This window comes from Rhodococcus sp. S3 (assembly GCF_058211795.1).
In genome coordinates, this window is record NZ_CM177074.1 from 1,550,001 (window position 1) to 1,607,356 (window position 57,356).

At 66.3% G+C, this 57,356-nt stretch carries 49 protein-coding genes and 1 riboswitch (2 of these 50 cut by a window edge); of the genes, 19 read left to right on the top strand and 30 right to left on the bottom strand.

Going from position 1 to position 57,356, the window contains the following annotated elements:
- Both ctaD and AC0LPE_RS07280 read left to right on the top strand, forming a co-directional pair.
- Window positions 1-881, top strand: partial view of an aa3-type cytochrome oxidase subunit I gene (gene ctaD, locus AC0LPE_RS07275; RefSeq protein ID WP_490605908.1) — the 3' portion only. The gene continues 868 nt to the left of window position 1, outside the view; only the last 881 of its 1,749 coding nucleotides appear in the window; its start codon lies off the left edge, out of view; it ends in the stop codon at window positions 879-881.
- Between the two features lie 63 nt (window positions 882-944).
- Complete coding sequence (locus tag AC0LPE_RS07280) at window positions 945-2,486, top strand: flavin-containing monooxygenase (protein WP_490605909.1); 1,542 nt, start codon at window positions 945-947, stop codon at window positions 2,484-2,486.
- Here the strand turns inward: AC0LPE_RS07280 and AC0LPE_RS07285 are convergent.
- The gene (locus tag AC0LPE_RS07285) at window positions 2,468-3,145 is read right to left on the bottom strand and encodes a TetR/AcrR family transcriptional regulator (protein ID WP_308197022.1); all 678 of its coding nucleotides are present in this window, start codon (window positions 3,143-3,145) and stop codon (window positions 2,468-2,470) included. The genes AC0LPE_RS07280 and AC0LPE_RS07285 overlap by 19 nt on opposite strands.
- Before the next feature lie 175 nt (window positions 3,146-3,320).
- Here AC0LPE_RS07285 and AC0LPE_RS07290 point away from each other — a divergent pair, with 175 nt between their 5' ends.
- The 6 genes from AC0LPE_RS07290 to AC0LPE_RS07315 are packed head-to-tail and all read left to right on the top strand — an operon-like array spanning window position 3,321 to window position 10,089.
- A complete protein-coding gene (locus AC0LPE_RS07290; RefSeq protein WP_160877528.1) occupies window positions 3,321-4,169 on the top strand; it encodes an urea amidolyase associated protein UAAP1 in 849 nt (282 codons plus the stop codon).
- On the top strand, window positions 4,166-4,816 hold the full coding sequence (locus AC0LPE_RS07295; protein WP_016935544.1) for an urea amidolyase associated protein UAAP2: 651 nt from the start codon (window positions 4,166-4,168) through the stop codon (window positions 4,814-4,816). The genes AC0LPE_RS07290 and AC0LPE_RS07295 overlap by 4 nt, the downstream gene beginning before the upstream one ends.
- A 7-nt stretch (window positions 4,817-4,823) precedes the next feature.
- Window positions 4,824-6,794 carry a 5-oxoprolinase/urea amidolyase family protein gene (locus AC0LPE_RS07300; RefSeq protein WP_490605910.1) on the top strand — a complete coding sequence of 657 codons (1,971 nt, stop codon included), beginning with the start codon at window positions 4,824-4,826 and terminating at the stop codon, window positions 6,792-6,794.
- Window positions 6,791-7,558 (top strand): hypothetical protein, encoded by a 768-nt coding sequence (locus AC0LPE_RS07305; RefSeq protein ID WP_490605911.1) that lies wholly within the window; start codon window positions 6,791-6,793, stop codon window positions 7,556-7,558. The genes AC0LPE_RS07300 and AC0LPE_RS07305 overlap by 4 nt, the downstream gene beginning before the upstream one ends.
- Entirely contained in the window at window positions 7,555-8,586 is a 1,032-nt protein-coding gene (locus tag AC0LPE_RS07310; RefSeq protein ID WP_160877520.1) for an isopenicillin N synthase family dioxygenase, read from the top strand. Before AC0LPE_RS07305 ends, AC0LPE_RS07310 begins: the two co-directional genes overlap by 4 nt.
- 21 nt (window positions 8,587-8,607) lie before the next feature.
- Window positions 8,608-10,089 carry a high affinity choline transporter 1 gene (locus AC0LPE_RS07315; protein WP_064063163.1) on the top strand — a complete coding sequence of 494 codons (1,482 nt, stop codon included), beginning with the start codon at window positions 8,608-8,610 and terminating at the stop codon, window positions 10,087-10,089.
- Window positions 10,090-10,149: 60 nt separating this feature from the next.
- On the opposite strand, the gene AC0LPE_RS07320 is transcribed toward AC0LPE_RS07315, so the two are convergent.
- The 7 genes from AC0LPE_RS07320 to AC0LPE_RS07350 all read right to left on the bottom strand — a co-directional run bounded on the left by AC0LPE_RS07320 (window position 10,150) and on the right by AC0LPE_RS07350 (window position 18,274).
- Window positions 10,150-11,232, bottom strand: a complete 1,083-nt coding sequence (locus AC0LPE_RS07320) for a DUF3558 domain-containing protein (protein ID WP_229567629.1) — start codon at window positions 11,230-11,232, stop codon at window positions 10,150-10,152.
- A gap of 158 nt (window positions 11,233-11,390) precedes the next feature.
- Window positions 11,391-12,287, bottom strand: a complete 897-nt coding sequence (locus AC0LPE_RS07325) for a hypothetical protein (RefSeq protein WP_490605912.1) — start codon at window positions 12,285-12,287, stop codon at window positions 11,391-11,393.
- 173 nt (window positions 12,288-12,460) lie between these two features.
- The gene (locus tag AC0LPE_RS07330; protein ID WP_016694228.1) at window positions 12,461-12,772 is read right to left on the bottom strand and encodes an antibiotic biosynthesis monooxygenase family protein; all 312 of its coding nucleotides are present in this window, start codon (window positions 12,770-12,772) and stop codon (window positions 12,461-12,463) included.
- A gap of 88 nt (window positions 12,773-12,860) precedes the next feature.
- Entirely contained in the window at window positions 12,861-14,585 is a 1,725-nt protein-coding gene (locus AC0LPE_RS07335; RefSeq protein ID WP_490605913.1) for an ABC transporter ATP-binding protein, read from the bottom strand.
- On the bottom strand, window positions 14,582-16,354 hold the full coding sequence (locus tag AC0LPE_RS07340) for an ABC transporter ATP-binding protein (protein ID WP_490605914.1): 1,773 nt from the start codon (window positions 16,352-16,354) through the stop codon (window positions 14,582-14,584). Before AC0LPE_RS07340 ends, AC0LPE_RS07335 begins: the two co-directional genes overlap by 4 nt.
- On the bottom strand, window positions 16,351-17,796 hold the full coding sequence (locus AC0LPE_RS07345; RefSeq protein ID WP_033097356.1) for an MFS transporter: 1,446 nt from the start codon (window positions 17,794-17,796) through the stop codon (window positions 16,351-16,353). The genes AC0LPE_RS07340 and AC0LPE_RS07345 overlap by 4 nt, the downstream gene beginning before the upstream one ends.
- A complete protein-coding gene (locus tag AC0LPE_RS07350) occupies window positions 17,789-18,274 on the bottom strand; it encodes a hypothetical protein (protein WP_490605915.1) in 486 nt (161 codons plus the stop codon). Before AC0LPE_RS07350 ends, AC0LPE_RS07345 begins: the two co-directional genes overlap by 8 nt.
- A gap of 77 nt (window positions 18,275-18,351) precedes the next feature.
- On the opposite strand from AC0LPE_RS07350, the gene AC0LPE_RS07355 reads away from it, so the two are divergent.
- Window positions 18,352-18,984 carry a TetR/AcrR family transcriptional regulator C-terminal domain-containing protein gene (locus tag AC0LPE_RS07355; protein WP_033097358.1) on the top strand — a complete coding sequence of 211 codons (633 nt, stop codon included), beginning with the start codon at window positions 18,352-18,354 and terminating at the stop codon, window positions 18,982-18,984.
- A 146-nt stretch (window positions 18,985-19,130) separates the two neighbouring features.
- On the opposite strand, the gene AC0LPE_RS07360 is transcribed toward AC0LPE_RS07355, so the two are convergent.
- Both AC0LPE_RS07360 and AC0LPE_RS07365 read right to left on the bottom strand, forming a co-directional pair.
- The gene (locus AC0LPE_RS07360; RefSeq protein ID WP_229567633.1) at window positions 19,131-20,159 is read right to left on the bottom strand and encodes an esterase/lipase family protein; all 1,029 of its coding nucleotides are present in this window, start codon (window positions 20,157-20,159) and stop codon (window positions 19,131-19,133) included.
- Window positions 20,160-20,235: 76 nt separating this feature from the next.
- Complete coding sequence (locus AC0LPE_RS07365) at window positions 20,236-20,703, bottom strand: MarR family winged helix-turn-helix transcriptional regulator (protein WP_490605916.1); 468 nt, start codon at window positions 20,701-20,703, stop codon at window positions 20,236-20,238.
- Window positions 20,704-20,781: 78 nt separating this feature from the next.
- Here AC0LPE_RS07365 and AC0LPE_RS07370 point away from each other — a divergent pair, with 78 nt between their 5' ends.
- Window positions 20,782-21,699: an alpha/beta fold hydrolase gene (locus AC0LPE_RS07370; protein WP_490605917.1), complete on the top strand. Its 918-nt coding sequence runs from the start codon at window positions 20,782-20,784 to the stop codon at window positions 21,697-21,699.
- Between the two features lie 162 nt (window positions 21,700-21,861).
- Window positions 21,862-22,782, top strand: coding sequence for a phosphodiesterase (locus AC0LPE_RS07375; RefSeq protein ID WP_033097360.1), 921 nt, complete (start codon window positions 21,862-21,864; stop codon window positions 22,780-22,782).
- Here the strand turns inward: AC0LPE_RS07375 and AC0LPE_RS07380 are convergent.
- On the bottom strand, window positions 22,779-24,278 hold the full coding sequence (locus AC0LPE_RS07380; protein WP_490605918.1) for a stealth family protein: 1,500 nt from the start codon (window positions 24,276-24,278) through the stop codon (window positions 22,779-22,781). The genes AC0LPE_RS07375 and AC0LPE_RS07380 overlap by 4 nt on opposite strands.
- A gap of 257 nt (window positions 24,279-24,535) precedes the next feature.
- Window positions 24,536-24,627: riboswitch (TPP riboswitch) on the top strand.
- Window positions 24,628-24,682: 55 nt separating this feature from the next.
- Between AC0LPE_RS07380 and AC0LPE_RS07385 the strand changes: the two genes are divergently transcribed.
- Entirely contained in the window at window positions 24,683-25,447 is a 765-nt protein-coding gene (locus AC0LPE_RS07385) for a 3-oxoacyl-ACP reductase (RefSeq protein ID WP_016933873.1), read from the top strand.
- Window positions 25,447-26,751 (top strand): LLM class flavin-dependent oxidoreductase, encoded by a 1,305-nt coding sequence (locus AC0LPE_RS07390; RefSeq protein ID WP_490605919.1) that lies wholly within the window; start codon window positions 25,447-25,449, stop codon window positions 26,749-26,751. Before AC0LPE_RS07385 ends, AC0LPE_RS07390 begins: the two co-directional genes overlap by 1 nt.
- 15 nt (window positions 26,752-26,766) lie before the next feature.
- Here AC0LPE_RS07390 and AC0LPE_RS07395 read toward each other — a convergent pair whose 3' ends face one another.
- Window positions 26,767-27,711, bottom strand: a complete 945-nt coding sequence (locus AC0LPE_RS07395) for a type IV toxin-antitoxin system AbiEi family antitoxin domain-containing protein (RefSeq protein WP_490605920.1) — start codon at window positions 27,709-27,711, stop codon at window positions 26,767-26,769.
- 133 nt (window positions 27,712-27,844) lie between these two features.
- Window positions 27,845-29,125 carry a serine hydrolase domain-containing protein gene (locus tag AC0LPE_RS07400; RefSeq protein ID WP_490605921.1) on the bottom strand — a complete coding sequence of 427 codons (1,281 nt, stop codon included), beginning with the start codon at window positions 29,123-29,125 and terminating at the stop codon, window positions 27,845-27,847.
- A 180-nt stretch (window positions 29,126-29,305) separates the two neighbouring features.
- Here AC0LPE_RS07400 and AC0LPE_RS07405 point away from each other — a divergent pair, with 180 nt between their 5' ends.
- Entirely contained in the window at window positions 29,306-30,352 is a 1,047-nt protein-coding gene (locus AC0LPE_RS07405) for a zinc-dependent alcohol dehydrogenase family protein (protein ID WP_490605922.1), read from the top strand.
- Between the two features lie 3 nt (window positions 30,353-30,355).
- Here AC0LPE_RS07405 and AC0LPE_RS07410 read toward each other — a convergent pair whose 3' ends face one another.
- Genes AC0LPE_RS07410 through AC0LPE_RS07430 form a run of 5 tightly spaced genes read right to left on the bottom strand, consistent with a single transcriptional unit; the run spans window position 30,356 to window position 39,177 of the window.
- Window positions 30,356-32,593, bottom strand: coding sequence for a glycoside hydrolase family 3 C-terminal domain-containing protein (locus AC0LPE_RS07410; protein WP_490605923.1), 2,238 nt, complete (start codon window positions 32,591-32,593; stop codon window positions 30,356-30,358).
- Window positions 32,590-33,798, bottom strand: a complete 1,209-nt coding sequence (locus tag AC0LPE_RS07415; protein ID WP_301850403.1) for a DUF3322 domain-containing protein — start codon at window positions 33,796-33,798, stop codon at window positions 32,590-32,592. The genes AC0LPE_RS07410 and AC0LPE_RS07415 overlap by 4 nt, the downstream gene beginning before the upstream one ends.
- Entirely contained in the window at window positions 33,795-37,106 is a 3,312-nt protein-coding gene (locus AC0LPE_RS07420) for an ATP-binding protein (RefSeq protein WP_490605924.1), read from the bottom strand. Before AC0LPE_RS07420 ends, AC0LPE_RS07415 begins: the two co-directional genes overlap by 4 nt.
- Window positions 37,103-37,702: a DUF4194 domain-containing protein gene (locus tag AC0LPE_RS07425; RefSeq protein WP_490605925.1), complete on the bottom strand. Its 600-nt coding sequence runs from the start codon at window positions 37,700-37,702 to the stop codon at window positions 37,103-37,105. Before AC0LPE_RS07425 ends, AC0LPE_RS07420 begins: the two co-directional genes overlap by 4 nt.
- Entirely contained in the window at window positions 37,702-39,177 is a 1,476-nt protein-coding gene (locus tag AC0LPE_RS07430; protein ID WP_085470357.1) for a DUF3375 domain-containing protein, read from the bottom strand. Before AC0LPE_RS07430 ends, AC0LPE_RS07425 begins: the two co-directional genes overlap by 1 nt.
- 166 nt (window positions 39,178-39,343) lie before the next feature.
- Here AC0LPE_RS07430 and AC0LPE_RS07435 point away from each other — a divergent pair, with 166 nt between their 5' ends.
- Window positions 39,344-41,146 (top strand): TerD family protein, encoded by a 1,803-nt coding sequence (locus AC0LPE_RS07435; protein WP_490605926.1) that lies wholly within the window; start codon window positions 39,344-39,346, stop codon window positions 41,144-41,146.
- A gap of 68 nt (window positions 41,147-41,214) precedes the next feature.
- Here AC0LPE_RS07435 and AC0LPE_RS07440 read toward each other — a convergent pair whose 3' ends face one another.
- The 11 genes from AC0LPE_RS07440 to AC0LPE_RS07490 all read right to left on the bottom strand — a co-directional run bounded on the left by AC0LPE_RS07440 (window position 41,215) and on the right by AC0LPE_RS07490 (window position 47,945).
- A complete protein-coding gene (locus AC0LPE_RS07440) occupies window positions 41,215-41,574 on the bottom strand; it encodes a hypothetical protein (RefSeq protein WP_490605927.1) in 360 nt (119 codons plus the stop codon).
- Window positions 41,575-41,600: 26 nt separating this feature from the next.
- Complete coding sequence (locus AC0LPE_RS07445) at window positions 41,601-42,188, bottom strand: DUF3558 domain-containing protein (protein WP_071934616.1); 588 nt, start codon at window positions 42,186-42,188, stop codon at window positions 41,601-41,603.
- Between the two features lie 331 nt (window positions 42,189-42,519).
- A complete protein-coding gene (locus AC0LPE_RS07450) occupies window positions 42,520-42,879 on the bottom strand; it encodes a hypothetical protein (protein WP_490605928.1) in 360 nt (119 codons plus the stop codon).
- A gap of 17 nt (window positions 42,880-42,896) precedes the next feature.
- A complete protein-coding gene (locus tag AC0LPE_RS07455) occupies window positions 42,897-43,484 on the bottom strand; it encodes a DUF3558 domain-containing protein (protein ID WP_490605929.1) in 588 nt (195 codons plus the stop codon).
- Window positions 43,485-43,569: 85 nt separating this feature from the next.
- Entirely contained in the window at window positions 43,570-43,932 is a 363-nt protein-coding gene (locus tag AC0LPE_RS07460) for a hypothetical protein (RefSeq protein ID WP_071934619.1), read from the bottom strand.
- 24 nt (window positions 43,933-43,956) lie between these two features.
- A complete protein-coding gene (locus AC0LPE_RS07465) occupies window positions 43,957-44,544 on the bottom strand; it encodes a DUF3558 domain-containing protein (RefSeq protein ID WP_490605930.1) in 588 nt (195 codons plus the stop codon).
- Between the two features lie 330 nt (window positions 44,545-44,874).
- On the bottom strand, window positions 44,875-45,234 hold the full coding sequence (locus tag AC0LPE_RS07470; RefSeq protein ID WP_071934629.1) for a hypothetical protein: 360 nt from the start codon (window positions 45,232-45,234) through the stop codon (window positions 44,875-44,877).
- Between the two features lie 25 nt (window positions 45,235-45,259).
- On the bottom strand, window positions 45,260-45,847 hold the full coding sequence (locus AC0LPE_RS07475; RefSeq protein WP_490605931.1) for a DUF3558 domain-containing protein: 588 nt from the start codon (window positions 45,845-45,847) through the stop codon (window positions 45,260-45,262).
- An 85-nt stretch (window positions 45,848-45,932) separates the two neighbouring features.
- Window positions 45,933-46,292 (bottom strand): hypothetical protein, encoded by a 360-nt coding sequence (locus AC0LPE_RS07480; protein ID WP_490605932.1) that lies wholly within the window; start codon window positions 46,290-46,292, stop codon window positions 45,933-45,935.
- A gap of 11 nt (window positions 46,293-46,303) precedes the next feature.
- Complete coding sequence (locus AC0LPE_RS07485) at window positions 46,304-46,891, bottom strand: DUF3558 domain-containing protein (protein ID WP_490605933.1); 588 nt, start codon at window positions 46,889-46,891, stop codon at window positions 46,304-46,306.
- Between the two features lie 55 nt (window positions 46,892-46,946).
- On the bottom strand, window positions 46,947-47,945 hold the full coding sequence (locus tag AC0LPE_RS07490) for an alpha/beta fold hydrolase (RefSeq protein ID WP_490605934.1): 999 nt from the start codon (window positions 47,943-47,945) through the stop codon (window positions 46,947-46,949).
- Between the two features lie 52 nt (window positions 47,946-47,997).
- On the opposite strand from AC0LPE_RS07490, the gene AC0LPE_RS07495 reads away from it, so the two are divergent.
- Together AC0LPE_RS07495 and AC0LPE_RS07500 are read left to right on the top strand one after the other, a co-directional pair.
- The gene (locus tag AC0LPE_RS07495) at window positions 47,998-48,561 is read left to right on the top strand and encodes a TetR/AcrR family transcriptional regulator (protein WP_490605935.1); all 564 of its coding nucleotides are present in this window, start codon (window positions 47,998-48,000) and stop codon (window positions 48,559-48,561) included.
- Between the two features lie 79 nt (window positions 48,562-48,640).
- Complete coding sequence (locus tag AC0LPE_RS07500) at window positions 48,641-51,439, top strand: aconitate hydratase (RefSeq protein ID WP_490605936.1); 2,799 nt, start codon at window positions 48,641-48,643, stop codon at window positions 51,437-51,439.
- 24 nt (window positions 51,440-51,463) lie between these two features.
- On the opposite strand, the gene AC0LPE_RS07505 is transcribed toward AC0LPE_RS07500, so the two are convergent.
- Window positions 51,464-52,375, bottom strand: coding sequence for a LysR family transcriptional regulator (locus AC0LPE_RS07505; protein ID WP_490605937.1), 912 nt, complete (start codon window positions 52,373-52,375; stop codon window positions 51,464-51,466).
- Window positions 52,376-52,550: 175 nt separating this feature from the next.
- Here AC0LPE_RS07505 and AC0LPE_RS07510 point away from each other — a divergent pair, with 175 nt between their 5' ends.
- Together AC0LPE_RS07510 and AC0LPE_RS07515 are read left to right on the top strand one after the other, a co-directional pair.
- Entirely contained in the window at window positions 52,551-53,756 is a 1,206-nt protein-coding gene (locus tag AC0LPE_RS07510) for a glutamate dehydrogenase (protein WP_490605938.1), read from the top strand.
- A 219-nt stretch (window positions 53,757-53,975) separates the two neighbouring features.
- On the top strand, window positions 53,976-57,356 hold the 5' portion of the coding sequence (locus AC0LPE_RS07515) for an AAA domain-containing protein (protein WP_490605939.1). 963 nt of this gene lie beyond the right edge of the window; 3,381 of the gene's 4,344 nt are visible here — the first part of the coding sequence; its start codon is at window positions 53,976-53,978; its stop codon lies beyond the right edge, outside the window.

Here is a 57,356-nt window from a genome sequence, read left to right on the forward strand (position 1 = left end):
ACAGCGGCCTGGTCTACGCGACCATCGCGATCGCGGCGCTGTCCATCGCCGTGTGGGCGCACCACATGTACGCCACCGGCGCGGTGCTGCTGCCGTTCTTCTCGTTCATGACCTTCCTGATCGCCGTCCCGACCGGTGTGAAGTTCTTCAACTGGATCGGCACGATGTGGAAGGGCCAGATCACCTTCGAATCGCCGATGCTGTTCTCGGTCGGCTTCATCGTGACCTTCCTCTTCGGTGGTCTGACCGGTGTCATCCTCGCGAGCCCGCCGCTGGACTTCCACCTGCACGACTCGTACTTCGTGGTGGCGCACTTCCACTACGTGCTCTTCGGCACCATCGTGTTCGCGACCTATGCCGGCATCTACTTCTGGTTCCCGAAGATGACCGGACGCATGCTCGACGAGCAGCTCGGCCGCTGGCACTTCTGGCTGACCTTCATCGGCTTCCACACCACCTTCCTGGTGCAGCACTGGCTCGGTAACGAGGGTATGCCGCGTCGTTACGCCGACTACCTGCCGTCCGACGGGTTCACCACCTTGAACACCATCTCCACGGTCGGTGCGTTCATTCTGGGTGCGTCGACGCTGCCGTTCCTGTGGAATGTGTTCAAGAGCTACCGCTACGGGCAGGTCGTCACGGTCGACGATCCGTGGGGTTACGGCAACTCGCTCGAGTGGGCCACCACCTGCCCGCCGCCGCGGCACAACTTCTACGAGCTGCCGCGGATCCGTTCGGAGCGTCCGGCCTTCGAGCTGCACTATCCGCACATGGTCGAGCGGATGCGTGCCGAGGCCCATGTGGGTCCGGGCAGCGACAAGCGCGACGTGAACGTCCTCGAGGGTGCCGATCGCAGTCCCGCTGATCATCCTCGTGAGTGATCGGACGAGGTAGCGGCCGCAGACGGTAGCGGCCGGCCCTCCGCCGGAACGGAGTGGAGCGACATGACCGGAGCCGAGTCGGCCGGGACACTTCCCGCCGAAGTCGATGTGCTGATCGTCGGCGCCGGTATCTCCGGCATCGGGACGGCCTACCACCTGAAGACGAAGCGACCGGGGACCACCTTCGCGATCGTGGAGTCCCGCGACGCGATCGGAGGCACCTGGGACCTGTTCCGCTATCCCGGCGTCCGTTCCGACTCCGATCTGTACACACTCGGATTCGAGTTCAAGCCGTGGACGAAGAAGCACGCCTACGGTTCGGGGGAGGAGATCCTCGACTACCTGCGCGAGGCAGTCCAGGAGAACGATCTCGCGCGGTATCTGCATCTCGGGCACCGGGTGGTCGGTGCTCGATTCTCGACCGTGTCGGGGCGGTGGACCGTCACGGTGGGCAGGTCGGGAGACGCCGAGACGGTCACGGTGAGCTGCAGGTTCCTCTTCTCCGCGACCGGCTACTACGACTACGAGGCCGGTTACACCCCGGAGTTCGAGGGCAGCGACGACTTCCGCGGACAGATCGTCCATCCCCAGCACTGGCCCGACGACCTGGACTGTGCGGGCAAGAGGGTGGTCGTCATCGGCAGTGGAGCGACGGCGGTGACCCTCGTACCCGCCATCGCCGACGACGCCGCGCACGTGACGATGCTGCAGAGGTCCCCGTCGTACGTGCTGTCGTGGCCACGCGAGAACAAGCTCGCGAACACGGTACGGCGCCTGCTCCCCGAACGCGCGGCCTACCGCACGAACCGCGTGCTGGGTGTCCGGCTGCTGCACGAGATGTACCGATCGGCGAGACGCGCCCCCACACTCGCGCGCCGAGTGCTCAGCCGCCGGGCCGCACGTTCCCTGCCCGACGACTATCCGATCGACGTGCACTTCGGCCCGTCCTACGACCCGTGGGACCAGCGACTGTGCGTGGCGCCCGACGCCGACCTCTTCGACGCCATCACCCGAGGTGACGCCTCGGTCGTGACCGACCGGATCATCCGGTTCACCCCCACCGGGATCGCCCTCGAGTCGGGGCGCGAGCTCGAGGCCGACGTCATCGTCACCGCGACCGGCCTGGCGATGCTGCCCTTCGGCGGGATCGATCTCGAGGTCGACGGACGACCGATCGACCTGCACGGGTGCATCACCTACAAGGCCACCATGCTCACCGGCGTCCCGAACTTCGCCTTCGCATTCGGTTACACGAACTCGTCGTGGACCCTCAAGGTCGATCTCACCGGCCATCACCTGTGCCGGCTGCTCGACCACATGGACCACCGTGGCTACGCCGTCGTCACCCCGGTCTGCGACGATCCGACGGTCGGTGGAGGGCCGTTCTGGAACCTCACGTCGAACTACCTCCGGCGATCCGAGGACGTCTTCCCCACGTCCGGGGCCGACGGGCCGTGGACGATGGAGCAGAACTACTATCTCGATCGCCGCCGGTTACGTCGCGACCCCGTCGATCATCCGGCGTTGCGATTCTCGCGCGTCCCGGCGTCGTCCACGGCAGCGCCGCCCCGTCACGACATTTCCGATCAGCGGGCGGAAGCCTGACGGGAACCGTTCAGCACGTCCCCGGGAACACCCACGACCAGTGCGCGTGCGGCGCTCGTCACCTCGGCGACCCGGGTCACGCCGAGCACCGTCAGTGACGCGGTCGCCAGGGTTTCCGGCAGGCTCGCGTCGATGTCGCCGTCCGCGCGCGTGGAGATGACCGATTCGACGAGCCGGAAGGGCAGATCGATCCGGGGGTCGTCCCCGCCGACGATCTGCGACGCGAGTTCACGATAACGCCGGTACAGACGCCGGCGGTCGCGCCGGAAGACGTCGAACGAATCGGTGCGCAACTCCGGAAGATGGTAGAGCGCACCGAGATTCCATCTCCCCGCACACAATTGGGCGGCGTCGAACCAGGTCAGTGCACACAACCGCAGGTCGGCGGGCAGTGCGTCCCCGAGTCCGTCGTCGAACTCGATCGTCGGTTCGACGGTGCCCTCGAGCAGTGCTACGAGGATGTCGTTCTTCGTCGCGAAATGGTTGTACAGCGATGCCTGCCGGATCCCCACGGTCTCCGCGATCAGGCGTGTCGACGTACTCGCGAATCCGCGTGTGGTGAACAGCTCGGCCGCCGCATCGAGAATCTCTGCGCGGGCGTTGTTTCCGGGTCGGCGCGGGGCGCGGAGGCGGGGTCGTCCTGGTCCTGCTTGGCTCACCCCTTCACCCTGACACATCGAAATGTCCAGCAACACTGCAGAGTTCGAGTGGTGAGCATTCTGTCACCTGGATGAAACACAAGAAACGGAGTCGTTACGCGCAGGACATTCGCCGAAGATGCGCGACCGGAAAACTGTCGATCGACAGTTTCCCTCACCCGCCGATCGGAGCGCCATGACCGAGACACTCGCGACCGCCACCACGCACGCTGCTCGCGCCCATGCCCGAGCGCAGGCAGGAACCGTCACCGACGCCATGCCGATCGTCCCGGCATCGTCGTGGCCGGCTCCGCCCAGCGGTCGCGCGGCGTCGATGACCTGGGCCGAGACCGTTCCCGGTGGCCGCTACACCAGCAAGGTCCTCGCACGCGGCACCCGCCTGCGCCTGCGGGACGTCCACGGCACCGCCTGCGCCAACCTCCTGCTGTTCCGCGCCGACGCACCGCACGAGCGGCTCAACGTCGCCGACACGGTGAAGGTGCCGTGGCAGGCCTATCTCGGTGTCGGGCATCCCCTGCTCTCCGATCAGGGCCGCGTCCTCGCCACGATCGTTGCCGACACCTCCGGTCGCCACGACGCGCTGTGCGGCACGACCCACCTCGCGGGGAACACCGCGAAATACGGTGCGGGATCGCTCCATTCGAGCTCTCCCGCGGGCCGCGAACTGTTCACGGTCGCCGCGGCCAAGCACGACCTGCAGCCGCGCGACCTGCCGCCCTCGCTGTCCTTCTTCCACGGTGTCCGCGTCGAGGAGGACGGCAGCCTCGTCAGCACCGGCAACGCCGGTCCCGGTGCCGCCGTCGACCTGCTGATCCACCTGCCGGTCATCGCCCTGATCGCCAACACCGCACACCCGCTCGACCCGAACCCCGAGTTCACCACCGGCAGCCTCGAAGTCCTCGCCTGGCGGGCGCCCGGCGAACTGAACTCGCTGCCGAACACCGACCCCGAATACCAGCGCGCCGTGCTCAACACCGACGACGCCTGGGCCGCCGCCACGTCCGAAACGGAGATCCGCCGATGACCCTCACCGCAGACACCGCAGAACTCGCCCTCGTTCCCGGTCGCGTCGTCCTCGACGAGATCGTCGGACTCCGCGGACCGTGGTCGGCCGTCGTCGCCGCGGGAGACGTCCTCACGATCGTCGACCTGCACGGCAACCAGGCCGTCGACACGCTCGTCTACGACGCGCACGACACCGGCCGGCGGTACAGCGCAGCGGCCACCGTCGCCGCACAGCAGAATCTGTTCCTCACCACCGGATCCGTCCTGCGCGACTCCGAGGGCGCTCCGCTGATGACGCTCGTCGCCGACGAGGTGGGAAATCACGACACCGTCGGTGGTGCGTGCTCGCAGGAGTCGAACACCTTGCGCTACGGGCACCACACGAAGCATCAGCACGCATGTGTCGAGAACTTCCTCATCGAGGGCGCGAAGTGGGGACTCGGCAAACGAGATCTCGTCTCCAACATCAACTTCTTCATGAATGTGCCCGTCGAGGCGGACGGCACCCTCGGCATCGTCGACGGGCTCTCCGCTCCCGGAAAGCGCCTCGCGCTCCGCGCCGAGCGCGACGTCCTCGTCCTCGTCTCGAACTGCCCCCAGATCAACAACCCGTGCAACGGCTTCGATCCTACGCCGGTTCGCATGATCGTCACCCGCGAGGAGTGAGCCTGCCATGACCACCAAGATCGGCGTAGAACGCCCCGGAATGCTCACCACCGTCCAGGACTATCCGGGTCGCACCGGCTACTGGCAGATCGGCGTACCGCCCTCCGGGCCCATGGACGACCTGTCCTTCCGTCTGGGCAACGTGGCTCTCGGCAACGACGAGGGCGCCCCCGGCCTCGAGACCACGATGGCAGGTCCCGCGCTGCGTTTCACCGAGGACACCGAGGTGTGCGTAACCGGTGCTCCCGCCGTCGTCCGGGTCGACGGAGTCACCGTTCCGCAGTGGCGACCCGTCACCGTTCCGGCCGGCGGACTGCTCGACGTCGGCGTCGTCTCCGGTCCCGGCCTGCGCGTCTACATCCTGGTCCGGGGCGGACTCGACGTTCCCGAATTCCTCGGCAGCGCCTCGACGTTCACGCTCGGCACGTTCGGTGGTCACGAGGGTCGTACCCTTCGCGAAGGCGACGTCCTCGTCGTGGGTGACGACCCCCGCGGTGAGAGCGCGCCCGTCCCGTCCGAACACGTACCGGCTCTCGGCACGCGCTGGGAGATCGCGGTGACCGAAGGCCCGCACGGCGCCCCCGAGTTCTTCACCCGCTCCGACATCGACACCCTCTACGCCACCGAGTACGAGGTGCACTTCAACTCCGATCGCACCGGGGTCCGGCTCATCGGCCCGAAGCCGGAATGGGCCCGGACCGACGGCGGGGAAGCGGGGCTGCACCCGTCGAACATCCACGACAACGCGTACTCCGTCGGTGCGCTCGACTTCACGGGCGACACCCCGATCCTGCTCGGCCCCGACGGGCCGAGCCTGGGCGGCTTCGTGTGCCCGGTGACGGTCGTCGCCGCCGACCGCTGGAAGCTCGGTCAGCTCGCACCCGGCAACACCGTCAGGTTCGTCCCCGTGAAGTCGCAGCACAGCGCGTCGCGCCGCGAACTGGGAGTCGGTCGTCGTGCCGGTCTGTCGCTGGTCGCGTCGGGCGGCGGCGACGGCGACGACGGAGTCCTGGCCCGCCGCGACGGGCACACCGCCGTCACCTACCGCCGCAGCGGCGACGACAACGTGCTCGTCGAGTACGGCGACATGACGCTCGACCTGGCGCTGCGGGCCCGCGTGCACGCCCTGCACCAACGCCTCGAAGCGCAGCGCCCTGCAGGCCTGCTCGAACTCACCCCCGGTATCCGGTCGCTGCAGGTCAAGGTCGATCCGGATGTCCTGTCGGTACCGGTCCTGCTCGGTCTGCTCGCCGAGGTCGAGGACGGTATCGGCGACAGCGACGAACTGGAAGTGCCCAGCCGTCAGGTGCGCCTGCCGCTGTCCTGGGACGATCCGGCGACCCGCGAGGCCATCCAGCGCTACATGCACGGCGTGCGGTCGGACGCGCCGTGGTGCCCGTGGAACATCGAGTTCATCCGTCGGATGAACGGCCTCGACACCGTCGCCGACGTGTTCGACACGGTGTTCGCCGCCGATTACATGGTGCTCGGACTCGGCGACGTCTACCTCGGTGCACCGGTCGCGACACCGCTCGACCCGCGGCACCGGCTGGTCACCACCAAGTACAACCCGGCCCGCACGTGGACACCCGAGAACGCGGTCGGTATCGGCGGTGCGTATCTGTGCATCTACGGCATGGAAGGCCCCGGCGGGTACCAGTTCGTCGGCCGCACCACCCAGGTGTGGAATCACCGGCACCCGCAGCCGGCCGGGCCCTTCGAGGACGGAACGCCGTGGCTGCTGCGGTTCTTCGACCGGATCTCCTGGTATCCCGTCGACCCCGAGGAACTGCTCGATCTGCGTGCCGATCTCGCGGCCGGCCGCGGCGGGGGAGTGGAGATCACCGACGGGACCTTCTCGCTGGCGGACCACCGGAAATTCCTCGCCGACAACACATCCTCGATCGCGGAGTTCCAGGCGACCCAATCCGTCGCCTTCGCGCAGGAGCGGGCACGGTGGAAGGCGACCGGCGCATGACGACCGCCGAACGGATCCGGCTTGCAGGAACCCGGTTCGAGCGAACGCTGCTGGCGCGGCCGGGCACCGAACCCGACACCACCACCCGGGTCACCTGGGTGCAGGGTGAGAAGTTGTACTGCGATCTGAGGCAACCCGCCTCGTTGCCTGTGGTGACGGCCTCGACCGCGAACGACATGGACCTCGACGATCTCGTGGCACTCGCGGCGCAGGACGGATTCGCGGGGCGGTTGCTCGACCGCGGCGATCACGTCGAGTGGGAACGCGCCGTGTCGTTCCACCCGCTCGGGCCGACACCCGACGCCGGCAGCCTGGCCGTCCTCGACGCGGACACTATCGTCGAACACGGTGTGTACGAGGACTACACGGAACACTGGCACACCGCCGGCGTCTCGTCCGACATCGAGGAGTATCTGCTCGAGGACATCGACACCGGGGCGACCGCGGTACTCGTGCGGGTGGGGGAGACCTTCGCGTTCGCGCGCGGCCGCGACCGCACCCCCGGATCCGGTTCTCTGCTCGAACGCATCAGGGGGGCGGCGACACTCCGCGAGGCCCGCGCAGTGCTCGACTGCGAGGTCGCCGTCGGCCGAGTGTGCGCCGGCCGATGGAACATCACCGCATCGACTCTCCCGTACCGGATCGGGGACGACCTCGACCCCGCTTTCGGAGACGAAATCCACACAAGTGACGTCACATTCGGCGGAACACCCGTCACGAGGCGGTGGCGTCCGCTCGACCCGAACCTCAGGACGGAACCATGACCTTCACCAGCATCCCCGTCGTCGACGTACACGCACTGGTCTCCGCCGACGACAGCGGACGGGAAGCAGTCGTCGAGGAACTCGGGCGTGCCGCCCGCGAGGTCGGTTTCGCTCAGATCGTCGGGCACGGTATCGATCCCACCCTCATCTCGGGACTGAAGACAGCCGCAGAACGCTTCTTCGCACTGCCCGACGAAACCAAGATGTCGGTCTACATAGGCACTTCGTCGAACCACCGCGGCTATGTGCCGCCGGGTGAGGAGGTGTTCGCCGGTGCCACACCCGATCACAAGGAAGCGTTCGATCTGTCCATCGATCTTCCCGCCGACGATCCGGACTATCTGGCCGGCAATCCACTGCTCGGACCGAACCAGTGGCCCGACCTGCCGGACTTCGAGAAGCCCGTGGGGGCCTACTACGATGCCGTATTCGGTCTGGGCCGTGTGCTTCTGAGGACTTTCGCCGAGACGCTCGGTGAGCCGTCCGACCTGTTCGATCGGTATGTGACGACACCGCCGGCGCAGTTGCGGATGATCCATTATCCCTACGATCCCAGTGCATCCGACCGCCCCGGTATCGGCGCTCACACCGACTACGAAATGTTCACGCTGCTCCTGCCCACGGCGCCGGGGCTCGAAGTGGTCAACGCCGACGGAGACTGGATCGAGGTCCCCTACCGCGACGATGCTTTCGTCCTGAATATCGGTGACCTGCTGGAGATCTGGACGAACGGTGTGTTTACAGCGACGTCACATCGGGTGCGTAAGGTTGCTCAGGAGCGTTACTCGTTCCCCTTGTTCTTCAACGTCGACTACGACACCCGGGTCGAGCCGCTGGAGAGGTTCGTCGACGCGGACGGACCACGATACGACGGAGTGACGGCCGGCGAACATCTGTTCGCGCAGACTGCTCAGAGCTTCACCTATCTCCGCAACCGGCTCGCCTCCGGCGAGATCGTTCTTCCCGACAATGCCCGCCCCCTCTATTCGCTCGGACGCGAAGCCCAACGCAGCGCTCCTGCCGTCTGACCTTCTCCATACGGAGCTGCCATGATCATCACCGGTGTTGCCGTGTGCCTCGTCGTACTTCTCGGGGCCGGCTTCTACTCCACCCGCAAGGTCCGCGGACAGGCGGGCAACTTCCTGCTCGCCGGTCGCTCGCTGGGCGCACCCGTTCTCGCCGTCCTGCTCATGTCCCAGGTCATCGACTCCAACGCGACCCTCGGTTCGGCCGACCTCGCGGCCGGATTCGGATTCTGGGCCGGCGCGGCGATGCCCCTCGGCGTCGCGCTCAGTGTTCTGCTCGTCGGAATCTTCTTCGCGAAGCGCCTGCGGGCGACCGGCGTGGTGACCCTGCCGGAGTTCTTCGCCCGGCGCTTCGGGCGCGGCACCGAGATCACCGCCTCCGTCCTCACCGTGGGCAGCTTCGGCATCCTCCTCGCCGGCAACCTCGTCGCCCTCGCCTACCTCCTGCAGTACTTCCTCGGCCTGAACTACACCGCCGCGGTACTGGTGATCATCCCGTTCGTGCTCGCCTACACGATGGCCGGCGGCATGTTCGCGAGCGTCTACACCGGCATGGTCCAGTTCGCCGTCATGGCCGTCGGTATCGTCTCCCTCCTCGCGTGGGTGGCTCTCGGTCCCGGCTTCACCCACGGGGACGGCCTCGGCATCGGTGATCTCGGCCAGCTCACCGATCCGGCGCAGGGCGCCGCGATCAACTGGGCCACGATCGTCGCTCTCGGACTCGGCAACCTGGTCGCGATCGACCTGATGCAGCGTGTGTTCTCCGCCAAGTCGCCGCACGCGGCGCAGCGCGCCTGCTTCTCCGCGGCGACCGGCATTCTCCTGCTGTGCGTGCCGCTCTCGTTCGTCGCTCTCGCCGCGGTCTCGATCGTCGGTGACAGCGCTGCCGACGCGCCGATCCTCTACGTCCTGCTCGGGCAGTACACCCCTCAGTGGTTGTCGATCCTGGTCCTGTCCGGCCTGGTCACCGCGTCGCTGACCACCATCAGTGGGGTGCTGCTGTCCACCGCGACGGTCCTGGTGCGCAACGTCTTCCGAGTCGGTGGCGAGAACGCCGCGATGTCCTCGGACGTCATGAAGGCCACGCGTCTGCTCATGCTGCCCATGGCGGCCTTCGGCGCGCTCGTCGCCCTGCGTGTTCCGCAGACGGGTATCCTTCTCACCCTCACCTTCGACCTTCTGCTCGCCTCGCTCGTCGTTCCGTTCATCCTCGGGCTGTTCTGGTCGCGCGGTGACGGGCGTGCCGTGGCCGCCGCAGCGATCGCCGGCATCACGGTGCGTGCCGGCTTCTTCGTCCTCACCCCGACGATCTACGGCGTCGACAACACCCTGCTGTACATCCCGAACTCACTGGTCACCTCGTCCGTCGACGGCTGGACCACCTTCATCGGATTCCTGGTGTCGCTGGTCGCCTACGTGACGGTCGCGCTGGTGCGACGCCCCGTCCGCGCGGTCACCGTTCCGGAGCCGGCCGTCCTGCCTGCGAAGCAACCGGTCGCGGTGTAGCTCGCGCGCCGAACCGGGGTTCGCTACCGCAACACGCGGGGCGAACCCCGGTTCACCGCGTCAGAGATCGACGAGTGTTTCGATGTCCTGAACGAGGGAGAACAGGGGAGCGCACTGTTTCTCGGAAGGAATCGGTTCGTTGTCGTAGGGGAAGTGCAACCACGAGCTGACGAGAACGCCGAATTTCGTGTCCAGGATGATCGCGCAATCGTTGCGGTCATGCTGGAGGAGCGCTCTCCTGCTATTGATCGTGATCTCGGTGGAGATATCGCGGTCGCGCTCGAGATATTCCTCGTAGGAGACATTGCCGGCGAGGAAAGTGATCGCGTAGGAATCCTTGTGGTCGGTCGTCTGGGCGAAGCTCTTCCATGAGCAGCTGATGAATGTGTACGTGCCGAAGGGAAGATCGGTGAGATCCTTGCTACGGTCGTCGAAACCTCTTTCGAGAAGTATCTCCATCGGAACATCCAGGCACGGATCGAAAGTGATGTCAGGTCGTTCCGAATCGTCGACGACGCGAGGCGTACGTACGGTCGTGGCGACCTCCATCATGATTCGTCCTGCGTCGACTTCTCGGTCCACCGAATCCTCGATCCGCTCGACGAAGCTTCTGGTCCGGCTGCATCGTGCGTCGTCCGTCATCGGCTGCATCTCGCGTGTGAGGTTGTGGTGCTTGATGCTGATCAGGCCGAATCGGGTGCTCATCGATATCTCGCAGCTGTTTGTTACGTTCGGGTCGAACTTGACGAGGGCGGGACGACCGCTGACTGTTGTCTCGGTGGTGTTCTCGGGGTCCCGCTTGTAGGCTTCGTCGAGCGTCCTGTTCGACGCCAGCAGGTACAGGTCGAACCAACCCGTATCGTTACTGTCCGGGGGAATGCTGTCGAAGGTGCACAGGATCGACGTGTAACCACCGGAGGTGTGCTCGGACTTCTGCCCGGTGGAGAGGTCGACACGTTCCGCACGGAAGGCCTCCTCCGGAATGTCCGCACATGGATCGAATGTGATTTGTGCATGCACTTCCGGGTCGACCGCTTTCGGTGTGTCGTTGGTGGGAAACACGCCTTCGGCCGCGATCGATGCCGGCCCTGGAGAATGGCTGCATCCCGCAACAAGAATCACTGTTATTGCAACTGCCGTCACCGACTTCGTGACGACTGTCGTCCACCTACGCACGTGACCCCCGATCCGTTTCTGCCGGCGGGACGTTAGCACGTTCCTTCCTCAGCCCCGCACGGCGCAGTGATTGCTTGCGCGCCGCACCGGGGTTCGCTACCGCAACACGCGGGGCGAACCCCGGTTCACCGCGTCAGCTTCGCGGCGCGACGCGCAGCCTGCCGGAGTCTCTCCGTCACGACGTCGAACCGTTCCAACTCCGCCCACGTCCAGCGCACCACTTCGTAGCCCGCGTCGCGGATCGCGTCCTGCCGGAGCTTCTCGTCGAACACGTCGCGCGGGTCGGAATACTTGATCCGCCCGTCGAACTCGCCGACGACGCCGTTCTCCCAGAAGAAGTCGACGCGATAGCGCCGCCCGTTCCCGCCCACGATCTCGTACTGGAGGATCGGTCGCGGCAGTCCTGCTTCCGCAATGCGTAGACGCGACAGCGATTCGCCCGCACTCTCGCTGCGACCGTCCAGAAACGGCACCACTGTGCGGGCACGAGCCAGGCCGTGGCGGGTCCGGGCATCGGCAAGCGCCCGCGAAACCTGTTCACGCATAACGGGGTACAGGCGAAGAGCGGAATCGCCTGCGATGACGGCCTGCTCCTTCGGGAGCGTGCGCGCGAGGTCGACGACGGTGCGGGCAATCGACGTGACGGCTACTCCGTCGACGACCACCACGTCGTCGCCGAGTTCGGTCGGATGCACGTGGATCTGCGAGGTGACACGACCGCGCCGCGTGGCGGGCCGGGAGATGTGGACGAGGTCGAGCGGTACGTCCCACAGTTCGAGGCCGTGCAGTGCCGCCGCCGACACGTGGCTGAGCGCCTCGTCGGGACCGAGCGTCGCTCCGACATGCCGGGCACGGACACGGTGGACGCCGACGGGGCCGATCGCGTCGACGTCACAGCGGTGCAGATAGCACCCGCGCCCGACCCGTACGAGTGAGCCGGTGCGAACGCCGGTGCGGATCTCGGTGTCCGAGAGACCCGCGACGGCGAGCGAGGTGTTGGTGAGAATGTTCGGATCTGTCACGACGACGATCCTGCGCGGAGCGACACCCACCGAACCCGCGACGACCTCCCGATCCGGTGTACCTGTGGATCGATCGCGGGGTTGGGGACAAACTCCTGTTCGGAGGCCGTTGACGCGCCGAACCGAGGTTCGCGCGTGCTACAGCGGCGGCGAACCCCGTTTCGGCGCGTTCTCTACTTCTCGAAGACGATGTCCTCGATGAGCGTGTGCTGCTCGACCGCGGAGGGTGCCTGCATGCCCGGAGCCTGATCGTCCGAGTGCGACGCCTTGAACGAGTCCGAACGCAGCCACGCGAGGAAGTCTTCCTTGGAGTCGAACTCCATGGTGGACACGTAGGGCAGGCCGTCGGCTGCGGGACGCATCAACGTCGTGCGGTTGAGGCCCGGCACTCCGTCGAGCGTCGAACGCATGCTCTCGACGAAGACCTTTTCGAATGCCTCGGTGGTATCGGCAGGAACGTCGATGCGGTTGGTGATGACGTACACGGTGACCCTTTCTGAGAAGTCGTGGCGGACCCGGGAGCCCTCAGGAATTATAACGACACCCTGTCGATAACCTACGGTCCGTGCCCGCTCACGATGCGCGGATCGGTGAAGCCGGCCCGATCGACATCTCCCAGAACTGCGTGTAGCGGCCGCCGCGACGCACCAGTTCATCGTGGGTTCCCTCCTCGACGATTCGCCCTCGGTCCAGGAACACGATCCGGTCGGCGTCGCGGACGGTGTGCAACCGATGCGCGACCATCAGCACCGTCCGTCCCGCCGTGAGCCGCTCCAACCCGGCGCGGACGACCGCCTCGTTCTCCGGGTCCAGGGCGGACGTCGTCTCGTCCAACAGGACGATCGGCGCGTCCTTGAGCAGTGCTCGCGCGATCGACACCCGCTGCCGTTCCCCGCCGGACAACATCGCGCCGCCTTCACCGACTCGCGACGACCAGCCGTCGGGTAGGCGTTCGATCACCTCGTCCAGCCCCGCGGCGGCACCAGCGGCGCGCACCTCGTCGTCGGTCGCATCCGCACGTCCGAGCCGCACGTTCTCCTCGAGGGTCTCATCGAACAGGTAGACGTCCTGGAAGACCACCGCGATCTGCGACATCAGCACGTCGGTCGCGATGTCCCGCACGTCCACCCCGCCGATCCGCACGGACCCCGCATCCACGTCGTGGAACCGTGCGAGCAGTTGCAGCAGCGTGCTCTTCCCGGCGCCGGACGGCCCGACCACCGCGAACCGCCGGCCCTGCGGCACCGCCAGCGACAACCCGTCGATCACCGTACGACCGTCCCGCCGGAAGGCCACCGAGTCGAACTTGATGTCGTGACCGTGCGGTCGCGCCGGACGAACCGGCTCGGGGAGGGGAGGGGTGCTCAGGAAGGCGTCGAGTCGTGTCAGTTCGCCGCGGGCGGCGCGCAGCTTTCCGCCGATCTCCGACAGTGACAACAGCGGTTCGGCGCAGCGACCTGCGAGGACGACGAGTGCCAACATGTCCGGCACCGCGAGGCTCCCGCCGATCACAAGGTAGGTGCCCAGTGCCAGCAGCGCGGTGAACGCCGCCTGCACGGTGACCGTCGTGCCGACGATGCCCGGCACGGCTGCGAGCGTCGAACGCCGCGAAGCACGCCGGATACCGTCGAGCGAGTCGTCGAGCAACCGGAAGCGTTCGACGGTTCGCCCGCCCGCGCGTAGGACAGGCTGTGCCTGAAGATATTCGACGACGCGAGCGGTGGCCTCGTGATCGCGTGCGGCGCGTTCGATATCGGTCGCCGCGGTGGTGCGCGCCGACCACATCTGCACCGCGGTCACCACGGGGATCGCCGCGGCGGCCGCCAGGCCCATCCGCAGGTCGTAGGCGGTCATCACCACCACGATGGTCAGCGGGGTCACGCATGCCGAGACGAACGGCGCGAGCATGTGAGCGATCACGCTCATCGATTGCAGGACACCACGACTCGCCGTCGCCGACAGTTCGCCGACCAGGTCGGCGCGATACCAGCCGAGCGGCAATCGTACGAGCTGGTCGCCCAGCCGGTGATAGACGCCGCGCAGCAGCGAGGTCCCGACGCGGAAACCCGACAGGTCGCTGACGTAGCGCAGCACCGCGTAGACCGCGACCGACGCCCCGAATCCGATCAGCCAGGGTCCGACGTCCGAGGGGGCGTCCCCGAACAGGATGCGCAGCACCGGGACGAGGAAGGCGTACGACAACCCCTCGGCGATCGCGCATCCCACCATGAGCGCCAGCGTCCGGCGCAGCGGGCCGGCGTGTTCGCGTCCGAGTGTGCGGAACAGTGTGGTGATCATCGTGCTCTGCTTCCTTGCAGGTCGGAACCTGCGGACGGTTGGAGGGAGCCCTCGCGGACGAGAACGTCCTCCGGTGAACCCTGTTCGACGATCGCTCCGTCCTCGAGAACCACGACCGTGTCCGCCCCGGTGATCGTCTCCGGTCGGTGCGTGACGGTCAGGATGGTCCGGTTGCCGCGCAAACGGGTGAGGGCAGCGTGGATCGCACCTTCGGTCCGGGGATCGGCGAAGGCCGTCGCCTCGTCGAGCACCAGCACCGGTGCATCGGTGAGCAGTGTCCGCGCGAGCGACAGGCGTTGCCTCTCCCCGCCGGACAGTTCGACCCCCTCTCCGAGGATCGTGTCGTATCCGTGGGGCAGTTCGACGATCCGCTCGTGGATGTCGGCCGCAACGGCTGCGCGGACCACGGCGTCGCGGTCGGCGTGCGGGACGGCCAGGGCGATGTTGTCGGCGATCGACGCACGCAGCAGACGAACGTCCTGGAAGACACATGCGATCGTGCGGTAGAGCGTCCTGCTCCCGACCTCCCGCAGGTCGACGCCACCGAGAGTGATCGTGCCGTGGGTCGGATCGAAGAAGCGCAGCAACAGTGTCGCCAGGGTGGACTTCCCACTGCCGGACGGACCCACCAGGGCGGTGACCGTCCCCGACTCGAGTGTCAGGTCGATGCCCCGGAGGACCTCGTGCGCATCCGAATAGCCGAAGCGGACGTCGTGCAGGTCGATCCGGTGCCCGCTCGGCGCTATCGGCCGCTCGGGTTCCGGCACCGGTGGCACGTCCAGCACCTCCCGGATCCGCTCGACGGCGCGCCGGGCGGCCAGGATGTCGTCGAATCCGTGGCCCAACGCCGCGATCGGGGTGGTCAGCCCCACGCCGAGGAGCACGAAGGGCAGCAGATCCGCCGCGGGCATACTGCCGCCCGTGATCAGGATCGAACTGCCGATCAGCACGGTCAGGAGCACGAACGGCGGCGAGAGGGCGAGTTGCATCCCCGCTGCCACGCCGGAGACGCCGCGCACCCATCGCGTGAAGGTCGAGACGAAATCGTCTGCTGCCGTGACGAATCTGTTCCGGGACCGGCGAGTGTCCCCGAAGACCTTCACGACCGAGATGCCGTTCACGAATTCGACGACCACATCGGCGATGCGTCCCATCGCGTCGTCGAACTCCTCCTGCTCCCGTCGCCGGGCCGCAGTGGACAGCAGGGGAACCAGCGACACGGCCAGGACGATCGGGATCATGGTGATCAGCGTCAGCCGCCAGTCGACTGTGAACAGGTAGACCGCCGACACGACCGGAACGAGGAAGGCGTTGACCATCTCGCCGGGCGTGTGCGCGATGAACGGGTGAACGGCGGAGACGTCGTCGCCGACGACCTTCGCGAGTTCACCCGTTCGGCGACGGGAGAACCAGCCGATCGGGACCTTGCCGAGGTGACGTGCGAGTTCGCGGCGGAACGCCAGCTGCACGGAGCCGTCGAGGCCGTGCGCGAGGCCGGATCCGATCGACGTGAGGACGAGTCGGGCGAAGAGTCCGAGTGCGCCGACGACGACGGCGGTCCAGGCGCGGGACTGGTCGACCGGTCCCGGCGCGAGGAGCGTCCGGCCGACCTCGGCGACGGCGAGAAGCGGAACGAGACCCGCGATACCGCCCGCGGCCTGGAGAGCCACACTCGCAGTGAACCTGCCGACGAACGGCCGCAGCAGCGACGACAGTGTTCGCCGCGACGCCGGATCCGTCTCGGGGAAGGATGTTTCCGTGGATGTCATGATGTCCGTGCTTTCGTCGGCCCTCGGACCGGGGCTGCGTCGCCGGTAGTCTCGGCGGGCGCGCCGGTCCGGGGGAGAACGGTGAATGCGATCGCGGCAGCGACGACGAGAAGCACTGCACCCAGCGCGAATCCGAGCGCGTAGCCGCTGTTCATGCTCTCGGGTGTCGCGAGTGGACCGATCCGGTGGTGTGCGGCGGTACCGAGAACGGCGAGTCCGAGCGACGCACCGATCTGCCGCGACGTATTGAGAAGTCCGGAGGCCGTGCCCATCTCGCGTGCGTCCACCCCCGAGGTCGCGACGGACACCACCGGACCGAGGCAGAGTCCGAACCCGATGCCGACGACGACGGCCGGTCCCAGAACGTCGGTGACGAACGACCCGTCGGCGCTGATCAGACCGAACCATGCGAACCCGCAAGCGCTGAGAAGCCCACCGGCGACGAGGAGGGTGCGCGCCGCCACGCGGTAGCCGAGCTTGACGGCGACCACCGATCCGACGATGACACCCACGGCCACCGGCAGGGTCATCAGACCCGTGGCAGCCGGGCTGTTGCCGAGTACCTGCTGTAGATACAGCGAGACGAAATAGAACGCCGACCCGATGGTGGCGCCCACCAGCAGGTTGAAGGCGTTCGCCCCGCTCACCGACCGGTTGGCGAAGAGGCCGAGCCGGATCAGCGGGTCGCGGCGGGTGGTTCGCTCGACGTGGACGAACGCCACCAGCAGGGCGACGGCCGCGGCGAGGGTGACGAGCGTGATCGTCGAGGTCCAGCCGTGGCGGTCGGTACGCACGAGTGCGAACACCAGGGCTGTCGTGCCGGCGGTGCCGAGAATCGCTCCGAGCACGTCCGGGCGACCGCGCCGCACGGGTACTCCGTCGACTCCCACACCCAGACGGGTCAGCGCGAGTGCTGCAGCGGCCATGGGCACGTTGACGAACATGACCCACCGCCATCCGGCGTATTCGGTGAGGACGCCGCCGATGATGAGACCGAAGGCGGCACCGCCGGCATTCATGGCGCTCCATATCCCGAAGGCGCGAACCCGGGCGCGGCCGTCGGGGAAGGTCGACGACAGCAGTGCCAGCGCGGCCGGCGCGAGGGCTGCAGCCCCGACACCCTGCATCGCTCGTGCGGCGACGAGGTGGCCGGGTGCTGCAGCGAACCCGCCGAGCAGCGAGGCGAGACCGAACACGCCCAGTCCTACGAGGAGAGCCCGCTTGTGCCCGTAGAGATCGGCCGCGCGTCCTCCGAGGAGGAGCAGACCGCCGAAGAACAGTGCGTAGGCGTGGATCACCCACGTCGCTCCCATCGGGTCGAAATGCAACCCCTCGGTGATCCGGGGGAGTCCGATGTTCGCGACGGACAGATCCAGCGACACCATGAACTGCACGGTCGCGACGGCTGCAAGGGTGTATCCGGGCCTCGTTGTGTCAGTCATGCCGGTCGGCCCTTTCGGTCGGGGGCAGGACCCAGGCGGCCATGACAGCGGTGATGCCCGGCAGCAGCGGGATCACCAGCAGGGTGATGCCCAGCCACAGCGGGACGATCGGGTTGTAGTGTTCGCCCGCGTATCCGACGTCGAACAGCAGCACGCAGGTTCCGATCACGAACAGTGTCGTCACCACAGCGCGGACCGCGACGTCCTTCTTCGCGCTCCACAGCGCGCCGAGCCGGCCGGCCAGGCCGAGGACGCCCACGATCACGAGGTATCCGGCGATCGCGTTCCGGTCGAGGTTCACATTGTCGGGTCCCCATTCGGGATATGCGTTCTGCACGTGCTGCTCGATCGATCCGATCATCCACACGTCCAGCAGAGGGAGTGCGATGCAGAGGATCTGCAGGCACGCGCCGAGGGTGAGGGCCTGCACAAGGTTGGGCCGGCGTTTCGTCGTACGAATTTCGGTTCGGACGGTCATGCCGGACTCCTCTCTTACGGTGTATGACTTACGTCGGCGATGGTAGTCTTACGTCGTAAGAGTGGCAAGGAGGTTTCATGGGATCGACGCGCGCGCAGGGTCGGCACGCCGGACTGACCCGGCAGCAGGTGCTCCATGCAGCGGTGCAGATGGTCGACCGGGAAGGTGCGGCCGCGCTGTCGATGCGGAAGCTGGCACGTGAGCTGGACGTGGAAGCGATGACGCTGTACCACCACGTGAAGAACAAACAGGGACTCGAGGACGCCATCGTCCAGTACGTGATGGACGAAGCGCTCACCGGAGCCGAGACCGACGCTCCGTGGCGGACGGTCCTCGAGGGCTACGGCCGGGCCTTCCATCGCGGCTTGCTCGCGCACCCCGGGGCAGTACCGTTCTTTGCGTCCCGTCCGGCGGTCACCTCGGGCAATGCCGTGCATCTGGAGAAGATGCTCGAGGTGTTGCGGGACGCCGGATTCACGCCGCAGGATGCGCTCCTCGTGATCCAGACACTGGCCGCCATCGTGCTGGGCCAGCACAGCGCACCACCGGCAGACGACGGCGATCCGGGCATCGATACCGAAGCCCTCGCCGAGTTCCCGTTGTTCGTCGAAGCGATCGGATCCGGTGTGCCGTCCGTGGAGTCGCGGGTGGAGTTCGCGCTGCAGGCGTTCATCGCCGGGCTGAAGGAACCGAGCAGCGCCGCAATATAGTTCGCGCGCCGAACCGGGGTTCGCTACCGCAACACGCCGCGCGAGCCCCGGTTCAGCGCGTCAGCTTCGCGACCTGTCCGCACCCGTCACAGAAGATCTCGGCATTTCGTGAGACAGGAACCGCGACGTAATGAGGATCGGACGACTCACGCGCCGGGGCGACTCACGACCACGGCGTCCTCGGTCGTGGGATTGCCGATCGTCGGATCCGGGCTCCAACCGAGGATCGGCGGCACGAAGACGCACTCCAGCGGCCCTGCCGAACCCGGATCGAGCGCGTCGAGGACGAACCATGCCGCGTTCGGGTCGTTGACGATGCCGGCATGTTCGACGAAGTCGTTCGCGCAGTGGTCCTGCAGCACGATGTTTGTCGCGTTGGGCGCCTCGCGGTAGCCACTGGTGTGCGGGAGGACGATCTCCTCGTAGCGGGTCATGATGTTCGTGTACGTCACCTCGTCGGCGTAGACGCCGGCCTCCTGGATTGTGTGGATCCAATCCGATCCGGCAAGGACCTGCGGGCACGCACCGCATCCGACGAAGTGGGCGAGATTCTCCACGTCCTGCCGCACACCGACGTGCTCGAACAGTTCGAACGACGCCGCGAGCAGGAAGGCGTGGCTGCCCTCGTAGACCGGTCCGAGCGAAATGTAATCGTCGACCTTCTCGTTGCCGCCGAGGAACTTCACGTACCAGACGGGCATCAGGGTGCCCTGCGAGTGACCCACGAGGTCGACCTTCTCCGCGCCGGTCGCGACAAGGACCTCGTCGACGAAATCGGAGAGCTGCTGTGCGCTGTCCTCCATCGGCAGCAGCCCACCGACGGAATTCAACGGCCAGGGGAGGTCGGCATGGTTGCCGTAAGTGAGAGCGAAGACGCAATAGCCCTCGTTCGCGAGAAGAGGCCCGAGATACGACCAGTTGTTGTGCCGGTTGAGCACCGTGCCGTGGACGAGCACGACGGGATCCGGGTGTTCCTGCGACGGGACGCAGTCCCAGTCGTTCGTGCCGAGCGCGTTACCGTTCGGGTCGCCGAATTCGTGGGCGAACCCGTCCAGGAACGTCTTTCCGACGGGCAGGGGAGGAGCGGTCTCCTCTGCGACTGCCGTTCCTGCCCCGACCACAGCGAAGGCGACCGCGAGTACCGCGGCGACCCATGAGCGTACGTGCATTCCCATCCCCCCGAAGTATGTGGATGGGCAAGGAAGTTAACAGAAATTCTTCCTACTGGGGGGAGCGTGGTTCCCGCGGGTGTCAGGCCTCGGTGTCTTCCGGGGAACGCGCGGACTCCACTGCAGCAGTCATGGAGCCGAGGAACTCCCGCACGACCTCCAGTTGCGACTCGGAGAAGGACTCGAGCGCAGTGGATGCCCGCGCGAAGAGCGGACCGAAGAAATCCCATCCGAGTTTCTCGGCCGCCGGGGTCACGCGCAGGATGACGCGCCGCCGGTCGTCGCTGTCGCGATCCCGCCGCACGTGACCGGCCCGTTCGAGCCTGTCGACGAGTGCGGTGATCGATGCGGTGTTGAGCCGCAGGTGCTCGGCGAGCCAGCCGGGTGTCGCGATCTCCCCGGCCCGTTCCCGGTCGAGAAGTCCGATCAGTGCTCGCAGATCGGTGGGATGCAGCGCGTGTTTCTGTGCGAATTCGGCGCCGAGCAGATCGAGTTGCACGGTGAGCGCGCGCAACCGGTGGATCATGTCGAGTCTGCCGTCGTCCGTCATGTCACCTCCGCCTCTCGACAGACTCTACTCGTCCACCTAGTATCTCGATCATCGAGATATTCGACGGTGGAGGTTCCGATGCTCCGGTCACCACGCACATCGTTCGCAGAATCCGACGAGGGCCGCGCCTTCTGCGCCGCGTACGACGCGCTCCTCGCGAAATGGCCGCGCGGCACCGTGATCCACGATCTCGACTCCCGCTTCGGCACCGCCCGCGTCACCGAGTACGGGCCACCCGACGCACCGCCGGTCCTGCTGCTCCCGGGTGCCGGCGCCACGTCGATGGTCTGGTTCGCCAACGCCGCAGCGCTGGGGGAGACCCACCGCGTGCTGGCCGTCGACATCATCGGCGACGTCGGACGCAGCGTCGCCGGTGGTGATCCCGTACGCAGCGTCGACGATCTGCTCGAATGGCTCGGCTCCGTCGCCGATGCTCTCGGGGCGACGCGGTGCGCACTCGCCGGTCACTCGTATGGTGCGATGATCGCGCTCGCGGCAGCCGTGCGGACTCCCGAACGGGTCGGCCGGCTCGTGTTGCTCGACCCCACCTCGTGCTTTGTCGGGATGCGGTTCGGCTATCTCCTGCGGGCACTTCCGGTTCTCGTCCGGCCCACCGCTGCCCGCGAACGGGCATTCCTCGAGTGGGAAACCCGAGGGGCGCAACTCGATCCCGACTGGGTCACCCTGATGGCGCTGGGCGCGGCACACTTCCCGACCGCGAAGACGATCGTGCCCCGGCGTCCGTCGTCCGAGGAGTTGGGACGGTGCACAGTCGACACCACGGTGGTGCTCGCTCCGTTCGGGCGCGTCCACGACCCCGACGAGGTGGCCCGCGCAGCGCGGAAGGCGCTGCCGTCCTGTCGAGCCGTCACTCTCACCGCCGGTACCCACCACACCCTGCCGATGTACCCGAGCGACGAGGTCGACGTCGTGCTGCGGGATGCACTGGGTGCCGGTGCGCCCGTCGAACTGGATTGTGACCCAGATCACCAGTAAATGTTCGATTGTCCGTTTCCGCAGGTCACCGCGCAGTAACGAGGTGTTCGCCGCAGGTTCGGCGTCTCGATGTGATCCAGAAGCCATGGAGTCGTAGAAACACACTCGCTACCGTTGATGGCGATCGAGTGCCCCGAAACGGGCGAATGGAAGTGAGAGATCATGGGCAGCTCTCCAGCCCCTGAGCGAATAGCCGAATATCCCAGACCTTCGCACACCCTCCTTCATCTCACCGATACACATCTCGTCGGTGGAGACGAACTCCTCTACGGCACCGTCGACGCCGACACCCGCCTCGGACTGATTCTCGAGGACATCCGTGCGTCGCAGGTCCGTCCCGATGCCCTGGTGTTCACCGGCGACCTCGCCGACCGCGGCCAGCCCGACGCCTACCGCAAGCTCCGCGGTCTCGTCGAACCGCTGGCAGCAGCGCTCGGAGCCGACATCGTCTGGGCCATGGGTAATCACGACGACCGCGCGACCTTCCGTGAGGAGCTCCTCGACGAAGATCCCGTGGGTGCACCCATCGACGGAGTCCACATGGTCGGCGGACTGAGGATCATCACGCTCGACACCTCGGTTCCGGGCCATCACCACGGCGAGGTCTCCGCCGAGCAGCTCGCCTGGCTGGCCGACGAACTCTCGGCATCCGCCCCGTTCGGTACCGTTCTCGCACTGCATCATCCGCCGGTCCCGAGCGTGTTCGACATGGCCGTCCTCGTCGAACTGCGCGACCAAGCGGGCCTCGCCGAAGTGCTGCGTGGCACCGATGTGCGCGCCATCCTCGGTGGTCACCTGCACTACTCGACCTCGGCCACGTTCGCCGGCATCCCGGTCTCGGTCGCCTCGTCGACCTGCTACACCCAGGACCTGAACGTCCCGGTCGGCTCGCAGCGCGGACACGACGGAGCGCAGGGCTTCAACCTCGTGCACGTCTATCCCGACACCATCGTGCACTCCGTGGTGCCCAGCGGAAGCTACGCCACCGCCGGGCAACCCCACACGGCCGAGGACGCGGCGCGGCGCCTGGCCGAAGCCGGCATCCGCATCCCCGAGAACCCCGATCTCACCGTTCGCGTCTAGCCGATGTCCGGTCGGCCCGGGTAGTCGGTCTCCCAGGGCGCCGGAATCGGGTAGTACCGCTCCAGGAACTGCGTGACCTTCGCGGTGCGCAGCTCCAGGTCGACCTCGGGCGCGCTGCCGTCGTTGAGGCAGAACAGGTCGAGATTGCGGCGCGCCAGGATCGTGTCCAGATGTCGCAGGCCGGACTTCACGGTGGTGTCGACGTACTCCACCTTCGCCGTGGTCTGCTGCACCGCGCGGCCGGTCAGCAGTGTGTAGTAGTGGTAGAAGGAGTTCGTCACCGAGATGTTGTCGGCCGCCCGGAACGGGCTCGCCGCCGTCGCAGCGAACTCGTCCGCGAACTCGCGCTCCATCTCCGCCATGATCGACCTGCGCAACGGGACAGGTGTGTGCTCGAGGTGTCGAGTGATGGTGACCCCGAAGCGGTCCTGCAGAAGCTTACGGTTCATGCGCGAGGAGTTCTCGAATCCGCTGCGCGACGCGTTGTTTCGGCCGAGACCGATCCGCACGTCGCACTCGATGAACTTGCCGACGCCCCCGCCGGAGAAGAACAGGCTCGGGCTCACCCGGCGACCGAAGAACATGTCGTCGTTCGAGTACAGGAAGTGCTCGGACAGCCCCGGGATGTGATGCAACTGCGACTCGACCGCCATCGAGTTGTAGGTGGGCAGTGCCGACGGATCGGAGAAGAACTCCTCGCTCCGCACGAAGGTCACGCGCGGATCGTCGGCGAGCCACGCCGGTCGCGGTGAGTCGGTGGCGACGAAGATCCGCCGCACCCACGGCGCGTACATGTGGACCGAACGCAGGGCGTACTTGAGTTCGTTGATCTGCCGGTAGCGCGCCGGCGAGTCGTCACCTTCGCCGACGACATAGTTCTGCATCAGCTTCGCGCGCTTGGCCTGGAACGACTTCGACGACCCGTCGACCCACGAGAACACGAGGTCGATCTCGAACGGAATGTCGCCCGGATGGCGGTCGAACATGCCCTCGATCGTGGGCCACAGCTGTCCGTACCGCTCGACCGTCGTCCGGCGCATCTCGTCGCGCAGGGCGGTCGTGCGGGTGAGAGCGTTCGGACGAGGCATGATCACCTCGTCGTCGGTGTAGGTCCACAGTTCGATGTCGACCCCGTTCGACGCGCCGTACCGCAGCCCGCTGGTCAGGTCGACCCGTGGACGGAACAGCCGGAACACCCGGTCCTTCCTGTCGCGCGAGAGCCGACCGTCCGCGACCGGGACGGGACGCCGCTTAGAACCGACGGCCTTCGAATAGAACGGCTCGTCGGCACACCCCTCGGCGAGAGCGGTGCGCAGCCTCTTCCGGTCGGCGCGGTCGATCGCGAGGATCGGGCGGTCGCTGTCGTCGCGCACGAGCAGGTAGTCGATGTGCGCCCGGTCGAGCACGCGACGCAGGAACAGCGCGTCCTCGATCTGCGCCTCGTCGGGCGTGGTGGTGGTGATCGGGATGGCGTAGCGATCCTCGAACCACACCATCTCCTCGTGCCTCGCGGGGCTGCGGACCGTGGCGCGGCCGAGCGGGGGAGCGTCTCCGACCTTCTGAGAAAGGGAGACGTAGGGAGCGTTGTGTGGGGCCGGCGTGTGCGTCGGAATCTCCTTTCACGAGTCGGGACGGGAACAGCCATTTTAACGTCGATCTGAGCTAAGTTCTCGCGTAGGCGATGTGACGATCCTGTGAACGCCGACGCTGCCGCCTCTCGAAGACCGAACCGGTGCCGTGTAGCCTGTCCGCAGGACTCGACACGGGGTGCCGGAAACGGCTGAGAGAACACCCGTCGAACCTGATCTCGATTATGCGAGCGAAGGGATGCCGAGCCGGCGACAGGCCTGAGGTCTGTCGCCCTCACGCACCCTTCCCGACACAGGGAAGGCACAGAAAGATGTCACTGCAGAACCGGATCGTCCTCGTCACCGGTGCCGGTCGCGGCCTCGGCCACAGCATCGCGCAGGCGTTCGCCGACGAAGGAGCCGCCGTCGTTCTCGATTACCGGCGCAGCGGCGAGAGCGCGCACGAACTGGCCGACAAGATCGGACCCGAGCGGGCCGTCGCTCTGAAGGCCGATGTCACCGACCGCGCCGAGGTCGAGTCGCTGTTCGCGCGGGCCCGCGAGCACTTCGGGCGACCCGTCACCACGGTCGTCAACAACGCCCTGCCCGACTTCTCGTTCAACGGCGACGCCCGCGCCAAGGCCGACGAGATCGGATACGCCGAATTCGGTGCCCAGTTCGACGGGGTCGTCGGTGGTGCCGTCAACGTCATCCAGGCCGCGCTGCCGGGCATGCGGGAAGCCGGCGGCGGCAGCGTCGTCAACATCGGCACCAATCTGTTCCAGCATCCGGTGGTCCCGTACCACGACTACACCGCCGCCAAGGCCGCGCTGCTGTCGCTGACCCGCACCTTCGCCGCCGACCTCGGCCCCGACGGGATCCGCGTCAACATGGTCTCCGGTGGTCTGCTGCGCACGACCGACGCATCGTCGGCGACGCCGGAGGCGGTGTTCGACCTCATCGCGTCGTCGACGCCGCTGCGGAAGGTCACCACCCCCGAGGATTTCGCGGCCGCGGTGCTGTTCTTCGCATCCGACTGGTCGCGGGCCGTCACCGGGCAGAACCTGGTGGTCGACGGGGGACTGGTGATGAACTGATGCCCGGACCACGCACCCTCCACCTCAACGCCTTCCTCTACGGCGTCGGGCACCACTCTGCGGCATGGCGCCATCCAGGCTCCGCCGCCGAACGCATCGGCGACATCACATATTTCGAGGAGCTTGCCCGCACCGCCGAACGAGGACGCCTCGACGCCGTGTTCTTCGCGGACGGTCACAGCGTCAACCCGAAGTACACGGCGGGCACCACCTGGTTCCTCGAACCCCTCACCGCGCTGGCGGCCATGGCGCGCGCGACCGAGCACATCGGTCTGGTCACCACCGTCTCGGCAAGCTTCTTCACGCCGTTCCACGCGGCACGGATGCTGGCCTCGCTCGGCCACATCAGTGGTGGCCGCGTAGGAGCCAACATCGTCACCTCGATGTTCGACGACGAAGCGCGCAACCACGGATTCGACGCGCTCCCGCCGCACGCGGAACGATATGCCCGGGCGGAGGAGTTCATCGAAGTGCTGTGCGCACTGTGGGATTCGTGGGACGATGGCGGTATCCTCGTCGACCGGGCCGGCGGCAGGTTCCTGGACTCCGACGCAATCCGTCCGATCCATCACCGGGGCAAGCACTTCCGCGTCGACGGTCCCCTGACCGTGCCGCGGTGCCCGCAGGGCCGACCCGTGCTGTTCCAGGCCGGAGCATCGGAGACCGGCCGCAACCTCGCGGCCCGTCACGCCGAGGCCGTCTACTCGGTCGCGTGGGACATGACCGCGGCGCTCGAGTACGCCACCGACCTGCGTGCACGCATCGCCTCCGTCGGCAGGGACGCCGGTTCGGTCGCCATCCTGCCGGGGCTCGTGACCTACGTCGGCCGCACCGAAGACGAAGCGTGGGCGAAGAAGGCGGAACTCGACGCTCTGCTCGACATCGACGCCGCTCTCGCCCAACTCGGAGTCTTCACCGGTCAGGACTACACGCGCCACGATCTCGACGCTCCCGTCGGAGACCTGCCGCCCATCGAGGAGTTCAGCGGGCCGCAGGGCCGCTATGCGACGGTGCAGCGCATCATCGAGACCCGTCGCCCGACCTTGCGCGAGCTGCTCGGTTACCTTGCCGCGGGTGGTGGTCACGCGACGATGATCGGCACCCCCGAATCCGTCGCCGACAGCATCGAGGAATGGTTCAGCGCGGGTGCCTGCGACGGTTTCAACCTGATGTGTCCCGCCTATCCGGATTCCCTCGACGACTTCGTCGACCTCGTGGTCCCGGAACTGCAGCGCCGCGGCCTGTTCCGGACCGAATACCCCGGGTCGACCCTGCGCGACTCGCTCGGTCTGAAGGCGGTGTAACAGAGCGCGAACCGGTCATCGGAGCGGGTTGTAGAGCGCACCGATGACCGTTTCGCGCTCCAGAGCAGCCCGACGTGCCTGCTGCTGACGACGTGCGCGCTCGAACCGATCGACGACGACGTGGAATCGCGACAGCTCCGCCCAGTTCCAGCGGATCACCTCCAGCCCGAGATCCCGTAGCGCATCCTCGCGCTCCTTCTCAGCGAGCAGATGGTGGCGCTCGGTGTACTTTCCGGCACCGTCGAACTCGCCGACGATGCTGAGTTCGCGCCACAAGAAGTCCACGCGGTACCGGCGTCCGTCACGAACGACGATCTCGTGCTGCAGGTCGGGCATCGGTAGACCCGCCTCGATCATGTGCAGCCGCGACAGCGACTCCCCGACACTCTCGCTCCGGCCGTCGACGAGGCGCGCGACCGACTCCGCCGCGACGATCCCGGTCCTACCTCGACATGCAGCAAGGATCCGGGGCAGGTCGAGATGCGCCGTCGGTTCCGCGCGCAACGCGGCGTCGCCGATGACGAGAGCACGTGGACGCGTCAGTGTGCGCGCGACGTCGACGACGGTACGAGCGAGCGACGTGACGCGGAGACCGTCCACGTCGACGACGTCGCCGTCCAGGTCGGAGGTGTGGATGTGCAGGTCGTCGCTCACCCGGCAGCTGCGCGTCGGTGGGCGCGTGACGTGGATCCGTCTCAGCGGCGCGTCCCACACGTCGAGGCCGTGGACGACCGCGGCCGTCACATGACTGAGCGCCTCGTCGGCGTCGAAGCGGGAGCCGACGAGGCGTGCCCGGGCGAGATGAACTCCCACGGGGCCGAGGGCGTCGACGTCCTCTCGTGTCATGTACGTGCCGCGAGCGATCCTGACGAGCCCGCCGTGCCGGAGCCGTGTGCGCACCGCACGATCCGATATGCCGGCCTCGGCGAGCATCGCCCTCGTCCACACCTGTCGGGTCATGGACCCGATCTTCGGGCACGGCCGGACCCGATCCGGGGCCGTCGCACCCCGATCGCCTCGGTCTGTGGAGAACACGAATGCCTGTGGACAACCACGTGACGCGGCCGTGCTCGCCCACCGGACGCCGGTACGATCAGCCTCCCGGCGTCGGCACGGGAGTGCTTTCCTCCGCTCCGGGAGCGCGTACCGGATCGCTCGGCGCCTGATAATCGGAGCCGTAGAAGATCGGCAGGATGCCCTTGACGAGGGTCAGCGCCGAACCTTCACCCGAGGGCACCGTCGACAGATTCGTGGCGATGACGATCGTCAGGTCGGTGTCGGGGTCGTGTCCCATGAAGGTCATGAAGCCGGGAAGCTGACCGTCGTGCCCGAGCAGGGGACCGAACTGCGCCATGCCGAGTCCGTATCCGGCGGTTCCCCCGCCCACCGACTGCACGCTGTCGAGCCGGGTATTCTGCATCTGCTCATCGAGCAGACCGCCGCCGACCAGTGCCTTCACATAAGTGGTCATGTCGTCGACGGTGGAGATCGCGGCGCCCGCGGTCCACGCCCAGGAGGGATTGTCGTCGGTCACGTCATTCGGCTTCAGTGTTCCGGCGACCGCTGCGGCCTGCTGGTCGTCCGGCAGTTCGAAGGTATCGATGGTGGAGACGTTGGTGCCGAACATGTAGCCCCGCGGATGCGGATCCGGGATCGAGGAATCCTCGATCGCCGGGAACGAGGTGTTCGCCAATCCGAGCGGAGCGAAGATCCGCTCGTCGAACGCCTCGGCGACCGGCATGCCGGTCAGTTCCTCCACGACGAGTCCGAGGAGCACCGTATTGGTGTTGCTGTATTCGAACTGTTCGCCGGGCGAGAAGCTCACCGGCTGGGCGAACGCGATCTGCAGCAGTTCCTCCTGCGTCCACACCTTCTCGGGTTCGCGGTCGAGTGTCGCGTTGAAATCCGGATCGAAGGTGTAGCTGTACAGGCCGCTCCGCATCTCGGCGAGCTGCGCGAGGGTGATGGTGTCGCCGTTCGGGACACCGTCGATGTACTTAGATATCGGGTCGTCGAGCGACAGGCGACCTTCCTGCACCAGCTGCAGGATGGCGGTGACCGTCATCGTCTTCGTGTTGCTCCCGATCCGGAAATGATCGTCGGCGGAGATCGGATCGTCGGTGTCGAGGGCGGACGTGCCGAACGTGCCGGTCCAGTCGCCGCGGTCGGGGGAGCTGATCTGGACCACCGCGCCGGGAATGGCGTTGTCGCGCATCAACTGCTCGACGGTCGATTCCAGCTCGGCCACGTACTCGGGCTGAGCTTGATCGGAGGAGGTCGGCGACGGTGTGGGTTCGGGCTCGGTGGTATCGGAACTGCACGCCGCAGCGGCCAGTACGACCACAGCCACGAGTGAGGTTGCGAGTGTCTTCATCGATCGTCTGCTTTCGGGATCGGTGGTCCCCGAAAGAGCAGGGGACTCTGTGGTGGTGTCACGAATCCGGACATGTCCCGCTGTCGAGGTGAATTTTTCACCCCCTCCGAACGATTCCGATCGCAGTGTCCCTCATGTCATCCTTGGAACAGGGCCGAATCCGTGTACGGGGGTCAGATCATGAAGGCACTGGTGTTCCACGGGCCGGGGAAGCGATCCTGGGAGGACGTTCCCGACGCAACCATCCAGGACAGTAACGACGCGATGGTGCGGGTCGACGCGGTCACCATCTGCGGCACCGACCTGCACATCCTCGGAGGGGATGTGCCCGAGGTGACCGACGGCCGGATCCTCGGCCACGAGGCCGTCGGCACCGTGGTCGAGGTGGGGGACGGAGTGCAGACACTCGCTCCCGGCGACCGAGTGCTCGTCTCGTGTATCACCGCGTGCGGTACGTGCCGCTTCTGTCGCGAGAGCCGGTACGGGCAGTGCCTCGGAGGCGGCGGCTGGATCCTCGGGCACCTGATCGACGGCACCCAGGCCGAACTGGTCCGAGTTCCGTACGCCGACAATTCGACCCACCGCATTCCCGACGGCGTGAGCGACGAGCAGATGCTCATGCTCGCCGACATTCTGCCCACCTCCTACGAGGTCGGCGTACTCAACGGCTGTCTTCGACCGGCCGACGTCGTCGTCGTCATCGGAGCCGGACCCATCGGACTCGCCGCGATCCTCGCCGCACGACTGTTCAGCCCGAGCCGCATCGTCGCCGTCGACCTCGCCGACAGTCGCCTCGACGCGGCGAAGGCGTTCGGGGCTAACGTCGTGGTCAACAGCGGTCGCGAGGACGCGGCGGCCGTCGTCCGAGATCTCACGGGAGGTCTCGGCGCCGATGTCACCGTGGAGGCCGTCGGCTATCCCGAAACGTTCGAGCAGGCGGTCGCGCTCGTCAGGCCGTGCGGACACGTCGCGAACATCGGCGTGCACGGTAAGCCCGCGACGTTGCACCTCGAGGACATCTGGATCAAGAACCTGACGATCACCACCGGCCTGGTCGACACCTACTCGACGCCCACCCTGATCGGTCTCGTGAGCAGTGGTCAGCTCGACACGTCACCGATGATCACGCACCGGTTCGCGCTCGACGAGTTCGAACAGGCCTACGACGTGTTCTCCCGTGCCGGCGAGACCGGCGCGCTGAAAGTACTCCTCACGGCCGGGTCGTGACGCTCATTCCTGCTGGTCGGCGATATCGAGAAGCTGCTGGATCTGCTCCGGCTCGACCCCAGGAGCAAACCCGGCGAGACGACCGAGCGGCATCGACGCCGCCATCTTCAGAACACTCTCGTCGACCCCGACGTCGCCACCCATCGAACCGAACGCCTGCAGGACGATCTCGGCGGCCTCGGGGTTCTGGAACAGTTCTCCGAGAGACGATTCCATCGTCAGCGGAATCCGCACCGAGTCGCCCTCCACGTCGACGGTGAGCGTCTGCCGGATGTCGCGACTCGATGCGCCGATCTCGAGGCTGTACGTGCCACCTTCGACCACCCAGGAATCGACGCGGGTGTCCCAGTAGGCGAGGTCGTCGCGTCGCACATGCACGGCGACCAGCTGCGATTCACCGGGATCCAGACGGACCTTGGTGAATCCCTTCAGCTCTCGTGGTGCCCGCGCAACCGAGGAGTCGGGCACACCGACGTAGACCTGCACGACCTCGGCACCCGCACGCTCACCGATGTTGGTGACGGTGACGTGCACCGTGAGATCGCCATCGGAGTCCACTGCGGCGTCGGCGTATTCGAACGTCGTGTACGACAGGCCGTGGCCGAACGGGAACGAGACCTCGAGGCGACGCGCGTCGTACGAGCGGTATCCGACGAACAGCCCTTCGCCGTACCGTACGTGGCCGTGCTCGCCCGGGAAGTTCGTGTGTGCCGGGGTGTCCTCGAGACGGATCGGAACGGTCTCCGCGAGACGACCGCTGGGATTCACCCGACCGTAGAGGACGTCGGCGACCGCACCGCCACCGGCCTGCCCGAGCAGCCATCCTTCGACGATCGCCGGAACACGGTGGGCGAAGCCGCTCAGCCGCACGACACCACCGTTCGACAACACGACGACGACGTTCGGATTCGCCACCAGTACCGCGTCGAGCAGCGCGATCTGGCTGTGTGGGAGTTCGAGGTCGTCGCGGTCGAAGCCCTCGGATTCGAGTTCGGCGGGCACACCCAGGAAGACGACCGCGATCTCCGCCTTTCCGGCGAGCGCGACTGCTTCCTCGACGAGTGCGGCCGAGTCCGATCCGTCGAGTGCATATCCGGCAGCGAAGGGCACGTCGCGACCGGACAGCAAGCGCATCTCGTCGAGCGCGTTGTCGAGGCGCGTCGGTTCGATGCGCGACGAGCCGGCACCCTGGTAACGCGGAGTACGGGCCAGTTCGCCGATCACCGCGATGTTCGCGTCGGTGGCGAGGGGGAGCAGGTCGTTCTCGTTGCGGAGCAGCACGATGCTCTGCGCGGCCACCTCGCGTGCGAGGGCGTGATGGGCATCGGCGTCGAAGGTCGCGCCGGGATCGGACGCAGCGACGGCCTTCTGCACCAGTTCGATCACCCGCGCGGCTGCCGTGTCGAGGACCGATTCGTCGACCGTGCCCGCCCGTACCGCCGCGACGATCTCGGCGTCCGTACGACCTCCTGTGGACGGCATCTCGAGATCCAGACCTGCCGCGAGGGACGCGACGCGGTCGTCGACAGCACCCCAGTCGCTCACCACCAGACCCTCGAAACCCCACTCGCCGCGCAGGACGTCGGTGAGCAGCCACGGGTTACGGGACGAGTACACCCCGTTGATCCGGTTGTACGAGCACATCACCGTCCACGGCTGCGCGTCGCGCACGACCCGCTCGAAGGCCCGCAGATAGATCTCCCGCAGTGGCCGCGGGTCGACGTCGGCGGAGACCCGCATCCGGTCGGTCTCCTGATTGTTCGCCGCGAAGTGCTTGAGCGAAGCACCGACGCCCTGCGACTGCAGGCCGCGCACGAGCGCGGCGCCCAGGACACCGGAGATCAGCGGGTCCTCCGACAGATACTCGAAGTTCCGCCCGCACAGTGGCGAGCGTTTGATGTTGATGCCGGGCCCGAGCAGAACGGCGACCTGCAGCGCCGTGGCCTCCGCGCCCAGTGCTGCGCCGACCCGTTCGACCAGCTCCGGATCGAAGGAACATCCCAGCGCGACGGCGGGCGGGAAGCAGGTCGCGGGGACGGACGAGTTCAAGCCGAGATGATCGCCCGCCGCGGTCTGCTTGCGCACGCCGTGCGGACCGTCGGTGAGCATGACCGAGGGAATGTCCGCGCGCGGAACGGGTTCGGTGTGCCAGAAGTCGAGGCCGCTCATGAGCGACGCTTTCTCCTCGACGGTCAGTTGCGCCACGGTCTCGAAGGGTGCGCGGGGGGCCGGTTCGGTCATGAGGTTCCTCTTCCGAGTGCGGTCGGGTCCACCGTGGTCGAGCCTCGGCGATGTCCGATCTTGCCACCGAAAGAGCGTGCAAGTTCCTCCATCACGTGTGGCCACGGGATCCGCTCCTGCTCGAGGCGGAGTCCTTCCTCGCGTAGTCGCGTGAAGACCTCGGCTTCCGACGGCGTCAGTCGTGCCGGTACGTGCGAGCTGGGGGACGGTTCGGGTACCGCGAGAGCGGTCCAGGCTTCCAGGGTGTGGAGATCCATGAGGAAACTGCGCACGTCAGGTAGGTGCGCGCGGAAGCGGTCGAGAATCGCGAAGCCGTGCGTGTCGAGATCACCCCAGTAGACGACATCCGAGTCGGCGAGCCAGGGTATTGCGGTCAGTTCGTGCACTGCGTAGCCGCTGCCGTGTACGGCAACGGTGCCCGGCAGATGCGGCAGCGCATGGAGACCCTCCTTGTTCTCGAGAACCAGTATGCGTTCAGTGCGGAGCGGCAACGCGGCGAGCTCGTCCAGCGGCGCCGCGAAATGCTTCGGCATCGAGGGGAGCGCTGTGCGATCGCAGACAGCAACGTGGCACAGCCGCGGCACCGAACGAACACCGAGGTCGCGGCGTCCGATGGCGCCTTCCAGAAGCAACTCGACCAGTCCGCGATGACGCGAAATCCACTTGGTATCGACACCGGGTACCGGCAGCTGCCGAATGAACAGCCCCGAAGCCGGGTGGTCTGCCAGCCATCGGACCACGCCGACGAGTCGTGTGAAGTCCGCTTCGTCGAACTGGAGCCACCGTGAAAGGCTCGACGCGATCGCGCCGGGAAGCGCGGCAGTGCCCGGTGACAGGGCCTCGACCAACTGCATCCGCCTCGCGGTGAGAGTGTGCCACTCGGACGTGTGGCCTGCCGCGGCAGCAATCTCACCGGGGCCTGTGAACACGATCCGCACCGGCACATCCTGCGTTCCGAAACTGGGCCAACGACGCGACTCCCAGTGCACCCGACCGATCCCACGCCGCGTCTGCCAGACGCGAACCCATGCGATCACAGCGTCGGGGTCTTCGGCGACCTGTCGTTCCGTGGGAGGGTGCAACGCGATCGACAACGAATCCGACTCGGCCGCAACAGGGTCGGCCACCCATTTACTGCGACGACTACGGTAGGCCGTTGCTGCCCTGGTAGCCACAGTGGACGGTGGCACGCACACCGCGCTCATCCGCGGGAATCCTTCTCGTTACTGCGGATCGGAAGCAAGGCCAAGTGCGAGTACTTCTTGTCCGTGATGCCGACGGCCGCGACACCGTCGATGTAATCATCGAGAGTCTGCAACAACTTCAGCGGCGTCGCGAGCACCATATGGAAACCGAATCGGGTGAACACGTCGAGTGCTCGCCGCGTGTACGCGGGATCTGCACGGTCGAACGCCTCGTCGAGAATGACGGTGCCGTAGCGGGGCAGATCCTCACCGGAAGCCGCGAGCTGATAACGCAGGGCCGCGGCAAGGCAGAAGAACACCAGCTTCTGGGCTTGTCCCCCGGACAAGCCGGAACTCGAATCGTGGAAGTTCACGTCGGCGCCCTCCGAATCGACCTCCACTCCGACGAAACCGACGTGCATCCGGGTGTCGAGCATCAACTGCCGCCAGCGTCGATCGGCAGGCTCGCCGGAATCGAGACGTTCGAGTATCGCTTCCATCTGCCCGAATCGCTGCTCGGCCGCCGTTCGATCTTCTTCTGAGAACGAACCACTGACGATCCGTTGCAAGTCCGCCAGAAAGTCGGAAGCGGCAGGAGAACGTCGATCCTTCACATCGATTCGCAGAACTCGATCGGTGTCGAAAGGGGACCGCTGGAGCGACTCGTTCACCGGTTCGATGCGCGAACGGATCTCCCCCGGTGCTCTGCGGATCGCACGGGCGAGCTCGCCGATATTTCGGGTCGACTGCTCATTGAGCAGTCGGAAGAACTCGTCCTCATGAGCCGGCAGGTTGTCGTTGCGCAACTGAGCGAGAACGGTGAGAGCATCGTCGATGTACTCGGCGTCGGAGCGCATCTCGGCGCGGCGTGACTCCCATTCAGCGAGATAGGCGGTGAGGATCGCGGTGATGCGCCGTTCCGCATCCGTGATTCGGGTGAGTACCTCGCGGAGCTCGTTCGTGATCGAGCGGCCGACGGTGTGCAGGAGGCGGTCGATGTTCTCGACCGTGAGGCGGCGTGCAGCAGCATCGAATCGGGCGCGAATGCGCGCGCCGGCCTCTTCTGGAACAGAGAAATCGGCGTGTTCCTCCGCCTCCACGAGTCGTGTCTGCATCTGCAACAGGTCGTCTCGGTGGCGTTCGAGCCCGGCCGTGGCGGTCGCATGTGCTGTACGAGCGGCCTTCTCCTCACTCTCCGCGCGAGCAAGCTCCGTGGTCAGCGAAGCGTACTCGGTATTGCGCTGCATCCACCCCGCGATCCGCTCGACGATGGAGTCCACCATCGCCTCGGCCGCGATGACATCGATCTCTGCCCACGTGGTTTCACGGATGGTTTCCGCCGCACGGCGACGATGCTGGATCGTAGCCTCTGCCTGCTCGAGCAGCTCCTGACGGTGCTGCAGGCCGGCGATCTCGGATTCGACCCGGGTGATACGGCGTCGCAGATCGGAGAGCTTGGCTTCGTTGTCGAAACCGAGCACCCACCGACTGCGGTCGCCGATGCGGTGTCGATCGTCCTTCTCGTATCGGTCGCCGCCGTGTCGGACTTGACCGGCGAGAGTCACACCGCGTGGCACACTGCGCAATTCGTCGTAGGTTGCTACGCATGCGTAGTCGAACCGCTCGGCGAGATGGTGCCGGAGCCATTCCACGAGCGGCCCCGGACGCAACTCGAGCTTTCGGACCAGCGAATCCTCGCGGGTGGCCGGCGTGGCGGGTCGGCCGGACAGGGTACGTACCCGCCGGTACACCAGCCGTGCACCGAGATGTTCTTCGTCCACCGCTGCTGCGACACGCGAATAATGCTCGTCGGGAACCAACAGGGTGCGGGCGAACCCGCCGAGAACGCGCTCGATGGGGCCCGTCCAGTCGGCGTACTCGGATCGCACCTCGATGAGTTCGCCGGCGAAGTGCAGTACATCCTCGCTGAGGCCGGTCGCGGCGCACACCAGTTCGCGTACCCGTAGCAGGGCGGGATCGAGGTTGGAGCGCCTGGCGGCGAGCATCTTCCGATCGGCGAGGAGTTGCCTGTGGTCCGAGCGTAGTGAGCCGAGTGTCCGCACCACCCCGTACACGTCGTCCCTGCGTGTACCCGCTGTCGCGTCGAGCTCTCTCAGTTCGGTTTCGATCTGTGCCTGGAGATGCACGAAATCTTCGGCGGAAGCCGGTGCCTGCGCGTCCCATGATTCGAGTAGCGTATCGAATTTGCTCCGTGACTGGATGATTCGATTCAGGTCGGCTTCTGCTGCGTCGCGCTGCAGCCGCAGAGTGGACAACCGGCCACCATCTGCGGTTTCGAGTCGCACTCGGAGATCGAGGGTACGTTCGGCGGCGCGGTCGGCTTCGGCAGCGGTCTTGTCGACAGCGGTCTGCAACAGTCCGGTCTGTGCTCGGGCTTCGTCGACCTTATCCCGCAGCAGATCGATCGTGATCTTCGCGTGAACCGCGTCGAGGTGGTCGTTCTCCTCCTGCAGTTCGCACTGTTGCCGCAGACCCCGGCACCGAGCGTCGGCGAGTCCGACGAGTGGGTCGAGGGTCTCGACCTGTTGCCGCGCGTCGACAACGATGCGATGCGCCTCGCGCAGATCGCGGAACTGTGTGGTGGCGCGATCGGCCATCGCGAATGTATCGGGCTCGTCGAGCATGTAGTCGCGGAGCAACTGATCGAGACTGCTCAGACTCTTTGCCGACAGTGTGCGATGCAACAGCCGTTGTGCTCCTTCCGACGAGATCCCGAGCTTTGCGCGGAATGCGCGAGCGAACGGTGCGTAGCCGGGATTGACGGTGGCATCGGGCCAGCGCTTGCGGATACCGCGAGTGTCGATCCCACGAGCGGCGAACGGTTCGAGATCGGTCAGATCGAGATCGGAATCGAGGATCAGGTGCAGATGGGAGACGTCGCTGTTGGCGTTGGCCGCACGCCTCAGATGCATGAGTTTGACGAGCGTGACGGGCGCGGCACCATCACCTGTGTCATAGGTCAATGCGACCCCGCTCCACGTGGCGCCGGTGCGCAGATAGGAAGCAGTCAACGAGTCGGTGTCGGCATCGGCCTCACGCCGCCACGCTCCACGGATATAGCTCACGAAATTGCGGCCGGATCCACTGACGGATTCCTGAGCGGCCGCATTGAACCGGACGCTGCCGCCCGGCATGAGCACCGTGGAGATCGCATCGATGAGAGTGGACTTTCCGGACCCCGACGCGCCTGTGATCAGGAATCCCTTGCGCGCAATCGGAATGTCGTGGTGACCGTGGAAGGTTCCCCAATTGACCACCTGCACGCGGGCGAGTCGGAACTGGGACGGGGGGACCGGGGCGACCGTCACGGCTGATCCTCGGCGACGATGCGGCGGAACTCCGCTTCTACCGCCGCGACCTGATCGGCGTCGAACAATTGCCGCAACACCGGTGAGACCTCCATCCGCCCCTCCGTGGACGTCGGCGCGAGTAGGCTGTACTTCTTCATCTTCTCCCACGAAGAATTCACTCTGCGCCGGAAACCGGCCGGATCCGTGCTGGTGGCCGCTCGGTACATCTCCAACTGCTCGATCACCTCGTCGAAATCGACGATCACTCGCTCACCAGGTTGAGCTCGAAGAAGCAGTTGTCGCAACGACAACACCATCACAGTGTCCATGAACGTCAGCCGTTCGGTGCGCAACACTGCAGGTGTCCGGTGCTCTCCGGTCTCCGCGGGACGCGTGAACGCCGATTGTTCGTCTTCATCGACGACGAGATCGAGGAAGACGTCGGCCAAACGCGAACGCAACACCCGTTCGTCGCGAATCACCGTCCGCCACACCTCCGGGTGCTTGCTCGCGGTGATGAGCGGCCCCTTGAGAAGCTGGACCAGTGCGCGGCGGGTGTCGAGTTCGAGCTCGCCGGTGTCGCCGGAATACAGCCCGGCCGTCGAATCGGTCATCACGTGTCCCGTCGTCGGTCGGCGAATGCCGGATCGGTGGGGTCGAACAGGTGACGACGTACCGTAGCCACCCGTTCGGAGCCGGAAGGGGAGCTCCAGCGGATCTCCTCCGTACCCGGCATGCGGCTTCCGTGCTCGACGGCGAGAACCAGCAAACCGACGGCGGTCGCCAAACCTTGTGTGGCCGGATACTCACGCAGCACGTCCCCGATCGTCGCGCTGCCGTGTGTGCGGAGGGTGGCCGCGACATTGTCGAACAGCTCGTCCATGTCGATCTCCGATTCCCGGACGATACGCCGCAGATCGGCGAGATCCAGCGCACCTGCCGGCCGTGAGACCACCGGTTCGGCCACCAGATCGTCGGCAGGATTGTGCAACTGCAGGGCTGCGACGGAATCGATGCTCATGCCGATCCGCACGAGCTCGAGATCGAGAAGGTCGTAGGGCTTACGGTGTGGTGCCGCCTGCACAGCGTGCTGCTGCGCCGACCGTAGCAACCGCTGGAGCCGCCGGTGTTCTTCGTAGTGCCGGGACTGCACGAAATGCCGCAGCGACCGTGACAGTGACGTCATGGTCGCATGGACTTCACTACCGGCTTCCTCCATCTCGGTGAGCAACGAGCGGAACCGGTGACGCTGCTCAGGTGACAGGCTCTGGGCGAACGGGCGGCTCAACACCGCCTCGATCCACTCGTCGAGCTGAGACGACCGCTCCGGATCGATGATCATGTCGTAAAAGCCGGTGAAGCTGCGCCCTGCGTCCGAACTGCCGATGAGATCGACACCTCGGAAGACCTCGCCCAGGGTGTCGCCGCGGTTGCCGTCGTCGTCGAGGATCCGTGCCCGCAACTCGCGATTGAGTCCTTCGAGTTCGGCCCGTACGCGTGCAAAATCTCCTGGGACCTCCTCGGCCAACGCCAGGATCTCGACCGAACGTTCCACAGCTCGAACTCCGTCGAGGACAGGGAAGTCGCCGGATTCCACAGCCTCGATCTGTCGATCGAGCGCGTCGCGCTCCGCCCTCAGCGCCGCCAGACGGGTTTGCGTCCGCGGATCCGAATCGCGCGCCAGGGCCTGTAGCTGACTCGACAGCGTAGTCAAACGCGATTCGGTCACGGAACTGGTGCCGGCCGTCAGTCCTGCGACGAAATTCAGTGCGGCGAAGGTGGCCTCGGTCGGCTCCAACGTCTCTTCGCGCGAACCTGAATCGGCACGTCGCAGCAGAAATCCGGCGCGGACCCAATCGGCGCAATAGGCCTGACCGGTGCGTGGAAGATCGAATCCCTGGTCGCGGAGTTCCTGCAGATCTACGTCGAGGCGCGCGAACAATTCGGGCGCAGGAAGTCGCCGGGTTCCCCGATCGAAATGCCGCCCCAGCATCCCGAGGACAGCCGGGGCGTTGTCGGCCCGCAACAAGGTCCACGCGGCATGCTGGTCGCGCAGCCGCGTCAGGCGGTACAGGTCGGCAGTCGACACAGCTTCCCTCTCGCTTCGATCGCGCCCATGGTGGCACACGCCTACGACAACCGTCTCCTACGGGATCGGCTCGGTGTCGGGGCGGTGACGACAGTGTCGGTAACAAGGGCCACAATGTCCGACCGTGTCGGTTTTCGTCGGGGGATGAAAGCGATCGGAGGATGACGTGATCGAAGTGCACGCACCCGCGGAGGGCGCCGTGACGTTGCCCCGCGACCATCGATGGGTGGTGGTCGACGTCGAAACCTCGGGTGTGCGGTCCAACGCCCACAGGGTCCTGAGCGTGGCCGCCCTTGTGTTGCGCGAGGACGGCTCTGTCGAGCAGGAGTTCTCGACCCTCGTCGACCCCGGCTGCGACCCGGGACCGGTGCACATCCACAACCTCACGCGGGAGCGCCTCACCGGGTCGCCGCGCTTCGAGGACATCGCCGGTGAACTGGCCGGGATTCTCGACGGAGCCACGATCGTCGCCCACAACGCGTCGTTCGACTACGGATTCCTCGACGCCGAGTTCCGTCGGGCCGGCACGTCGCTGCCGGCGGAGCACCGTCTGTGCACGCTCGCGTTGTCGCGCCGACTCGAACTCGACGTCCCCAACTACCGGCTTGCCACGCTCGCGCAGCACTGGCAGGTCCAGCAGCTGCAGGAGCACGACGCCTACGACGACGCGCGGGTCCTGTCGGAGATCTTCCTGCGCAGCGCCGCGATGGCCGACAACCTGCAGTTGCCGTTGCCCGTCGTCAACTGTCGCAGCCGCAAGTCGGTGTATCCCGCCTCCGTCCCGCGAGTCGCGTGCGAGTGGAAGAACCCGGGTCGCCTCGGCGACGACGGCCTCGTCCAGGGCATGAAGGTCGTGATCAGCGGTTCCACCGTCACGCCGCGTGTTGCGCTCGCGAACCGGCTGACCGAGGCCGGACTCGACGTGATGAACAATGCGAGCAAGCAGAGCAGCGTCGTGGTGTGCAACGACCCCACGGTGCAGACGGCCAAGGTCCGCAAGGCGATGGCCGAGGGCATTCCCGTGATCAGCGAGCAGCAGCTCGAGGACCTGTTGACACGGGTACGACCGGGTGAACCGAAGGTCGCGACGGTCGTCGACATCATTCCGCCGCCGGAACCGCAGGTCGCGGTGACGCCCCCGGTCCGGGCGCTGACCGGGCAGAAGCCCAAGCTGTGGACCGGACGCAAGGTGCTGCTGCTCGGCGGTACGCACCTGCAGGCGGTCATGATGCGCTCGCGTCTCACCCAACTCGGTGCCCGTCCGGCCCTCAACTTCACGGCCGCCGTCACCGACGTGCTGGTCCTCGAAGGGGGAGAGGCCGACAAGCGGATGGCGCGGGTCGCGGCACGCGAGCTGCCCGTCCTCCGGCCGGACGACGTCGATGCCGCGGTGGAGAAGGGCGTCGTGCCCCCGCACATGCGCGTGGAGTCGTGGCTGACGGCGCCGGTGCTGTCCCGCGGCGAGGTGATCGACCTGCCGACCGACAGCCACCGCTGGGCCGTGAACGTCGCGTGGAAGGCCGAGACGGCCGGCGACGAGTTCGACCTCGACGTCGTGGCCTTCCTGCTCGGCGCCGACGAAAAGGTCGACACCGACGACGATTTCGTCTTCTACAACAACCCGCTCTATGACGACGGCGTCGTCGAACTGACCATCGACGGATCGAGTGAGCACTGCATCCGTGTCGACCTCGCCGAGCTTCCCGACGAATGCGAACGCATCGCCATCGCCGCGGCCATCGACGGCAACCGCACCTTCGGCGAACTCGGCGCGGTATCGGTCGCGGTCGACAGTGAGACCGGCGCCGCCGCGACCTTCGTGCTCGACGCCGGCACCACCGAACGCACCATGGTGCTCACCGAGATCTACCGCCGAGCCGACAAGTGGCGGCTGCGCGCGGTGGGGCAAGGATACGACGACGACCTCGCGGCCCTCGCACGCCGGTACGGGGTGGAAGTCGACGACTGATCTCTGCTTCGTCGCGCGGGTGGGGATCGCCTGAGCGCTGGGGAGCGCGAAATGATCATCGGTGCGCGTTATTGCGCGTTCTGATGACCATTTCCCGCTCCGCTGTCGGGGTCGGTGGCGGCGAGTTGTCGGGCCCAGTCGGATTCGGTGTCGAGGAAGGCTTCCCCGCCGGTGGCGAAGGCGTCGCGGAGTTTCCTCAATGCTTGAATGAATTGTTTGACGCGTTCGTGAGCTGACTCCGGAGTGCCCATGGCTTTACGCTTGTAGCCGGCTGCGAGCTGTTGGGCGGATTCGAAGTCACCGAATCCGCGAACGTCGGTGAGCTTCGCTGCCGTCGCCTGTGTACCGTCGAACTCTGCGAGCATCACCTCGCAGATCCGCAGGATCTCGTCAATTACATGTGGTTCCAGCCTGGTGAATTCGGGCATTGTAACCTCTCGACTTGGCAGGCGAATCAGCTAAGGATTTGCCGTTCGACTGCGGCTACCAGTTCCTCGAAGTCAGCGCACCATTCCTCTACAAGGGCGTTGCCGGGTCGCTCGGTATGGAGGATTCGCGTGAACATGACGATTCCGAACTCGGTTTCGAGAACGTACTTGCACGTGTCGCTCCGGTTCGTGTCGATTTCGAGCAACGCGCGACGATCGTTGATAGTCAACGTTGTTGCGATGTGCCTGTTGTTGTCGAGTTCTTCCGTGAGGGAGACGTTTCCAGCAAGAATGTTGAGACTATAACCGCGTCGTACACCGGGGACTTGGTTGCGGTCTCGGTACGTGCATCCAAGGAAGGTATACGTCCCCATCGGCATGTCCGCGAGCTCTTTCTTCGCCGCGTCGTACCCCGCTGCGGTCATGACGTCATCGGGGATGTCGTAACAGGGATCGAAAGTGACGGGTGGTCGGCCGGAGTCGTCGGTGATGCGCGGGGTCCGGGTGGCCGACGTGGAAGCCTCGTCGCTCGTGGCCGGCTCCGCCGAACCCGGACTGCACGCCGTCGCCACTACCGCCAGTGCTGCGAGCGCGGCTGTTCCCCACCTACCCATGCGACCCCCCCGATCGATTTGTCGGCAGACGCTAACACAACGGCTCGGCCCAGCACTCCGGAGCGCGAACTAGTCACAAGAGCGCGTTGTAGCGCGCTCCGATGACCGTTTCCCGCTCCGCGCGCCCATAGGTATCTGCAAGGTGGCCTGATTCGCAGGATCGGATTGATTGTGATCGCAATCGCAGATACTGTCTGCACCGTTCCGAATAGCCGACGGGCGAGTGGAGGGAAGTCGCATCGGTTGTTCCCCTTGCCCATTCGACCCCGATCGAATGCCGGCCGGACGCCGACACAACCGCTCGAGCGCGCGAAGTGGTCAGAGGCGCGCGTTATTGCGCGCTCTGATGACCGTTTCCCGCTCCGCTGTCGGGGTCGGTGGCGGCGAGTTGGCGGGCCCAGTCGGATTCGGTGTCGAGGAAGGCTTCCCCGCCGGTGGCGAAGGCGTCGCGGAGTTGGGTGAGGGCGTCGATGAACTGCTCGACGCGTTCTGTGGCCGACTCGGGTGTCCCTGCGGCTTTGCGTCGATAGCCTGCGGCTAATTGCTGTGCGGAGTCGAAGTCCCCGAAGCCCCGGACGTCGGTCAACTTGAAAGTCTGTTTGTACGACTGGTCGAACTCATCCAGCATGGTCTTGCAGATCCTCAGGATCTCTGCGACGACGTGGGGCTCGAGCCTGCTGAACTCCGGCATGTTCGTCCTGTTCGATGTCAGTTCGCGATGAAGGGTTCGACCGAGGCGACGAGGTCTTCCATACCTGCGCACCAATCGGTTTGAGGTGCAGGACCCGAGTGGTCGGCATAAAGAACACGGGTGACGAGTACAACTCCGAAATCTGTCTGCAGGGCGTACTTGCAGCCGTTTCGTGCGCCAGAGTCTACTTCCAGGAGCGCTGGTCGGCCGTTGATGGTTGTATGGCTGGCGACATGTGCGTTCTTCTGGAACTCCTCGTCCAAAGTGACATTGCCAGCCAGGATGTTGAGGCCGTATCCGCGTCTGACTCCCGGGATGTGGTCCCTGTTGTCGTATGTGCATCCGAGGAAGGTGTACGTCCCCATCGGCATGTCCGCGAGCTCTTTCTTCCCCGCGTCGTACCCGGCCGCGTGCATGACGTCGTCGGGGATGTCGTAGCAGGGGTCGAAGGTGACTGGCGGGCGGCCGGAGTCGTCGGTGATGCGCGGAGTGTGGGTGGTCGAAGTAGCGGCCTCGTCGCTCGTGGCCGGCTTCGCCGAACCCGGACTGCACGCTGTCCCCATGACAGCCAGTGCTGCGAGCGCGACGATTCCCCACCTGCCCATGCGACCCCCCGATCGATTGTCGGCCAGACGCTAACACAACAGCCCGAGGTGGTGCTTCGGAGCGCGAAGTGGTCAGAGGTGCGCGTTATTGGGCGCCCTGATGACTATTTGGCGCTCCGCTGTCGGGGTCGGTGGCGGCGAGTTGGCGGGCCCAGTCGGATTCGGTGTCGAGAAAGGCTTCCCCGCCGGTTGCGAAGGCGTCGCGGAGTTGGGTGAGGGCGTCGATGAACTGCTGCATGCGTTCGCTCGCTGATTGTGGCGTTCCAGCACCTTTGCGGCGATATCCCGCAGCAAGTTGTTTGGCGGACTCGAAATCCCCGAATCCACGTGCGTCGTAGAGGCCGTCGGCGAGTGTCTTGGACTCTCGGAGTTCGTCGAGCATCACCTCGCAGATTCGAAGTATCTCGGCGACCACAGCCGGTTCCAGCCGTACGAAGGGCGACGACATGCTGTCTCCTGACGATCCGACAGTTCAATCAGTGACGTATGGCTCGATCGAAGACACCAACTCCTCGAAGTCGGTGCACCACTCTTCGATCGGCGGACCCCCGGGGTAATCCGGGTGGTAAAGCCTGTTTAAGATGACAGCCCCGAAGCTCGTCTGCAACAGGTAGCTGCAAGTGAGGCTTCGATCGGGATCGACCCTCACCGCAGCAGGGCGACCGTTGATGGTCGTCGGTGTCGCTCCGGTCGGATTCTCCGCAAGCTGCTCGTCAAGAGACACGTTTCCCGACAACAAGGTGAGGTCGTAGCGAGCCAGCACCCCCGGGATCTTGACGGTGCCTTTGTATCGGCACCCCAGGTAGGTGTACGTCCCCATCGGCATGTCCGCGACTTCCTTCTTCCCCGCGTCGTACCCGGCCGCGTGCATGACGTCGTCGGGGATGTCGTAGCAGGGGTCGAAGGTGACGGGGGGTCTGTCGGAGTCGTCGGTGATGCGCGGGGTCCGGGTGGCCGACGTGGAAGCCGCGTCGCTCGTGGCCGGCTCCGCCGAACCCGGACTGCACGCCGTCGCCACTACCGCCAGTGCTGCGAGCGCGGCTGTTCCCCACCTACCCATGCGACCCCCCCGATCGATTTGTCGGCAGACGCTAACACAACGGCTCGGCCCAGCACTCCGGAGCGCGAACTAGTCACAAGAGCGCGTTGTAGCGCGCTCCGATGACCATTCCCGCTCCGCGCGCCCATAGGTATCTGCAAGGTGGCCTGATTCGCAGGATCGGATTGATTGTGATCGCAATCGCAGATACTGTCTGCACCGTTCCGAATAGCCAACGGGCGAGCGGATGGAAGTCGCATCGGTTGTTCCCCTTGCCCATTCGACCCCGATCGAATGCCAGCCGGACGCCGACACAACCGCTCGAGCGCGCGAAGTGGTCAGAGGCGCGCGTTATTGCGCGCTCTGATGACCGTTTCCCGCTCCGCTGTCGGGGTCGGCGATGGCGAGTTGACGGGCCCAGTCGGATTCGGTGTCGAGGAAGGCTTCTCCGCCGGTTGCGAAGGCGTCGCGGAGTTGCAGGAGTGCGTCGGTGAACTGCTGAATGCGTTCGACGGCAGATTCAGGGCTGCCGGCGGCTTTACGTCTATAACCGGCCGCGAGTTGTTGGGCGGACACGAAATCGCCGAATCCACGGACATCTAGGAGTTTCGCCGCTGTTGCCTCGGCATCCTTGAATTCTCGAAGCATCACCACGCAGATGCGGACAATCTCGTCGACGACGTGTGGGTCGAGCCTAGCGAAGTCGTTCATCGAAGGGCTTTCGGATAGATGACGGTCATGTGGGGATGAAGGGCTCGATCGACGTCGTGAGCTCCTCCAAGCCCGTGCACCACTCCTCGATCGGAGCGGATCCCGGATAATCCGGGTGGTAGATCCGCGTGAGCATGATCAGACCGAACCGGGTTTCTACGACGTACTTACAGGTGTTGCGCCGGCCTGGGTCGACTTCGAGAAGGGTGCGCCGGCCGTTGATGAAAAGTGGCGTGGCGATGTGAGCGCTATTCTCGAGTTCTTCGTCGAGTGTCACGTTGCCGGCGAGGATGTTGAGGCTGTATCCAAGGCTGATGCCAGCAATTTCGTTGTCGTCGTGGTAGGTGCATCCGAGGAAGGTGTACGTCCCCATCGGCATGTCCGCGAGCTCTTTCTTCGCCGCGTCATACCCCGCCGCGTTCATGATCTCGTCGGGGATGTCGTAGCAGGGGTCGAAGGAGACGGGCGGTCGGCCGGAGTCGTCGGTGATGCGCGGGGTCCGGGTGGCCGACGTGGAAGCCTCGTCGCTCGTGGCCGGCTCCGCCGAACCCGGACTGCACGCCGTCGCCACTACCGCCAGTGCTGCGAGCGCGGCTGTTCCCCACCTGCCCATGCGACCCCCCGATCGATTGTCGGGCAGACGCTAACACAACCGTCCCGGGCACTGCTCCGGAGCGCGAAATGGTCAGAGGTGCGCGTTATTGCGCGTCCTGATGACTATTTGGCGCTCCGTTGTCGGGGTCGGTGGCGGCGAGTTGGCTGGCCCAGTCGGATTCGGTGTCGAGGAAGGCTTCTCCGCCGGTGGCGAAGGCGTCGCGGAGCTGGATGAGTGCGTCGATGAATTGCTCGACGCGCTCCTTCGCTGATTCCGGAGTGCCTGCAGCCTTCCGTCGGTACCCCGCCGCGAGCTGCTGTGCTGAGTCGAAGTCGCCGAAACCTTCGGTTCTGGTGAGCCATTCTGCGGTCGTTCGCGCGTCTTCGAACTCCGTGAGCATTGTGTTGCATATCCTCACGAGTTCGTCGATGACGCTGGGTTCGAGCCTGGTGGAACTCGACATGACCACCCTCTTCAGTTCGCGATGTGCGGTTCGATCGAGCCGACGAACTCCTCCATGCCCGCGCACCATTCGCTCTGGGGCGCCGGCCCTGGATGGTCTGTGTTGTACAGCCTTGTGACGAAGACCACGCCGAAGTCCGTTTGGAGTACATAAGTGCATGCATCCCGGTTTTCGGGATCCACCTCGAGTAGCGCGGATCGGCCGTTGATGGTCGCGCTGGTTGCTACATGCCCGTTCTTCTTCAACTCCTCGTCGAGGCTGACGTTTCCCGACAAGATGTTCAGGCTGTACCCCCGCCTGACTCCGGGGACAAGATCTTCCTTCTTGTATGTGCAACCGAGGAAGGTGTACGTCCCCATCGGCATGTCCGCGATTTCCTTCTTGGCCGCGTCGTACCCCGCTGCGTTCATGACGTCGTCGGGGATGTCGTAGCAGGGGTCGAAGGTGACTGGCGGGCGGCCGGAGTCGTCGGTGATGCGCGGGGTTCGGGTGGTCGACGTCGTGGTCTCGCCTCCAGCGGCGTCGTCCGCGGCGCTCGGACTGCACGCCGTCACCACTGCCGCGACTGTTGCGAACGTGACGATGCCCCACCTGCCCATGCGACCCCCCGATCGATTGTCGGGCAGACGCTAACACAACCGCTCCGCTACCGCGTCAGCCCTGCTCGACCCCGCGCCAGAACTCGGGTAGTTCCGAGTTCAGTCGATCTTTTGCCTGCATGGGGAGCGAGTGCGTCGTGTCGGGAAAGACCAGAACCTCGGCATCAGCGAGTTGCCGTGCTCGATCGGCTGCTTTCTCGCTTCCGACGAGTGAATCACGCTCCGCGATAGCGACATAGGTGGGCATAACCAAAGCCGCAAGCTCGTCGTCGCTCAGGGGCGACGGGGTCGGTAGTGCGGCGGAGAAGTGCTCCGAACCCTCCGCGATCATCGCCGCCATGGCGTCGTCGGAGTCGTAGTCGTCGACACCCCCGACTTTCGCGAGTGCGGTGTCCCGCCAACTGGTCGGGAGGCCTGGCAGTGTCGACACCGAGGCCCAGAACAACATTCGGGCAGGGGGATGGCCGAAGGTGAACACCGGCTCCAGCAGTGTCAGCGACCGAACTTTTTCCGGGAACTGTTTCGCGTAGGACGCCGCGCTCGCTCCGCCGAAGGAATGTCCGACGACGTGCGCGGGCTCCGCGCCGAGCCCTGAGAGCGCATCATCGATCCACAGCGCCTGGTCGTCGATGGAGGTCAATGGTGCGGCTTGGACGGACAGTCCGGCGTCGCCGAGTGCGTCGAACGCGAGAACGCGGTGCTCGGGAAGGAAGCCCGGAAGATTCTCGCCCCACATCGGCACACCCGAGGCCCTGCCCGGAACGAGCACCACGGGAACGGAGGTGGCGGTCTGCGGCGACGTCCATTCGTAGACGCGGACCGTGCCGAACCGGGTGGGGACGTCGTGAACCTCGGAAGGTGTCGGCAGCGTGGACATCGCTCGCTCATAGGTGGCGACGTAACTGTCCCGACCGTCGGCGCTGCGGAAGTGGCCGACGCCCGGCGCGCCGAAGAAGAACTGGTAGGCGGCGACCAGGCCAACGACTGCGAGTACCGCGACCACTACGAGACCGGCGCGCCGAAGAACTCTCCTCGATCGAATGTGCTGGGTCATCGGGACCCCCGATTGTCGACGTTGCAATATGTTCATATAGTATCGTGTGATCATGCCGAGAGTCGTCGACCATGCGCAACGCCGTAGGGAGATCGTGTACGCGCTGTGGGCGGTCATCCACGAGCGAGGAATCGAGGGCGTGACCTTCCAGGCGGTGGCGGCCGCCGGGGGAGTGTCGATCGGCCGGATCCAGCACTACTTCGATTCCAAGGAACACCTCATCCGTACGGGCGCCGAATTCATGGTCGCCGAGGCCGAAAAGCGCTACGAACGAGCAGAATCCGATCCGCAGGCAGCGCTCGTCGCGCTTCTCGCTCAACCTGTACCGACGGACGAAGCCGGACGTCTCGGGGTGTCCGTCTGGTATGCCTACCTCGCCAAGTCCGCGAGCGACCACTGGATCCGTGCGTTCCTGGAAGAGTCGACAAAAGGCACAACAGAGGAGGCCCGGCGACTCCTCGAAGAACTGGGTATGTCACCCGACAAAGCGCGAACGGAAGCCCTACGCCTCGTCGCACTCGGCGACGGCATCACACAGGCCGTCCTGGTCGGCGTCACGGAATCGCCCGACGGCATCGCTCTCATCACCGATGAGGTCGCACGCACCACCAGCTGAACCCATGTGATTGCCGCACGGCGGAACGGGCTACCCATTCGGGTAACCACCGGAAACATCGCAGTCGGGAGGCACGTTCATGAGTGACGACAGTTTCGGCACGCGCGACACCCTGAAGGTCGACGACACCGACTATCGCATCTATCGCATCGACAAGGTCCCGGGCTCGGAGCGATTGCCCTACAGTCTCAAGGTCCTGCTGGAGAACCTGCTGCGCACCGAGGACGGGCGACTGGTCACCCGGGAGCAGATCGAGGCCGTCGCGGGTTGGGATCTGAAGTCGACGCACAACCCGGAGATCCAGTTCTCCCCGGCACGCGTCCTCATGCAGGACTTCACCGGCGTCCCGTGCGTCGTGGACCTCGTCGCGATGCGCGACGCCATGACCCAGCAGGGCGGCGACCCGAAGCGCATCAACCCCCTGATCCCCACCGAGCTGGTCATCGACCACTCGGTGATTGCCGACGTCTTCGGCACCGAGGACGCCTTCCGGATCAACACCGACCTCGAATTCCAGCGCAATCGCGAACGCTACGAGCTGCTGCGCTGGGCGCAGGGTGCATTCGACGACTTCAAGGTGGTCCCGCCCGGCACCGGCATCTGCCACCAGGTGAACCTCGAGTACCTGGCCCGCGTTGTCTTCACGCGGGAGGACGAGGACGGCGGGCTCGTCGCCTATCCCGACTCGCTCGTCGGCACCGACTCGCACACCCCCATGATCAACGGCCTCGGTGTCGTCGGCTGGGGTGTCGGCGGCATCGAGGCCGAGGCCGCGATGCTGGGTCAGCCGGCGTCGATGCTGATCCCCCAGGTCGTCGGCTTCAAGCTCACCGGTGAACTGCAGGAGGGCACCACGGCGACCGACCTCGTGCTCACCGTCGCCGAGATGCTCCGCAAGACAGGCGTGGTCGGCAAGTTCGTCGAGTTCTTCGGTCCCGGTGTCGCCAATGTGCCGCTCGCCAACCGCGCGACCATCGGCAACATGAGCCCCGAGTACGGCTCGACGATCTCGATCTTCCCGATCGACGACGCGACCCTCGACTACCTGCGTCTCACCGGTCGCGACGAGGGGCAGATCCGCCTCGTCGAGGCGTATGCGAAAGAACAGGGTCTGTGGCACGACCCCGATCGCGAACCCGACTACAGCGAGGTCGTCGAACTGGATCTGTCGAAGGTGCGACCGTCCGTCGCCGGCCCGAAGCGACCGCAGGATCGCATCCCCGTCGCCCTCGCGCCGAAGGCTGTGACCTCGCTGCTCAACGGTGAGGAAGTGCCCGACGTCGTCTCCCGCGTCCAGGACTCGGGTGTCGACGAGGGCGTGCTCGAATCATTCCCTGCCAGCGACCCGGTGTCGGTGCGCAGCGAGGACTCCCGCGACGAGCCGCGCGACCCGGTGCCCGACGACGCCGACACCTCGGCGCCGCCGTCGAAGAAGGTCCCGGTGCGGGTCGGGGACGGCGACGAGTTCGAACTCGACAACGGACACGTGGTGATCGCGGCGATCACATCGTGCACGAACACGTCGAACCCGTCGGTGATGATCGGTGCGGCGCTGCTCGCCAAGAAGGCCGTGGAGAAGGGGCTGCGGAGCAAGCCGTGGGTGAAGACCACGCTGGCTCCGGGGTCGCGGATCGTCACCGACTACTACGAACGTTCGGGTCTGACGCCCTATCTCGACAAGCTCGGCTTCAACCTCGTCGGTTACGGCTGCACGACCTGCATCGGCAATTCCGGCCCGCTTCCCGACGAGATCGCGGCCGCGATCGACGAGCACGACATCAACGTCTCGGCCGTTCTGTCCGGCAACCGCAATTTCGAGGGACGCATCCATCCGCAGACGAAGATGAACTTCCTTGCGTCGCCGCCGCTGGTGATCGCGTATGCACTGGCCGGGTCGATGCTCGTCGACCTCTTCGAGGACCCGCTCGGCACCGACTCCGAGGGCAACGACGTCTACCTGCGCGACATCTGGCCCACGACGCAGGAGATCCAGGAGGTCATCGACGACGCGGTGCGCGCGGAGATGTTCGAGACCGGCTACCAGGACGTCTACACCGGTGACGAGACGTGGCGGAATCTCGACGTGCCCGACAGCGAGGTGTTCGAGTGGAAGGACGAGTCGACCTACGTGCGGCGTCCTCCCTACTTCGAGGACATGTCGTCGGAACCCGAGCCGCTGAGCGACATCGAGGGTGCGCGGGTGCTCGCGCTGCTCGGCGACTCGGTGACCACCGACCACATCTCGCCGGCCGGTGCGATCCGACGCGACAGCCCCGCGGGTCGTTACCTGCAGGAGCACGGCGTCGAGCAGGCCGACTTCAACTCCTACGGGTCGCGACGCGGCAACCACGAGGTGATGATCCGCGGCACCTTCGCCAACATCCGGTTGCGCAACCAGCTGGTGCCGGACGTCGAAGGCGGCGTCACCCGCTACCTGCCGACCGACGAGCAGATGAGCATCTACGACGCCGCGCAGAAGTACGCGGAGGACGGCACCCCGCTGGTCGTGCTCGCGGGCGCGGAGTACGGATCGGGTTCGTCGCGTGACTGGGCCGCCAAGGGCACGCTGCTGCTGGGTGTGCGCGCAGTGATCGCGCAGTCGTACGAGCGCATCCACCGCTCCAACCTCATCGGCATGGGCGTGCTGCCGCTGCAGTTCCCGGAGGGCGAGTCGGCGCAGAGCCTCGGCCTGACGGGGGAGGAGGAATTCACCATCACCGGACTCGCGGACAGCGACGAGATCCCCGAGACCGTGCACGTGAAGGCAGGGGACACGGAGTTCGACGCGACGGTGCGCATCGACACCCCGGCCGAAGCCGAGTACTTCCGGCACGGCGGAATCCTGAAGTACGTGCTGCGTAAGCAGCTCGCGCAGTAGAGAACGACAGGCGGGGGCTCGCGGCTACTGCGCCGCGAGTCCCCGTGCTGCTGCGGCGGTGCGCACCGCATCGATCACGAGGCGCAGCGGCGGCCGTTCCGACGCGACCCCGCGATGCGCGATGGAGATCGTGCGCACGAGCGGTTCGGTCAGCGCCACCACCTCGACCCCGGGTGAGCTCAACGTCAGCCCGAGATCGGAGACGAGCGTGACACCCAGCCCCGCGGCGACCATCGCCAGCGCCGTCGCCTGCTCACCGACTTCATGGTTGATTCTCGGCTCGAACCCCGCACGCTGACACGCGAGGCTCACCGCGCGACCGAAGTGCGACTTCGGACCGGCCAGCACCCACGGATGCTCGGCGAGGTCGGCGAGCGCGATGGTGCCCGCCGGCACCGTCCCGGGCGGCACCGCGGCGTGCAAGCGCTCGACTGCGATCACCACCTTGGTCAGCTCCGGATCCCACAACATCGGGTAGCCGGAATATTCGATGACGAACGAGAAGTCCAGGGAACCGTCGCGCACGGCTCCGGCGGTCTCCTCGGGGGCGAGCTCTCTCGTGCGGACCTCGATGCCGGGGTGCTCGGCAGCCAACAACGCCAGCGCGCTGGGGATCAGAGTGGATGCGACGGAGGCCCACACACCGGCGGTCAGGCGCGCGCTGACCCCGTCGCGGGACTGTTCGAGCGCGGTCGTCGCCCGCTCCACCGACTGCAGGATCTCCTCGGCATGTTCGGCGAGCAGCACGCCCGCCTCCGTCAACTGGACCCGACGTCCCCGGCGCTCGAAAAGCTTTGCGCCGACGTCCCGTTCGAGCTGAGTGAGCTGCTGCGAGACCGCCGAGGTGGTGTAGTGCAGGGCGAGCGCGGCGGCCGTGACGGTACCTCGACGATGCAGTTCTCGAAGCATCCGTAACCGGCGCAGGGACAACTCCATGCCGTCAGCGTAGGGCGCGCCCGGGGACCTGCAACCGCTGTGAGCTCGCGTTGTGTAGAAATCGTGAACTCTCACCTTCGAGTTTCGTAACTGGACGCCCCGCGCTACCCCCGGGCACGCTGGCGTCACCGGCCGAATCGACGTAACGACGGCTCTGACGAACGGGGGACCGCATATGACCACCATGGCAGCACGCGTCGACGCGGTGGACACCCGCAGGGACGAACCTTTCATGCGTCTCACCTGGACGGATCCGGTGACAGGTGCGCACGGTTATCTCGTCGTCCACACCCTGGTGGGCGATCTGGCGACCGGCGGCACCCGCATGCGGGCCGGGTGCACGATGTCGGAGGTCGAGGACCTGGCGCGCGGCATGGCCGCGAAGACCGCGGTGTTCGACCTGCCGGTGGGCGGCGCGAAGGGCGGGATCGACTTCGACCCGAAGGACCCCCGTGCCGTCGATGTGCTGCAGCGCTTCTGCCAGGCGATGCGTCCCTGGTTGAACGCGCACTGGGTCACCGCCGAGGACCTGGGCGTTCCCCAGCACCTCCTCGACGAGGTCTTCGAGCGGCTGGGACTGCACCAGTCCTTCCACGCCGCGATCAACCGTGCGGCAGACCCGGCGATCACCTTGGAGCGGGTACGCACCTCCCTGAACGCGCCGGTCTACGGCGGCTTCCTGCTGGGTGACGTGATCGGTGGTTACGGCGTCGCGCAGGCCTGCATCGCCACCGCGAACGCATACCGCTGGGCGCCGGCAGAGACCACCGTCGCGATCCAGGGGATCGGCACGATGGGAGGCGGTGCCGCCTGGTACCTGCACGAAGCGGGCATGCGCGTGACCGCCGTCGCCGATGCCGCCGGAACACTGTATTGCGCTGACGGACTGGATATCCCGGCGCTGCTCGACCTTCGCGACGAGTACGGGGAGATCGACCGGTCCCGCGTCCCGTCGCACGTCGAACAACTGCCGCGCGACGCGGTGATCGGCATTCCCGCCGACATTTTCGTCCCCGCCGCCATCTCCTACGCCATCACGGCGGAGAACGTCGCTCGGGTCGCCGGGCGGGTCGTCATCGAAGCCGCGAACTCCGCGACGACGCCGGACGCCGAAGCCGTGCTCACCGCACGCGGTATCCCGGTGATCCCGGATTTCGTCGCCAACGCCGGCGCGGTCGCGTGGGCGTGGTGGGTTCTCCTCGGGTGGGTGGGGACCGATCCGGACGATTCGTTCCAGCGCCTGCGCACCGAGATGCTCACCAAAATCACGCTGCTGGTCGAGCGGTGGGCGCTCGATCGGGTGCCGCCGCGACAGACGGCACGGGAACTCGGCGCGACCAATCACGGCGTGACGACATCGCGCACGGTCACCATCCCCTGACGCCTCCACACAGCACCGTCGCCGTCGATGCAGCTCAGCGCATCGGCGGCGACGGCGCGTCGAAGTGTCGCGAGCGTCACGTGGGACCGGAAACGGGCATGTCGATCGGTACTTCTAAGGTGGACATGCCCGTATCCGTCGACGGGCGGAAGGACGTCCGCAGGGGTGAGTGGAGTGCGAGTGGAGTCAGGCGAGAGCGAACCCGAATTGAGGGATCGCGTGCAGCGCCTGCTTGCCTTCCTGGCCGAGCTCGTCAAGGCCCGCAGCGCGCCCGTCCGCGTCGTCGACAAACACCGCGCCGTGATGTCCCTCGAGGAGGGAAGTATCAGGGCCGGCCTGCGTGCCCATGCCGCGTCGGGCGACATCGTCCTGCGCGCGCGTCGCGCTCAGCTCGAAGAGCCCCCGCGCCCGCCCGCCGAGCTCGCGAACTACATGCACGGGGACATCGCGGATTCCGCCGTCGAGCCCGAACTCGACCCCCAGGCCATCGGCATCGACGGTCTCGACGCGTGGCTGCCGGAATGGCGCACGTGGGCGGTCGTCGACCGCGAACGGCAGGCCGCCTCGCATCTGTATTCCTTCCTGCAGCGAGCGATGCTCGACCTCGAGGACCAGCCCGAATCGCTGGAACTCGTCGTCGCGTCGGGTCTGCTGCACCTCTCCGAGGGTGTGGCGGGCGCGCGGGTCCACACGCACCTGATCACGCAGACCGCGCTCATCGAGCGGCAGGGCGATTCCGGCGACCTCGTGGTCCGGTTGAGTCCCAGCGCCGGGCCGTCGCTCGAAGACGTCCAGCTCCTCACCGGACTGGAGGTCTTCGACCCGACGAGTGTCCGCGAACTGCACGATGCGCTCGTCACCCAGGTCGCGTCGCCCCTCGACCCCGCGGCCCGCGCGTTCTTGAAGAGCTGGGCCGAGCGTGCGCTCACCGTGCCGGTCGACGTCGTCGATCGTGCGGACGAAGCGTCGTCGTCGGATGCGTTCGTGACGCCGTCGCCGGTCCTCGTGCTGCGTAAGCGCGGCGCCCACGCGCTCATCGAGTACTACAGCCGCATGACCGAGGCGGCTGCCGACGAGTCGAATCCGGTGCCGCTCGGGCTGGCGCAGCTCGTCGAAGCGATCGAACCGGCCGACCGGGTCGCGTGGCTCGACCGCATCGGCACGCCGTCGACCGAGTTCACCGGGGAGCAGTTGCTGCCGCTGCCCGCGAACGAGGAACAGCGCGACATCATCGACCGGCTCGCCGGCGACAGCGGTGTCGTGGTCGAGGGTCCGCCGGGTACGGGCAAGACCCACACCATCGCCAGTATCGTCGCGGCGCTACTCGCGCGTGGGCAGCGTGTGCTGGTCACCAGTGAGAAGGCGCAGGCGCTGCGTGTGCTCCGGGAGAAGCTCCCGTCCGAGCTGCAGGAACTGTGCGTGGCCGTCACCGACCCGGTGCACGGCGGCACGGTCGAACTCACTCGCAGTGTCAGCGAAATCGCCATCCGCAAGGCGCAATTCAACGTTCGACGCGCGCAGGAACGCATCGACGAGCTCACCTCGCAACGCAACGACGCTCTCGACCGTCGCGCGACGCTGATGGAACAGATCCGGCAGGCGCGCGCGGAGGAGACCGAGGTCCACGCCGACGTCGCCGCCGGTTACGAGGGGACGGCCGCGTCGATCGTCCGACGGGTCCGCGCGCACGAAGCCAAGTACGCGTGGTTGCCCGCGCCTCTGCTCACCGACACCCCACCGCTGACGGTCGACGAACTCGTCACCCTCCACTCGTTGCACCAGCGGTCGAGCGTCGAGCGCGCGCGCCGTCGCCAGCAGCGTTTCCCTGAACTGTCACTGCCCACCCAGAGGGAACTGCAGTACGCGTGCGCCGCCGTCTCCCAGGCGTCGAGCGGCACCACCAACGGTGAGACGCAGGGCCTGCTGCGGGTTCTCGAGGGTGCATCGCTCGAAGCACTCGGCCGTATCCGCGATCTGTGCGAGCAGCTGCAGGGTGCCCTCGAGGACGCGGACCGGCTCGACGCCCGGATCCAGCGCGTCGCCGACGACGTCCTGTCGGGCCGGGCCCAGCACCTGTGGGGGAAGACCGCCGAGCTCGCCAGGCTCGTGCAGGCCGCGCAGGAGGCCGACCGGATCGTCGGTGCCAGCTCGGTGGACATCGCGGTGACGGGACGTCAGGCCTTCGAGGCGTACGACGCGCTCGCCCGCAAGCTCGAGGCCGGCGACACGTGGCGCAGCGGATTCACCCGGTTCCGGCGCAGCGACGAGCAATCCGCCGTCGAGGCGCTCGGTGAGATCGCGACCGTCGAGGGTGTCGCCGCCACCACCGCCCAGACGGCGCGCATCGTCGCCGAACACCTTCGTGCGCTCGAGGCGATCCGGGTCGCGCGGGTGGTCCTCCGCGACCTCGGTATCGACATCGAACTCGACGAGTCGCGCAGCCGCGCGGTCGGCACCCTCGCGTTCCTCGACCGCGACCGTGCCATCGTCGACAATCTCGTGGCGCGGGTACACGACGTCGAAACGGCACTGCGCGAGGTTCATCCGGGGGCGCCGCGGATCACGAGCATCGAGCAGGCGCGGTCCACCGCCGAGTCGGCACGGACCATCGCCGCCGCGGGCACCGCCGAAGCGAGTAAGAACTGGCTCGAATCCATCGGCATGTACGTGCGGAGTCAGATCTCCGGGGGAGCGTCGCCCGAAGGACGCGCGCTGGCCCGCGCCTTCCACGACGCCGACTTCGACGCCATCAACGCGGCCCTGGATGCGTGGGACCGGGCGGCGGGGGAGCAGCGTGAGGAACTGGAACTCGTCTCCCTCCACGCGCGCCTGACCACCGCAGCACCCGCACTCGCTCAGGCCCTCGCGGAGAATCCGTTGAGCCTGGCTTGGCCGGTTCGTCTCGCCGACATCGACGAGGCGTGGGCGTGGCGACGCGCCGACGAATGGGTGCGACGCTTCCACGAGCGCAGCGACGACGGACAGTTCGAACGCGACCTCGACGCACTCGAGAAGGACATCGCGCGACTCACGACCGAACTCGTCGAGGAGAAGGCATGGAGCGCGTGTCTCGACCGCACCACGGCCGAGCAGGTGCAGGCGCTCCATTCGTACCGCGATCACATCGCGAGCATCGGTAAGGGCACCGGCCGCTACGCGGAGCGCTATCGGGCCGCGGCACGCGAGGCCATGCAGGTCGCGCAGGGGGCGGTGCCGGCCTGGGTGATGCCGCTGCAGCAGGTGCTGGCTTCGATTCCGCCCGAACAGAATTCGTTCGACGTCGTAATCGTCGACGAAGCGAGCCAGACCGACATCAGCAGCCTGTTCTTGCTGTGGCTGGCGCCGCGCGTGATCGTCGTCGGCGACGACAAGCAGTGTGCACCGAGCGCGGTGTCGCTCGGTGCGCTCGACGGGGTGTTCAGCCGCCTCGATTCGTATCTGCCCGACATCCCGAACTACCTGCGCGACAGCTTCACTCCGCGGTCGAGTCTGTTCTCGTTGCTACGGTCGAGGTTCGGCAGCATCGTCCGGTTGCGGGAGCACTTCCGGTCGATGCCGGAGATCATCGCGTGGTCGAGCGACCAGTTCTACGCGGACGAC

Excerpts from the sequence above, each read along its gene's own strand:
- AC0LPE_RS07300 (WP_490605910.1), top strand. The coding sequence starts at position 4,824 with ATGACCACCAAGATCGGCGTAGAACGCCCCGGAATGCTCACCACCGTC.
- AC0LPE_RS07400 (WP_490605921.1), bottom strand. The coding sequence starts at position 29,125 with ATGAAGACACTCGCAACCTCACTCGTGGCTGTGGTCGTACTGGCCGCT.
- AC0LPE_RS07305 (WP_490605911.1), top strand. The coding sequence starts at position 6,791 with ATGACGACCGCCGAACGGATCCGGCTTGCAGGAACCCGGTTCGAGCGA.
- AC0LPE_RS07365 (WP_490605916.1), bottom strand. The coding sequence starts at position 20,703 with ATGACGGACGACGGCAGACTCGACATGATCCACCGGTTGCGCGCGCTC.
- AC0LPE_RS07470 (WP_071934629.1), bottom strand. The coding sequence starts at position 45,234 with ATGAACGACTTCGCTAGGCTCGACCCACACGTCGTCGACGAGATTGTC.
- AC0LPE_RS07475 (WP_490605931.1), bottom strand. The coding sequence starts at position 45,847 with ATGGGCAGGTGGGGAACAGCCGCGCTCGCAGCACTGGCGGTAGTGGCG.
- AC0LPE_RS07440 (WP_490605927.1), bottom strand. The coding sequence starts at position 41,574 with ATGCCCGAATTCACCAGGCTGGAACCACATGTAATTGACGAGATCCTG.
- AC0LPE_RS07350 (WP_490605915.1), bottom strand. The coding sequence starts at position 18,274 with ATGACCGTCCGAACCGAAATTCGTACGACGAAACGCCGGCCCAACCTT.
- AC0LPE_RS07355 (WP_033097358.1), top strand. The coding sequence starts at position 18,352 with ATGGGATCGACGCGCGCGCAGGGTCGGCACGCCGGACTGACCCGGCAG.
- AC0LPE_RS07280 (WP_490605909.1), top strand. The coding sequence starts at position 945 with ATGACCGGAGCCGAGTCGGCCGGGACACTTCCCGCCGAAGTCGATGTG.
- AC0LPE_RS07490 (WP_490605934.1), bottom strand. The coding sequence starts at position 47,945 with ATGACCCAGCACATTCGATCGAGGAGAGTTCTTCGGCGCGCCGGTCTC.
- AC0LPE_RS07495 (WP_490605935.1), top strand. The coding sequence starts at position 47,998 with ATGCCGAGAGTCGTCGACCATGCGCAACGCCGTAGGGAGATCGTGTAC.
- AC0LPE_RS07340 (WP_490605914.1), bottom strand. The coding sequence starts at position 16,354 with ATGACATCCACGGAAACATCCTTCCCCGAGACGGATCCGGCGTCGCGG.
- AC0LPE_RS07500 (WP_490605936.1), top strand. The coding sequence starts at position 48,641 with ATGAGTGACGACAGTTTCGGCACGCGCGACACCCTGAAGGTCGACGAC.
- AC0LPE_RS07445 (WP_071934616.1), bottom strand. The coding sequence starts at position 42,188 with ATGGGTAGGTGGGGAACAGCCGCGCTCGCAGCACTGGCGGTAGTGGCG.
- AC0LPE_RS07290 (WP_160877528.1), top strand. The coding sequence starts at position 3,321 with ATGACCGAGACACTCGCGACCGCCACCACGCACGCTGCTCGCGCCCAT.
- AC0LPE_RS07390 (WP_490605919.1), top strand. The coding sequence starts at position 25,447 with ATGCCCGGACCACGCACCCTCCACCTCAACGCCTTCCTCTACGGCGTC.
- AC0LPE_RS07410 (WP_490605923.1), bottom strand. The coding sequence starts at position 32,593 with ATGACCGAACCGGCCCCCCGCGCACCCTTCGAGACCGTGGCGCAACTG.
- AC0LPE_RS07460 (WP_071934619.1), bottom strand. The coding sequence starts at position 43,932 with ATGTCGTCGCCCTTCGTACGGCTGGAACCGGCTGTGGTCGCCGAGATA.
- AC0LPE_RS07505 (WP_490605937.1), bottom strand. The coding sequence starts at position 52,375 with ATGGAGTTGTCCCTGCGCCGGTTACGGATGCTTCGAGAACTGCATCGT.
- AC0LPE_RS07385 (WP_016933873.1), top strand. The coding sequence starts at position 24,683 with ATGTCACTGCAGAACCGGATCGTCCTCGTCACCGGTGCCGGTCGCGGC.
- AC0LPE_RS07310 (WP_160877520.1), top strand. The coding sequence starts at position 7,555 with ATGACCTTCACCAGCATCCCCGTCGTCGACGTACACGCACTGGTCTCC.
- AC0LPE_RS07510 (WP_490605938.1), top strand. The coding sequence starts at position 52,551 with ATGACCACCATGGCAGCACGCGTCGACGCGGTGGACACCCGCAGGGAC.
- AC0LPE_RS07345 (WP_033097356.1), bottom strand. The coding sequence starts at position 17,796 with ATGACTGACACAACGAGGCCCGGATACACCCTTGCAGCCGTCGCGACC.
- AC0LPE_RS07425 (WP_490605925.1), bottom strand. The coding sequence starts at position 37,702 with ATGACCGATTCGACGGCCGGGCTGTATTCCGGCGACACCGGCGAGCTC.
- AC0LPE_RS07360 (WP_229567633.1), bottom strand. The coding sequence starts at position 20,159 with ATGGGAATGCACGTACGCTCATGGGTCGCCGCGGTACTCGCGGTCGCC.
- AC0LPE_RS07450 (WP_490605928.1), bottom strand. The coding sequence starts at position 42,879 with ATGCCGGAGTTCAGCAGGCTCGAGCCCCACGTCGTCGCAGAGATCCTG.
- AC0LPE_RS07375 (WP_033097360.1), top strand. The coding sequence starts at position 21,862 with ATGGGCAGCTCTCCAGCCCCTGAGCGAATAGCCGAATATCCCAGACCT.
- AC0LPE_RS07465 (WP_490605930.1), bottom strand. The coding sequence starts at position 44,544 with ATGGGTAGGTGGGGAACAGCCGCGCTCGCAGCACTGGCGGTAGTGGCG.
- AC0LPE_RS07395 (WP_490605920.1), bottom strand. The coding sequence starts at position 27,711 with ATGACCCGACAGGTGTGGACGAGGGCGATGCTCGCCGAGGCCGGCATA.
- AC0LPE_RS07415 (WP_301850403.1), bottom strand. The coding sequence starts at position 33,798 with ATGAGCGCGGTGTGCGTGCCACCGTCCACTGTGGCTACCAGGGCAGCA.
- AC0LPE_RS07405 (WP_490605922.1), top strand. The coding sequence starts at position 29,306 with ATGAAGGCACTGGTGTTCCACGGGCCGGGGAAGCGATCCTGGGAGGAC.
- AC0LPE_RS07370 (WP_490605917.1), top strand. The coding sequence starts at position 20,782 with ATGCTCCGGTCACCACGCACATCGTTCGCAGAATCCGACGAGGGCCGC.
- AC0LPE_RS07315 (WP_064063163.1), top strand. The coding sequence starts at position 8,608 with ATGATCATCACCGGTGTTGCCGTGTGCCTCGTCGTACTTCTCGGGGCC.
- AC0LPE_RS07480 (WP_490605932.1), bottom strand. The coding sequence starts at position 46,292 with ATGTCGAGTTCCACCAGGCTCGAACCCAGCGTCATCGACGAACTCGTG.
- AC0LPE_RS07380 (WP_490605918.1), bottom strand. The coding sequence starts at position 24,278 with ATGGTGTGGTTCGAGGATCGCTACGCCATCCCGATCACCACCACCACG.
- AC0LPE_RS07295 (WP_016935544.1), top strand. The coding sequence starts at position 4,166 with ATGACCCTCACCGCAGACACCGCAGAACTCGCCCTCGTTCCCGGTCGC.
- AC0LPE_RS07335 (WP_490605913.1), bottom strand. The coding sequence starts at position 14,585 with ATGATCACCACACTGTTCCGCACACTCGGACGCGAACACGCCGGCCCG.
- AC0LPE_RS07455 (WP_490605929.1), bottom strand. The coding sequence starts at position 43,484 with ATGGGCAGGTGGGGAATCGTCGCGCTCGCAGCACTGGCTGTCATGGGG.
- AC0LPE_RS07485 (WP_490605933.1), bottom strand. The coding sequence starts at position 46,891 with ATGGGCAGGTGGGGCATCGTCACGTTCGCAACAGTCGCGGCAGTGGTG.